The sequence below is a fragment of the Streptomyces sp. NPDC051684 genome (assembly GCF_044453445.1).
Classification (GTDB): Bacteria; Actinomycetota; Actinomycetes; order Streptomycetales; family Streptomycetaceae; genus Streptomyces.
Genome location: NZ_JBITCS010000016.1, coordinates 1 through 54,899, shown reverse-complemented (window position 1 = coordinate 54,899; position 54,899 = coordinate 1). Strand labels below are relative to the sequence as shown.

Sequence of the window (54,899 nt, the reverse complement as noted above, 5' to 3'; positions counted from 1 at the left end):
ACCACGGCCGCCGCGCCGTACGCAGCAGAGCGCCGAACGCGGCGGCGGCGCCCGCCTCGTGCTCCACGAGCCGCCCCAGGGCCGCGAGCCGCGCCGCGGACTCGTCGCCCAGCCACAGCGCCCCCAACTCACGTACGTCGACCGTGAGTTGCGGGGAGGCGGCGCCCGGCGAACACACCGCCCCGCCGGGCGCCGCCGTCAGCGTGAACCGGCCGCCCGCCAGCCCCGCCGGGTCCAGCACCTCGAACGCGAACTCCCCGCTCGTCTCGTACGAGCGCGCCTCCAGAGCCCGTACGACATCCAGGATCCGCACCCACAGGAAGTCGGCCTGCGTCACGATGCGGGCGGCGCGCGGGTCGGGCAGGAGGTGCGGGAGCAGGTCGTCGGGGGCACGAAGGCCGGACCGCACCGTGGTGATCCAGTCCACCGAGCAGACGTACGTCCACAGGGCGCGCTCGGCGGCCGGGGTGACGGCGATCAGCTGGCGCACCTGCGCCGTGTTCTGCGGCTGCTTGGCATCGCCCCAGCGGTCGTCCGCCTGGTACGCGACCAGGCCCTCCACCTCGCCGCGGGCATTGCGGTACACCGCGTGGAACGGCTCCGTCCAGGGGTCCTCCGGGGTCGGCCACAGGCCGGTGTTGTACTGCCACCACAGCTCGTCCCGCGACACCACGCCCGCGACGCGGGTACGCAGCCGCTCGTGCAGCTCCGGGCCGACCTTGCGGATCTCCTCCGGGTCGGCCAGGTCCACGCGGCCGCCGTCCGGGCCCGACCAGCGCGGGTCGAGGCCGGCCCGCGGTACGTCGACCTCCCATACGGCGCCGGTCGCCGCGGGGCCGAAGCCGAACCGGCCGTAGATCGGGTACTCCGCCGCGATCAGGGTCGCCGCGACGTCGCCGCGCTCCTTCGCCTCGGCGAGGTCGGCGGCCATCATGCGGCTGAGCAGCCCGCGGCGGCGGTGGGTGGGGCTGACGGTGACGTTGGTGACCGCGTCCGTGGGGACGGTGGCGCCGCCCGGGACGGTGAGCTCCTGTGCGAAGGAGCGGAATGTGGCGACCTGCCGGGGGCCGGGGGCTCCGGCGGGGGTGAAGGCGGCGCGGGTGCGGGTGAGGTCGAAGTGGGCGCGGCGTTTGGCGACCGTCTGCGGGGAGGCGGTCGGGGGGCGGAGGAAACCGGTGTTGAGGGCGCGGGACCAGTCGGGCAACTCGTCCTCGGTCACGGCCCGTACGTCTATCGCTTCGTGGTCGTCGGGGGTGGCGGCACGGCTACTCATGCGTCCACGCTATGCAGGCCGGGTGACCGTGTCGCCCCAATTCTTCCTACGCCGCGGGGCTCCGCCCCGGACCCCGCGCCTCCATCGCCGGCGAGGCTTGATGGGCTACAGCTCCCCCGCCCCCGACGGCCCCAGCAGGTCCGCCACCTGGGCCTCGCCCGCGCGGTAGCGGCGGGCGATTTCGGCGCTGCAGTCGTCCGCCGTGCCCTGGAGCTGGTGGCGGCGGCGCGAGACCTGCTGCTCGTAGCGGACCAGGCGGCCCATCGCCGTGTGGAGTTCGGCGTCCGTGCGGGCCGCCAGGTCGGAGAGTTCGACCTCGGCGAGCATCTCCTGGGCGAGGCGCCGGGACTCCTCGCTGTGCGGGGTGCCGAGCGTGACGTGCCGGGCGGAGGAGCGCTGCCGGGTCGGCTGGTCCCGCAGGATCTCCGAGAGCCGGTCCACGACCGGCCCCTCGGGGTCCTTCCGCCGGTCCAACTCGGCCCGCAGGATGTCGATCCGGCCCTGGAGCAGGCGTCGTACGTAGCTCAGGTCCGCCTCGTTCTGCTGTGAGTCGCGGCGCAGCGTGCGCAGCTCCGGCAGGCGCAGGACCGACAGATCCTGGGCGGGCACGGCCGGCAGCTCGGGGCTGTCGGTCCGCTGGGCCGGCGGGCGGGTCAGCGGGGCCATCCGTTCCCCGTGCGTCAGCGATACGGGCTGCCCGGGCAGCCCCGTACTCGTTGTGTGGCTCATGGCATGGGTATCCATGGTCTGCTTACCGTCCCCTCGACCGGACCGCGCCGCACGCCACCGACGCACCGCGTGTCAGCATGGTGCCACTCCCAGTGGCCGCTTCGGGCCCGAGTGCCCCAGATCCGCCCCGGATGGGGGGTTGGGGAGCATCCTCAAACCCCTTGTGGGGCAAGAAAATCCGCGCACGGCATGATGAACGTATGCGAGCAGTGGTGCAGAGGGTGGACGGCGCGAGCGTCGTCGTGGACGACGAGACGGTCGGCGAGATCAAGGGCGAGGGCCTGTGCGTCCTCGTCGGGGTCACGCACGAGGACACCGAGGAGAAGGCCGCCCAACTGGCCCGCAAGCTCTGGTCGGTGCGGATGCTGGCCGACGAGAAGTCGTGCAGCGACATCGACGCGCCGCTCCTCGTGATCAGCCAGTTCACCCTCTACGGGGACGCCCGCAAGGGCCGCCGCCCCACCTGGAACGCCGCCGCGCCGGGCCCCGTCGCCGAACCGCTGGTCGACGAGGTCGTGGCGCAGTTGCGGGCGCTGGGCGCGACCGTGGCGACGGGCCGGTTCGGGGCGAAGATGCGGGTGTCCCTGACGAACGACGGCCCGTTCACGGTGCTGCTGGAGATGTAGCCCCGCCCGTACGTACGGAGCGGCTACGGCTCGACGACGACTTCCTGCGCCGCCGCCGTGGCCTCCGCGAGGAGTTCCGCGTCGGCCGGCACGTTCCGCTTGATGACGGCGAGCGCGATCGGGCCGAGCTCGTGGTGGCGCACGGACGTCGTCACGAAGCCGATCTTCCGGCCCTCGGGCCCGTCGGCGGCGAGCCGTACCTCGGCGCCGTGCGGCGGCAGGTGCACCTCGCTGCCGTCCAGGTGCAGGAAGACGAGGCGCCGCGGCGGCTTGCCCAGGTTCTGCACGCGGGCGACGGTCTCCTGCCCCCGGTAGCAGCCCTTCTGCAGATGCACGGCGGTGCCGATCCAGCCCAGCTCGTGCGGGATGGTGCGGTGGTCCGTCTCGAAGCCGAAGCGCGGCCGGTGCTGCTCGACGCGCAGCGCCTCGTAGGCGAGCAGGCCGACCGCCGGACCGTGCGCCTCCACGTACGACTCCAGGTCGGCGCGCGGCAGGAACAGATCGCGGCCGTGCGGCGTCTCGCGGACGGCCACCCCGTCCGGCACCGGCGCGATCGAACCGGCCGGCAGATGCACGACGGCGAACTCGTCCGTCCGGTCGGCGGTCTCGACCCGGTAGAAGAACTTCATCGACTCCAGGTACGCGAGGAGGGCCTCCTGCGTGCCCGGCTCGACGTGCGCCCACGTCGTCGTGCCGTCGTCGACGAGGTACAGGGCGTGCTCGATGTGCCCGTTGGCGGAGAGGATCAGCGCCTCGGTGGCCCGGTCCGGCTCCAGCTGCTCCATGTGCTGGGTGAGCAGCAGGTGCAGCCAGCTCAGCCGGTCGGCACCGGTGACCGTGATCACGCCACGGTGCGAGAGGTCGACGACGCCCGTCCCGTCGGCGAGGGAGCGCTGCTCGCGGAACAGGTCGCCGTAGTGCGCGGCGACGCCTTCGTCCACGCCCTCGCCGGGGACCGCGCCGGGCAGGGTCAGCAGAGGGCTGTTCGTTGAATCTCGCTGCATGGTCACACACACTACGACGAGTGGGCGGACTCGCTTATTCCTGCGTTCGCCCCTTGTCTCCGGCGCAGTTCCCACAGCGTCCGAAGATCGCGAAGTGCTTGAGGTCGGTGTCGAAACCGAACTCCTCGCGCAGCTTGGCGGTGAACTCCGCCGCGACGTCCACATCCGCCTCGATCACGTTCGTACAGTCGCGGCACACCATGTGGATGTGATGGTGCCGGTCGGCGAGGTGGTACGTGGGCGCGCCGTGCCCGAGATGGGCGTGCGAGACGAGCCCGAGCTCCTCCAGGAGCTCAAGGGTCCGGTAGACGGTGGAAATGTTGACCCCCGACGCCGTCTTGCGCACTTCGCACAAGATGTCGTCGGGGGTCGCGTGCTCCAGGGTGTCGACAGCTTCCAGGACAAGCTGGCGCTGCGGCGTCAGCCGGTAGCCGCGCTGCCTCAGATCGCTCTTCCAGTCGGTGCTCACCACACCGACGAGTCTAGAACCACTTCGAGGAAGCGGTTCCGGCCTACTTGAAGAACGCGATGCCGTCGTCCGGCATGTCCGGCAGGTTGCGCGCCATGTCGGCGACCTCCTCCGGGGAGACGACCTTCTTGAGCTGGGCCGACATGTAGGGGCGCAGCGGGACCTCGGGGGTCTGCTTCTCGCCGACCCACATCAGGTCGCTCTTCACGTAGCCGTAGAGGCGCTTGCCGCCGCTGTACGGGCCGGAGGCCGCCGTGCGGGCCACCGCGTCCGTGGCGATGTCGATCTGCGGCTTCTGGTCGGCGAGCTCGCCGTACCAGACCTCGACGACACCGTCGTCGCGGACCATGACGACCTCGACCTTGCGGTCGTCGTCGATCCGCCAGAAGCCGGACTCCGATTCCAGGGGGCGGACCTTCTCGCCCTTCTCGTCGAGCACCCAGGTGTGCGACTGGTACTCGAGGAAGTCCCGGCCGTCGTGGGTGAAGGAGACCTCCTGGCCGAAGTTGCACTTCTCGGAGCCTGGGAAGTCGTGGACGCCCGCGCCCTCCCAGGTGCCCAGCAGAAAGGCAAGGGGGACGAGCTTGGGGTTCAGGTCGGACGGGATCTGGATCATGAGCGGTTCAGACGTCTCTCAGTGGGGGGTCAGCGCTGGCCCTGGTACAGCTTCTTCACGGTCAGACCCGCGAAGGCGACGACGCCGACGCAGACCAGGACGAGAAGGGTGGAGAAGAAGGCCTCAAGCACGGGATTGCTCCTCGGTGAGCGGAACGTATGCGGATAACAGAGCCGGACCCCACTGTAGTCGTCCGGGCACGGGCGCTCTCGGCGAGGTCGGTCACAGCGGGTGTCACCGTGGACGTCAAGGGCGGCGCTTCTTGCCGTCCAGTTCGTCCCACCACTCGTCGGACTTCGGATCGCCGGAGGGGTCGTCCCACCAGCGGTCGTCGGGCCCTCGCCGGTTGGCGACGATGGCGGCCACGGGCGGGATCACCATGGCGACGACGCACATGGCGACGGCGGCCGGCACGGACCAGAGCCGCACGACGCCCCAGGCCAGTACGAACAGGCCGATGCAGACGCCCATCATGGCGAAGTAGACGTGCTTTCGCCGCGCGTACATACCTTCAGCCTAAGCCCGCGGGGACGGCCCGTGCCCGGCCGCGCGCATGCCGAAGGACCGCACCCCCACCAGTGGCGTCCAACCCGGGCGGGATGCGGCCCTTCAGCCGTTGCGTACGACCGCTCAGACGGCGATCGCGACCTCGGCGAGCCCGCCGGTCTGGGCGACGACCGTACGGTCGGCCTGGCCGCCGGGGACCAGGGCGCGCAGCGTCCACGTGCCCTCGGCCGCGTAGAAGCGGAACTGGCCCGTGGCCGAGGTGGGGACCTCGGCGGTGAACTCGCCGGTCGAGTCCAGGAGCCGGACGTAGCCCGTCACCGGCTCGCCGTCGCGGGTCACCTGGCCCTGGATGGTGGTCTCACCGGGCTTGATCGTCGAGGCGTCGGGGCCGCCGGCCTTCGCTCCGCACATGTTGCTCTCCTAGGAAGTGAAAGGTCGCTGGGTTACTTGTTGGCGCCGAGCTCGATCGGCACGCCGACGAGGGAGCCGTACTCGGTCCACGAGCCGTCGTAGTTCTTGACGTTCTCCTGGCCGAGCAGCTCGTGCAGCACGAACCAGGTGAGCGCGGAGCGCTCACCGATGCGGCAGTAGGCGATGGAGTCCTTCGCCAGGTCGACCTGCTCGTCGGCGTAGAGCGCCTTGAGCTCGTCGTCCGACTTGAACGTGCCGTCGTCGTTGGCGTTCTTCGACCACGGGATGTTGCGCGCGGACGGGACGTGGCCCGGACGCTGCGACTGCTCCTGCGGGAGGTGGGCCGGGGCGAGCAGCTTGCCGGAGAACTCGTCGGGCGAGCGCACGTCGACGAGGTTCTGGTTGCCGATCGCGTTCACGACGTCGTCGCGGAAGGCGCGGATCGACGTGTCCTGCGGCTTGGCCTTGTACTGCGTGGCCGGGCGGTTCGGGACCTGCGCGCCGTCGACCAGGTCGCGGGAGTCGAGCTCCCACTTCTTGCGTCCGCCGTCGAGGAGCTTGACGTCCTGGTGGCCGTAGAGCTTGAAGTACCAGTACGCGTAGGAGGCGAACCAGTTGTTGTTGCCGCCGTAGAGGACGACGGTCGTGTCGTTGCCGATGCCCTTCTTCGACAGCAGCTCCTCGAAGCCGGCCTGGTCGATGAAGTCACGGCGGACCGGGTCCTGGAGGTCCTTGGTCCAGTCGATCCGGATCGCGTTCTTGATGTGGTTCTTGTCGTACGCGGACGTGTCCTCGTCGACCTCGACGATCGCCACGTTGTCGTTGTCGAGGTTGGCCTCGACCCAGTCGGCGTCTACCAGGACGTCGCTGCGGCTCATGCTGATTCCTCCGGGGCAGTTGCGGGGGTATGCGAAAGGGGTGTGCGTGGCTGCACGGGGACCCCGAGTCGTAGGCCTCAAGGGGTCCGGAGAAAGCGGGAGTTGATCCGTCCCGCTCAGACGGCGCGACAGAGCATGGCGGCGACGCGGCACAGGTCTACTGCCCGCCGCTTCGTGAGATCCGCCTGTCGCTTCATGCACCCGATCGTAAGGACGGACCGGCGGCCGTGTCACCGACGTGTCGGATCGTGAGACGAGATCGTCCGGAATGTGGGAACGATCGCGCCCCCGGGCGGCACCGGCCCGGCCGCCGCACCGCCGGGCGGCCCTCGGCATCTGCTCTGCGGACGCCGTCGTCTCGCAGTTCGGACCGGCGGTGTCACCGGCCCGTTCCGGACCTACCCGACGAGGTCGAGGTCCGAACCCTTCACCGTGATCTCGATGCCCTGATCGACGGCCTGCACCCGGTCGAGCTTGATGCCCGCCGGAAGGTCGTCGAGCGCCTGCTTGAAGTCGATGACGTCCCGGAGCGGGCCCTCAGCCGGGTTGAGCGCGCCGATGTCCGGGAGGCTGTCGGCGTGCGCGGAGACCTGGCCGCCGCTGACGTCGACGGTGCTGCGCACCGTGGGCCGCACCGTGCCGAGCGGGGTCTTGACCGCGACCGTGACCTTGACCTTGTGGTCGCCGCCGTACGCGAGCCCGTCGATCCACGCGGTGACGCCGGGGGCGACATGGGCCGGGCCCTCCTTCTTCACGGCCTTGAGGAGCTCGGCGTAGTCGATCCGGGCGGTGCCGGTGGCCGAGTCGGCGGTGGCGGAGCTGTAGCTGCTGTCGAACTTCACGCCGTGCATCTCGGCCTTGAGGTCGGCGATGCGGATGGCGGCGCCGTCGCTCTTGCCGCTCTTCGCCTCGAAGTCCTGGATGCCGAGCTCGACGTCGTCCAGGGTGCCGCCCGCGACCTGGGTCAGGAACGGGAAGCCGTTGATCGACACGTCGGGGGTCTGCCCGAGCCCCTCGCTCGTGCGGATCTTGTCGGCGGCCTTGCTCTCGGCGAAGTGGACCGCGACCCGGTCGGCGGCCACGAAGAGGCCACCGACCACGACAACAAATATGAGCAGTATTCGCAGTGCGCGCATGGCGGGGAGGGTACGCGAACGTCGGCAGATCCAGCCCCGCCAAGGGGCCTACCCGAGGGCGCGGCCCAGCAGCCACACCGCCGGAGCCGCCGCGGCCAGCGGAAGCGCCACGCCCGCCGTCATGTGCACGAACCGGGACGGGAAGTCGTACGACGCGACCCGGTGGCCGATGACGGCGCAGGCACCCGCACCGAGCCCGAGGAACGCACCGCCCGACCCCAGGTCGACGACCCCGCCGGCGGCGATCCCCGCACCGGTGGCCGCGAGCAGCGCCACGATCACGGACGCGACCGTCGGCAGCGGCAGCGCACGGGCCAGGACCGCGACCGCCACGGCCACCCCGCCGACCGTCACCGCGTCGGGCTCGGCCGCCAGGTGACCGGCCGCCACGATCGCGAGCGCCGCGGAGGCGACCGTCGCCATCAGGCCGTACATCCGCTCGTCCGGGTCCGCGTGCGAGCGCAGCTGGAGGACGAGGGTGAGCAGCACCCAGAGGCCGAGCGTGCCGAGGATCGCGGCGGGACCGTTGTCGCGGCCCGCCACGAGCAGCGCGATGTCCGCGACGACGCCGCCCATGAAGGCGAGCGCGATGCCCTGGCGGGCGGGCCACATCCCGTTGAGCCGGAACCAGCCGGCGGCCGTGACCGCTTGCAGCAGCACGAGCGGCACGAGCAGGGCGTACGAGCCGATGGCTGCGCCACCCGCGAGCAGCAGAGCAAGCACGGCGGTCAGCACGGCGGGCTGGAACCCCGGCTCGATGATCGGAGACCGCCGCTGGGAACGGGAGGGCATTTCCTGCCCCTGGGGCGCTTGAGCACGGGTGGGCACATCAAGCCCCGCAGTTGGACGAGAGCCAGCGGGGTCCGGGGCGGAGCCCCGAGAGGTCCACCCCTCCGACGCCGAGGGCACATCCTCGTACGACCACTGCTGCGGCGGCACCGGCGGAGCCGACTGCGCGTACGGGTCGTACTGCGCGTCGTGCTGATACGGGTACTGCTGGTTGTTGCTCATCGGGGTGTCATCCTCCTGCGAACGGCGGGAGCACCTCGACCGTGCCGCCCTCGGCAAGCCGTACCGTCTCATGACCGCGGGTCCCGACCGGATCCCCGTCGACCAGGAACGAGGAGCGCTGGAGCACCCGGACGAGATCGCCGGGGTGCCGCGTGCGCACCGCTTCCAGTGCCGCGGCCAGCGTCTCCGCCTCGTACGGCTCCTCCGCGACGCCGGCGGCAGCCTTGGCCGCGGCCCAGAAGCGGATCGTGCCCTGCGCCATTCCCGACTCCTCTCTCGGTCCCGCTGTGTGTGCGGCGTCCTATTGTGCGGCAACCGTCGCCGCGACCCACGCCCCGATCCGTTCGATCAGCTCGTCGCTCGCCGCGTGCTCGGCGTGGCCCATCCCCGGTTCGAGCCACAGCTCCGCGCCGCCGTCGGCCGCCGCCCCGAGCAGCATCCGGGGGTGGTCGACGGGAAAGTACGGGTCGCTGTCGCCGTGCACCACGAGCAGCGGGGTCGGCGCGAGCAGCGGGACCGACTCGACCGGGGAGAGCGGGACCGGGTCCCAGTCGTAGGGGTGGATCCGGGTGCGCAGCCCGAAGCGGCTGACGAGGCGCCCCGCGGGCCGGGTCACCGCCCAGTGCACCCGCCGCATCGGGGCCGTGCCGCGGTAGAACCAGCGGGCGGGAGCGCTCACCGCGACGACCGCGTCAACGCGCGCTTCCGTGCGCCCCCTGTGCAGCGCGGCCTGCCGCAGCACCACCGAGCCGCCCATGGAGAAGCCGACCGTCGCCACGCGCGCGTGGCCGAGCGAGCGCGCCCATTCGACCGCCGCCGCGAGATCGAGCACTTCCTTGTCGCCGACCGTGGACCGCCCGCCGGAGCGCCCGTGCCCGCGGAACGAGAACGTGACCACGGCCGCACGCTGGGCGAACACCGCCGCCGCGCGGCGCACGTGGGGCCGCTCCAGATCGCCGGTGAAGCCGTGCGCGAGAACGATCGCGGGGGTGTCGGGGCCGCCCGGACCGGGCTCGTACTCGGCCTCGATGGCGACTCCGTCGCGTGTCCGGAGCATCACGCGCCGTCTCCGTTCGGTGATCGGCCACACAGAAGATCCACGCTCGTCACCTGCCGGACCCCAACTCATGTGGGCTATTCTGCTGGGAAGAGGACTCGGGCAATGCAGCCCCCGGGTCCTTTTGTGCTTTCTGGGGCGTTGTATACGACGCGCTGGAAATAAGCACAGAACACCAGGTCGGGACCCCCGGGCGCGGGATCCCGGCCACGTACGAAGCAGTGCCGCAAACGTCCTCGCAGGGACCGAGGAGGAACCAGACGTTATGGGCGAGCGAACCGTGCACGAACGTATGACGACCCCCAGGGCAGGTGGGGACCGATGAGCTCTCTGCTGCTCCTCACCAATGCCCTCCAGCCGTCGACGGAGGTGCTTCCCGCTCTCGGCCTGCTCCTGCACAACGTGCGAGTGGCGCCCGCGGAGGGCCCCGCACTCGTCGACACCCCCGGCGCCGATGTCATCCTCATCGACGGCCGCCGCGACCTCCCGCAGGTCCGCAGCCTCTGTCAGCTGCTCCGCTCGACGGGGCCCGGCTGTCCGCTGGTGCTCGTCGTGACCGAGGGCGGCCTCGCCGCCGTCACCGCCGACTGGGGCATCGACGACGTACTCCTCGACACGGCGGGCCCCGCCGAGGTCGAGGCCCGGCTCCGGCTCGCCATGGGCCGGCAGCAGATCGTCACCGACGACTCCCCGATGGAGATCCGCAACGGCGATCTGTCGGTGGACGAGGCGACGTACAGCGCGAAGCTCAAGGGCCGGGTCCTCGACCTGACCTTCAAGGAGTTCGAGCTCCTGAAGTACCTGGCGCAGCACCCCGGCCGCGTGTTCACGCGCGCCCAGCTGCTCCAGGAGGTCTGGGGCTACGACTACTTCGGCGGCACCCGGACCGTGGACGTGCACGTACGGCGTCTGCGCGCCAAGCTCGGGCCCGAGCACGAGTCGCTGATCGGCACCGTGCGCAACGTGGGCTACCGCTTCGTCACCCCGGAGAAGCCGGAGAAGAAGGCGGAGAAGAACGCCGAGGCGCGGGCCGAGAAGCGGGCGGAGCAGGAGGCCGAGCAGCGGGCCGCGGCCGCGAACAAGGCGGATAACGCGGGAAACACGGACAAGCTCCCGTCCGCCGTGGACGGAGTGGGCCGCCCGGCCCCCGTACGCCGGTAGCGGTGCGGCTCACGCCCTGCCCAGAGGGTGGTCCATCCGCGTAGACTCCGCGCGTGGCCAAGGTGACTCGGGACGATGTGGCGCGACTGGCGGGTACTTCGACCGCGGTCGTGTCCTACGTGATCAACAACGGACCCCGGCCGGTCGCCCCGGCCACGCGCGAGCGGGTGCTCGCCGCGATCAAGGAGCTGGGGTACCGGCCCGACCGGGTCGCCCAGGCCATGGCCTCGCGGCGGACCGACCTCATAGGCATGATCGTGCCGGACGCGCGCCAGCCGTTCTTCGCGGAGATGACGCACGCCGTCGAACAGGCGGCGTCCGAGCGCGGGAAAATGGTCCTGGTCGGCAACTCGGACTACGTGCCGGACCGTGAGGTCCACTACGTCCGCGCCTTCCTCGGCATGCGGGTCTCCGGCCTGATCCTCGTCAGCCACGGTTTCAACGACCTCGCGGCGAACGAGATCGAGGCCTGGGACGCCCGCGTCGTCCTGCTGCACGAGCGGCCCGAGGCCATCGACGACGTCGCGGTCGTCACCGACGACGTCGGCGGCGCCCAGCTCGCCACCCGGCACCTCCTGGAGCACGGGCACGAGTACGTCGCCTGCCTCGGCGGCACCGCGGACACTCCGTCCGTCGGCGACCCGGTCTCCGACCACGTCGAGGGCTGGCGCCGCGCCATGAAGGAGGCGGGGCGGTCCATCGACGGCCGGCTCTTCGAGGCCCCGTACAACCGGTACGACGCCTACAAGGTGGCCCTCGGCCTGCTGGCCGGGCCCGACCGGCCGCCCGCGATCTTCTGCTCCACGGACGACCAGGGCATCGGTGTGCTGCGGGCCGCGCGCGAGCTGCGCATCGACGTGCCGGGCGAGCTGGCGGTGGCCGGGTTCGACGACGTGAAGGAGGCGGGGCTCACCGATCCGCCGCTGACCACGGTCGCCTCGGACCGTCCGGCGATGGCGCGGGCCGCCGTGGACCTCGTCCTCGACGACTCGCTGCGGGTGGCCGGTTCGCGGCGCGAGCGGCTGAAGCTGTTCCCCTCGCGGCTGGTGGTCCGGCAGTCCTGCGGCTGCGCGTAACCGCTCCGTCTTTACTTCGGGCAAACAGGGTTCTGCCGGGACTCTCAGGACAGCCTCAGCCTGCTCTCATGTACGCGCCACAAGCTGGTTGCCATGACCGAGACCTACCGCCGAAGCGGCGACGACTCCCAGCCCTATCCTCCGCAGCCCCCGTACCTGCCGGGCGTGGTGCTCTCCGGGACGACGCACGAGCAGACGCACGAACAGTCGCGGCCCGAACAGCCGCGGCCCGAGCAGCCGGGGGCCGAGCACCCGCAGCACGGCGGCCCGAGGAAGAAGCGGCTGCGTGGTCCGGCCGGGCTGATCACGGCGGTGGCGATCGCGGCGGCGGCCGTCGGCGGCGGCACCGCGTACGGCATCCAGGAGCTCACCGGCTCCTCCGCCACGGCCGCGTCCTCCACCAGCACCACGGTGGTGCCCACCAGCAAGAAGGGCACCGTGTCCGGGGTCGCGGAGGCGGTCAGCCCGTCGATAGTCGAGGTCAACGCGGAGCTCGGTTCCGGTTCCTCGACCGGCTCCGGCGTGATCATCACGAGTGACGGCGAGATCGTCACCAACAACCACGTCGTGTCCGGCGCCTCCTCCGTCAAGGTCTCGACGAGCGACGGCAAGACGTACACGGCGGACGTCGTCGGCACCGACGCGAAGAAGGACCTCGCGCTCATCAAGCTGAAGAACGCCTCCGGCCTCAAGGCCGCGACGCTCGGCGACTCCTCCGGGGTCAAGGTCGGCGACGACGTCGTCGCGATCGGCTCCCCCGAGGGCCTGACCGGCACCGTGACCAGCGGCATCGTCTCCGCGCTGCAACGCGACGTCACCGTCTCCACCGACGAGGGCCAGCAGCAACAGCAGGGCGGCGGCAGCGGCGAGTGGCCGTTCGAGTTCGGCGGCCAGGAGTTCAACGGGAACACCGGCTCGTCCAAGACGACGTACAAGGCGATCCAGACCGACGCGTCCCTCAACCCCGGCAACTCCGGCGGCGCCCTCATCGACATGAACGGCAACATCATCGGCATCAACTCGGCGATGTACTCGTCCGCCTCCGACTCGTCATCGGGCGGGTCCTCCAGCAACGGCAGCGTGGGCCTCGGCTTCGCGATCCCGATCAACACGGTGAAGTCCGACCTGGACACGCTGCGCGCGGGCGGCGCGGACAGCTGACTCGACGATGCCGCGCAGGCGCGGCACGCACACGCCGGGTGGGCGTGCAAGGCTGAGGGAGGCCGTCCACCCACCCGTACTCACAGACAGGAAACGCCGAGCATGAGCCCCGCCGAAGGCGAACCGCAGCGCATCCTCATCGTCGACGACGAGCCCGCGGTACTGGAGGCGCTCCAGCGTTCGCTCGCCTTCGAGGGCTACGCCACCGAGGTCGCGGTCGACGGTGCCGACGCCCTGGAGAAGGTCGCCGCGTACCGCCCCGACCTGGTCGTCCTCGACATCCAGATGCCCCGCATGGACGGCCTGACCGCGGCCCGCCGGATGCGCGCCACCGGCTCCACCACCCCGATCCTCATGCTCACGGCCCGCGACACCGTCGGCGACCGCGTCACCGGCCTCGACGCGGGCGCGGACGACTACCTGGTCAAGCCGTTCGAGCTCGACGAACTGTTCGCGCGGGTCCGAGCGCTGCTGCGCCGCAGCTCGTACGCGGCCGCCGGCGACGACGTCGACACCGACTCCGACGCCCTCTCCTTCGCCGACCTGCGCATGGACCTGACGACCCGCGAGGTCACCCGCGGCGGACGCGCGGTCGAGCTGACCCGCACCGAGTACACGCTCCTGGAGATGTTCCTCGCCCACCCGCGCCAGGTCCTCACCCGCGAGCAGATCCTCAAGGCGGTCTGGGGCTTCGACTTCGAGCCGTCGTCCAACTCCCTGGACGTCTACGTGATGTACCTGCGGCGCAAGACCGAGGCGGGCGGCGAGCCGCGCCTCGTGCACACCGTGCGGGGCGTGGGATACGTGCTGCGGTCCGGCGGGGCGGCGGAGTGAACAAGGCCACCCGGAGGGTGCGGTCGCTGCCGCTGAGGTCGCGGATCGCGTTGCTGGTGGCGGTGGCGGTGGCGGCCGCGGTTGCCGCGGTCGCGGTGACCTGCTGGTTCGTCACGGAGAAGCAGCTGTACGCGCAGCTGGACAACGATCTGGTGCAGCAGGCGCACTCCATCAAGCGCGAACAGATGGACTACGTCCTCGCCGGCTGCCAGTCCGGCAACTCCGCGGCACAGCACAACTTCCCGGGCCCGACGATCCAGATCATCCAGTCCGACGGCAGGGCCTGCACCTCGCAGGGCGACCCCCGGATCCCCGTTCAGCCCTCCGACCGGAGGGTCGCCGCGGGCCCCTCGGACAGTTCGGTGCACACCACGGACGACGTGAAGGGCCAGGCGATGCGGGTCCTCACCGTCCCGATCGTCCAGGACGACACCCGGCTCCCCGGCGTCGCCGCCTCCGTCGCCACGCCCCTCGACGAGATCACCAAACCGCTGACCACGCTCGCCTGGCTGCTCCTCCTCGTCGGTGGCGTCGGCGTGCTCGGCTCGACGGCCGCCGGTCTGTGGATCGCCCGCACCGGCCTGCGCCCCGTCGACCGGCTCACCGAGACCGTCGAACACGTGGCCAGAACCGAGGACCTCACGGTCCGCATCCCGGTCGAGGGCGACGACGAGATCGCACGCCTTTCGGAGTCCTTCAACTCGATGACCGCCTCCCTCGCCTCGTCCCGGGAGCTCCAGCAGCAGCTCATCGCCGACGCGGGCCATGAGCTGCGGACGCCGCTGACCTCGATGCGTACCAACATCGAACTGCTCACCCGGATCGAGGAGACCGGCCGCTCCATCCCCGCGGAGGACCGCAAGGCGCTGATGGCCTCGGTGAAGGCGCAGATGACGGAGCTGGCCGCGCTCATCGGCGACCTCCAGGAACTGTCGCGTACGGGACTGACCGGGGCGGAGGGACCGTTGAAGGTGGTCTCGCTGCACGACACCGTGCGCAGCGCCATCGAGCGCGCCCGGCTGCGCGGCCCCGAGCTGACCTTCGACTCCGAGCTGGCCCCCTGGTACGTGCGCGCCGAGCCCGCGGCCCTTGAGCGGGCGGTCGTGAACCTGCTGGACAACGCCGTGAAGTTCAGCCCGGAGAAGGGTCACGTGGAGGTCCGGCTGATGCGCGGCACGCTCACCGTCCGGGACCACGGGCCCGGCATCCCGGACGACGAACTCCCGTACGTCTTCGACCGGTTCTGGCGCTCGCCGACCGCACGCGCCCTGCCGGGTTCGGGGCTCGGCCTGTCGATCGTGGCGCGCACGGTCGAGGCCAGCGGAGGGCGGATCGCGCTCTCGGCGGCGGACGGCGGCGGCACCATCGCCACGCTGGTCCTGCCGGGCGCGCCGACGCCGCCGCCGGAGATCCCGTAACCGCGGTCAGCCCCCTACAGGGATCCCGTGACCGCGGTCAGCTCCCCACGGACAGCCCGCCGCCCGCCAGGTCGACGCGGATGCCCTCCTTCTCCACGGTCACGTCGCGCAGCCGCACATATCCCCGGTCGCCCGGCAGCTGCGGCAGCCGGAAGGCGAGGGAGAGGCGGTCGGCGAGTTCGGGGCGGGTGAGGCGGGTGAGGCCGTCGAGCAGCGCCGGGTCGAGGCCGATCCGCTTCAGGACCGCGGGATGCGCGAGGGCGATGTCGATCAGGTTCGTACTCATCAGCTGCTTCACGAAACGCGGCGATCCCGTGAGCTCGCGCAGCTTGGCGTCGCTGGTCAGCGCCCCTCGCACCACGCTGTCCGGCAGCCCGAGCCGCTGCACCACCGCCGGGACGGCAAGCAGCTGCCGCGCCTTGTCGACCTGCTGGGTGAGCCGGTCCACGGAGGCGCGCGTCAGGTGCAGGCCCTCGGAGGCGCGGGTGCCGGGCCGGTAGGTGGCGAGGTCGCCGATGCCGAGGCGCATGTTGTCGATGTCGGTGGAGATACCGGACGCGCCGAGCCGCTGGATGTCGGCGTCCGCCTGCACCTTCACCTCGTGCCCGGCGACGGGCAGGGTGCCGCGGGCGAGCACCTTGTTCTTGCCGTGCCCGGTGAACGTGACCTGGGAGGATCCCAGTTCGCGGTTGAGGTCGGCGAAGCTGACCAGTACCTGCCCGTTCATCGTGTCGGCGTAGGCGCCGCTGATGTCGGTGAGACCCGAGCCCTTGATGCGTACGTTGTGCGCGGTCGCGGAGACCTTGGCGAGGGTGACGCGGTCCGCGGCGACGTCGGGGACGGTCACCTTCAGCTCGTGGACGCGGCGGTCGGCGAGCTGGGTGAGGAACGGGAAGCCGCCGATCTCCACCTCGGGGGCCGCCGCCAGCTTCAGCTGCTTCTTGATCTGCTCGGCGGCCTTGTTCTCCGCGTAGAGCACCGCCCACCGGTCGGCGAGGGTCAGGAACGCGCAGAGGACGACGACCGCGACGACCGTCTTCATCAGGACGGACAGTCCGGCGAAGCGGCCACGGCGCCGGCGCCTGCTGCGGCGACCGTGGTCGGGCGGTTCCCACGAGTGGTCCTCATCGGCGCCGTAAGGCTCCCGGTAGGGAAACTCGGTCGGCGGGTCGTCGGCGAGGGTGGCCAACTCGTCGTACGGATTACGGTCGTTGGATATGCGGTGGGGGGTACGCATCGGCTGATTCCATCACAGACCCCCACCCTTTACACAAACATCCTTCACATACAGAGAGGTGACCTACGCTTCAACCGTAGGTCACCTCAACGTCAGCGGTGTTTCAGTTGTTTGTCGGCTGCATCACGGTGATCCGGTCCGCCTTCGGCGGCTCGATCGGGTCCGCCGCCGAGGAGTTGGCCGTCAGGTAGTCGTTGAGGGCCTTCAGGTCATCGCTTCCGACCAGCGGGTTCCTGCCCGCCCCGAGCGCCGCGAAGCCGTCGCCGCCGCCCGCGAGGAAGGAGTTCATCGCGACGCGGTAGGTGGCGGCCGGGTCGATGGCGGACCCGTTCAGCCTGATCGAGTCGGTGACGACACGGTCGGCGCCCGACCTGGTCATGTCGAGCGTGTACATGAGTCCGGCCGAGGGCTGAAGAATCTTCGGCGAAGCCGCGTTCGATCCGCTGACCTGCTGCTTCAGCGCGGTGACGAGTTGCTCGCCGGTCAGGTCGACCAGATTGACGGTGTTGCTGAACGGCTGCACGGCGAAGGCCTCCCCGTACGTCACCACGCCGTCACCCTCGCTCCCGCTCGCCTTGAACACCAGGTCGGAGCGGACGCCGCCCGGGTTCATCAGGGCCACGCTCGCCTTCGGGTCGAGCGACTTGGCGTGCGCGAGCTGCGCGTCCGCGATCAGGTCGCCGAGCGGCGACTCCGGCGAGGTGGCGCCCCGGCCCGGCAGATCGGCGGAGATGTACCCGACGGGCTGACTGGCGATCGGTGCGGCCAGCTTGTTCCACCGCCCGATCAACGCGGTCATGTCGGCGGCCTTCGGCTGCGTGCGCGTGACGACGTGATTCTTGGAGACGGGGTTCTTGGCGTTGGGCGACTTCACCGCCGTCCGCACGATGTCCTTGGTGGCGCGGTCGTACGTCAGCGTCGTGTCCGTGTAGAGCTTCCCGTACGAGGACGCGGACGTGACCATCCGCGGCTTGCCGGACGGGTCCGGGATCGTGCACGCGTACGCGTTGTGGGTGTGCCCGGTGACCAGGGCGTCGACCTTCGGCGTGATGCCCTTGGCGATGTCGACGATGGGGCCGGAGACGCCGCCGCCCGCGCTCGGCGAATCGCAGTCGTAGTTGTACGAGCCGGAGGCCGGGACGCCGCCCTCGTGGATCAGCGCGACGATCGACTTCACGCCCTGCTTGTCGAGGATCTTCGCGTACTTGTCGACGGTCTCGATCTCGTCGTGGAACTTCAGCCCCTTGACGCCCTCGGCGGACACGATGTCCGGGGTCCCTTCGAGGGTGACGCCGATGAAGCCGACCTTCACACCCTTGTGCTTCCACACCCAGTACGGGGCGAGGGCGGGCTTCCCGGTCTTCTCGTCGGTGACGTTCGCGGCGAGGTACGGGTAGTCGGCGCCTTCGAAGGTGCGGCCCTTCTCGTAACAGCCGTCCTCGGGGTGACAGCCGCCGTTCTGCAGCCGCGCCAACTCCCCTGCTCCCTCGTCGAATTCATGGTTGCCGACGGACGTCACGTCCAGGTCGAGCCCGTTCATCGCCTCGACGGTCGGCTCGTCGTGGAACAGCCCGGACAGCAGCGGGCTCGCGCCGATCAGGTCGCCCGCGGCGGCCGTGACGCTGTACGGGTGCCCCTTGCGGGCCGTGCGCAGGGAGCTCGCCAGGTACTCGACCCCGCCCGCGTCGATCTTCTTCGTGGTGCCGTCGGCCTGATTCTCGGTGACCTGCCCCGAGGACCCGGCCGGCGGCTCCAGGTTCCCGTGGAAGTCGTTGAAGGACAGCAGCTGCACATCCTGGTAGCGCCCGCCCCCGGCATCCTTCCGCGGCGCCGCCCCGGCGGGCAGCGCGGCCACCAGCGCTCCCGCGGTGACAAGCGTGGCAGCGGCGGCGAGCGCCCCCCGCAACCGACGCCGACGTCTCTCGGTCCGTACGTACATGTGGTCCCCCTCGGGGTGCGGTGCGACGACCGTTGATGTGGAGGCAGCCTAAGGTCAACGCGCGTAGCGCGACAGAGGGTTGGCGATTGAGGCGCGGGGTCCGGTCGGGCGGGCAAATCAAGCCCCGCCGGCGATTGAGGCGCCGGGTCCGGGGCAGAGCCCCGCGACGTCAACCCCGGCACCGCGCAACAGCCACCCGCCCCGGGCGGAGCCCAGCCGTACCCTCGTAGCCATGACCACGGAACGCGCCCTCCCGCAACGCCGCATCGACACCCTGACCACCCTCTCCGCCGAGCAGGCCACCACCGTGCTCGACCTGCTGGCGGAGGCCGCCCGCACCGACGGCCAGCAGGCCGTGTCCGAGCAGGGCCGCCTGCAACTGCGGGGAGGCGAGCGGGAGGGCGTCCGGCACCTGCTGCTCAGCATCGGCGACGAACTGGCCGGTTACGCGCAGCTGGAGGACACCGACCCCGTCGAGGCCCCGGCCGCCGAACTGGTCGTGCATCCCGCGCACCGCGGGCACGGGCACGGCCGGGCACTGGGCACCGCGCTGCTCGCCGCCTCCGGGAAGCGGCTGCGGGTGTGGGCGCACGGCGGGCACAGCGCGGCGCGGCATCTCGCGCAGGTGCTCGGCCTGACGCTGTTCCGTGAACTGCGCCAGATGCGGCGGCCGTTGGAGAACCTCGACCTCGCGGAGCCCGTGCTGCCGCAGGGCGTCCGGATCCGTACGTTCGTGCCCGGTCAGGACGACGCGGCGTGGCTCGCGGTGAACGCGGCGGCCTTCACCCACCACCCCGAACAGGGCTCCCTCACCCAGCGCGACCTGGACGACCGCAAGGCCGAGCCGTGGTTCGACCCGGCGGGCTTCTTCCTGGCCTTCCGGGGCGACGAACTGGTCGGCTTCCACTGGACGAAGGTGCACGCGCAGGAGCGGCTCGGCGAGGTGTACGTCGTCGGGGTGGCGCCGGCGGGACAGGGCGGCGGCCTCGGCAAGGCGCTGACGGCGACGGGCCTGCGCCACCTGGCGGCGGCCGGCCTGCCGACCGCGATGCTCTACGTCGACGCCGACAACAAGGCGGCGGTGAGCGTGTACGAGCGGCTGGGTTTCACTACGTACGAGACGGACCTGATGTACCGGACCGAGTCCTGACCTTCTCGGCTTAAATAGGCATCTGACCTGGGGTTTTACGATCCTGGGCGGACATGAGGGGGCGGCGCCGCTTGACGCCGCCCCCTCTCTTGCACCACCCTTTCACTACTTGATTAGTGAAAGGGGGTACGCCGTGGCACAAGGACCTGCACCGGAGCCGGTCATCGAGTTCCGCATCGACCGCCACACCGGCGTGGCCACCTACCTCCAGATCGTCCACCAGACCGAGCACGCGCTGCGGCTCGGACTTCTCGAGCCCGGGGACAAGCTGCCCACGGCGCGCGAGGTGGTCGAAGCGACGGCGATCAATCCGAACACCGTGCTGAAGGCATACCGCGAGCTGGAACGCTCCGGACTCGTCGAGGCCCGGCGCGGGCTCGGCACGTTCGTCCGCGCGACGCTCGGCTCCGGCACCGCCGACTCACCACTGCGGGCGGAGCTCGACGAGTGGACGGGCCGCGCGAAGGAGGCGGGCCTCGACCGCGAGGACGTAGAGGCCCTTTTCGGCAGCGCCCTGGAGGCGCATTTCGGCACCATGACCAAGGGGACTTCATGACCACGGCCATCGAGGCGAACGGCCTCGTCAAGCGCTACGGAAGGCGCGCTGCGGCGGCCCTGGACGACTGCTCGTTCCGACTGCCCGCAGGCCGGATCAGCGCGCTCGTCGGGCCCAACGGAGCGGGCAAGTCGACGCTCCTGACCATCGCGGCCGGCCTGTCGCGTCCCACCTCGGGAAGCATCTCCGTGCTCGGCGCCGCCCCCGGCGCACACCGCGCGAAGGTCTCCCACCTCGGCCAGAGCAAGCCCCTGTACCCCCAGCTGTCCGTCGCGGACACCCTCCGGGTCGGCGCCGCGCTCAACCCGGAGCGCTGGGACGCCGCGTACGCGTCGAAGATCGTCGAGCAGGGCGAGTTGGACCCGAAGGCGAAGATCCGCTCGCTCTCCGGCGGCCAGCGCACCCGCGTCGCGCTCGCCCTCGCCCTCGGCAAGCGCCCCGAGCTGATGCTGCTCGACGAGCCGATGGCCGACCTCGACCCGCTGGCGCGGCACGAGATGATGGGCACGCTGATGGCGGACGCGGCCGAGTACGGCACGACCGTCCTGATGTCCTCGCACATCGTGACCGAGCTGGCCGACGCCTGCGACCACCTGCTGCTGCTCGGCGGCGGCCGGATCCGGCTCGGCGGCGGCATCGACGACCTGATCGGCGCGCACAGCCTGGTCACGGGCCGCGGCGACCTCGCACCGCACACAGTGGTCGAGTCCCGCGCCTCCGGCCGCGGCGTCACCGCCCTGATCCGCAGGGACGGGCCGGTCGGCGAGGGCTGGCAGGTCCAGGAACCCTCCCTGGAGGAGCTGCTCCTCGCCCACCTCCGCTCCCCCGAGGCCCCGCCCCTGCTCACGCCCGGCACCACGGCGGCCCCGCGCCGTAAGGAGGTGACCGCATGAGCGCCCCGACCCTCGACAAGCCCTCCCCCGTGCGCCGCACGAAGGCGGGACCCGACGGCCTGGTGTGGACGGTCCTGCGACTGCACCGCGGCGCGATGTGGGTGTGGACCGGCTACGTGGCCGTCAGCCTCGGCCTGCTCCTGTGGCTGTGGGGCCCCGGCTCCTCGGACGCCCAGGCGGCCTTCGACAAGCTGGGCTACGGCGGGGCGCAGGACAACGCGTGGCAGGGGCTCAGCGCGTTCGTGCCGTTCGTCGGCGGCGCCTTCGACTCCCTCTTCTACAACCCGCTGACGCTGACCCGGATCGCCGCGTGCGCCATCGCCGTCTTCGCGGCGGGCCCGCTGATCGCCAGCGAACTGGAGCAGGGCACCGCCCAGTTGGCCTGGACCCAGTCCGTCACCCCCGTCCGCTGGCTGGCCGCGAAGGTGGCCGTGCCCGCGCTGCTCGTCACCGTCGGCACGACGCTCGTCGTGATCCTCTACCGCCTGGTGTGGGGCGGCCGGAACCATCTGCTGGTCGCCGGCATCGGACCGCGCGACTTCGACTTCTCGGTGGGTCCCGCGACGGTGGCGAACGCCCTGTTCGGCCTGGCCATCGGGGTACTGGCCGCACTGGTGCTGCGCCGCACGCTGCCTGCCGCCGCCCTCGCCGGGATCGTGACGTACCTGGTGGGCGCGTTCCGCGGCAACTCCTGGCCGTTCCAGGGCAGTTACCAGCAGCCGGAGATCCCCGTGCACAGCAAGGCGATCACGTCGACGGGGGCGGAGATCCGCGACCCCGGATGCATGACGCAGCAGTGCCTCGACAAGCACGACATCACCGGCTTCACCCGCCACTACCTCCCGTCCCCCGACTTCTGGCCGCGCCAGCTCGCCGAGACCGGCGTCCTGCTGGGGCTCACCGCGCTGGCCGTCGTCGCCGCGTTCCTCGTGCTGCGCCGGTTCCAGCCGGAGCCGCCGGTCGCCCCGCTCACGAAGGAGAACTCCGCATGAGCGCCGCCACCACGATCCCCCTGGGCCTGCCCCGGACGGTTCTGCGGCTGCACCGCGTCGCCGCCTGGCTGTGGATCGCCTTCGTCGCCGTGACGAGCGTGCTGCTGCTGTGGCTGTGGGGCCCCGGCACGGCCGGGCTCGACATCACGGGACACTGCGACGCGGCGGTGGCGAACGGCTGCACCGCGAAGGGCGCGACGGCGGACACGTACCACTACGTGCTCACCCTGGTCGACATGCTGATCTCGCTGGTCCCTGTGGCGGTCTCGGTGTTCGCCGGCGGCCTGCTCATCGGGCGCGAACTGGGCAGGGGCACGGCCGAGTTGGCGTGGACGCAGTCCGTGTCCCCGGCGCGCTGGCTCGCCATGAAGCTGGCCGTGCCCGCGGCCTTCCTGGTCCTCGGCACGACGCTCCTGGTCCTGCTTCGGCGGCTCGTCGCCTCGGCGGCCCCCGGGCTCACGGACAACCGCTGGCACTCCTTGACGGTGACCTTCGACGCGCTCGGCCCGACGGCCGTGGCCCTGCCGCTGCTCGGCCTGGCCATCGGCGCGGTGGTGGCGCTCCTGACGCGGCGGACGCTGCCGGCGGCGGCCTACTCCCTGATCGCCACGGGTGTGGTGACCAGCGTGATCGAGGCGGTCCGCGACCGGCTGTGGCCCACGGTCACGGTGACCGGGGACGTGCGCGAGGGCTACCCCTACTTCGCGGGGTCCTTGACCTCCGAGGGCGCGCTGACCGGCTCCGGGGCGCGGGTCTCGGACCCGATGTGCGTCGACGACCGGGCCTGCCTGACCTCGCACAACATCACGGGCTTCTACCGGGAGGGCCACCCGCCGTCCCACTTCTGGCCCCTCCAACTCATGGAAACCTGCCTGATCCTGGCCCTCACGGCCACGGCCACGGCCACGGCCTTCTATTTGCTGCGACGCAGGGCGAGGTAGGGGTTTCCGGCGGGGGCCCGGTGGCCCCGTGGGGGCCGGGCCCGGCGGGGCTGCTGCCGGGGCCCAGCGGGCGTCGGTCTGCTCCGGCCCCGCCCCGGTCCCGGTCACCGTCCCGGCTCGGCGCCGCCCGCCCTGGCTCCGGCGGCCCGCCCCGGCTCCGGTCACCTCCCACCGCCCGCCCCCTCCGGGGGCTCTGGCCGATACGCCCCGGGACCGGGCCTTGTGGCCTGCACCGTGGCTGCACCCGGGGCTACGCCCCAGGAAACCGGCCGCGTCTCCGCGACAGACCGGGGCCGTGCCTTCCCGCTGCCGCGCCCCGCACCGACGCACCGCGCCGCTGCGCCTCATCGCCGCTGCACCGCTGCACCGCTGCACCGCTGCACCGCCAGGGACAGCCTGGCGCCTTCCGGGAGCTGTGCCGGGCGGGGCGGCACGTCCACATGCCGGTGGGGAGGAGGTCGACCCGAATCAAGCCCGTCCGGCGTTTGAGGACGAGCCCCAAGGGCGAACGGGGGCGCAAGCCGCAAGGCTCAGCCGTCGTCCGGGCCGCAAAGGCCCGGTCCGAGGGTGACTGGAATCCGGGGTCTCCCGGGCTCAAGCACGATGGGGGCGGCGCCGCGCCCCGAGGGATCTGGGCACCACCCCGACACGGCCCAAAGCCCGGCCCCGGACACCCCAATCCCAGGCCCCGGTCGGGCCGACGCCCCCGGAGGGGGCGGGTGGGTGGGAGGTGACCGGGCGCCAGCCCGACCGACCCGCGTACCGACGACCGGGACCCCCACCCCGCCAAAGCCGCACCCCCGGCACCGCGCCACCCCGACCCCGGCCAAAGCCCCCGGCCCCCGCCCCAGGCCGACCGCGTCGACCCCGGACACCCGGTGAACCCCCGGCGGGCCGCGTGGCCATAGCCCGTACGTCATGTCTCCGTAACCGTCGATTCAGACGGACTTGCGACGCTCACGGAATGCAGCCCCCCGCCCCCGAACCCGCCGAGCCCGCCCGTCGCGGCAGCCTCACGCTCGCGCCCGCGCCCGCCGACGTCGTCGGCGCGCCCCGGACGGCGTCCACGCGGAAGAATGGGGCCATGAGTCAGCCGAACGCCGCACAGGACCAGACGACCGACACTGCTCCGGCCCCCTCGGCCACGCAGCCCCAGCCGTCCGTGGGCTCACTCGCCGCGCACCGGCCGCACCCCGTGGCCGGCGGCGATTACGACCGGACTGCCGCGAAGCTCGCCGGAATCGTCGCCGACATCGACGCGGATCCGGACGACTACGAGGAGGACTACGCGAACCAGGAGGGCGCGGAGCTCCCGCAGGGCCGCTTCCTGGACCGCGAGCGCAGCTGGCTCGCGTTCAACGAACGCGTCCTCGAACTCGCCGAGGACCCGAACACGCCCCTCCTCGAGCGCGCGAACTTCCTGGCGATCTTCGCCTCGAACCTGGACGAGTTCTTCATGGTCCGGGTGGCGGGCCTGAAGCGCCGTATCGCGACCGGCGTCGCCACCCGTTCGGCCTCCGGCCTCCAGCCCCGCGAAGTGCTCGAACTGATCTGGAACCGGTCCCGCGAGCTCATGGCCCGGCACGCCGCCTGCTACCAGGACGAGGTCGCCCCGGCCCTCGCCGACGAGGGCATCCACGTCGTGCGCTGGAACGAGCTCACGGACAAGGAGCAGGCCCGGCTCTACACGCTGTTCATGCAGCAGATCTTCCCGGTGCTCACCCCGCTGGCCGTCGACCCCGCGCACCCGTTCCCGTACATCTCGGGGCTGTCGCTGAACCTCGCGGTCGTCGTCTCGAACCCCGTCTCCGGCCACCGCCACTTCGCCCGGGTAAAGGTTCCGCCGCTGCTCTCCCGCTTCCTGGAGGCCTCGCCGCAGCGCTACGTCCCCATCGAGGACGTCATCGCCGCGCCCCGGCACCTGGGCGAGCTGTTCCCCGGCATGAAGGTCGAGGAGCACCACATGTTCCGGCTGACCCGGAACGAGGACCTGGAAGTGGAGGAGGACGACGCCGAGAACCTCCTCCAGGCCCTGGAGAAGGAGCTGATGCGGCGCCGCTTCGGCCCGCCGGTGCGCCTCGAGGTCGAGGAGACCATCGACTCGGACATACTCAGCCTCCTCGTGAAGGAGCTGAAGATCAGCGAGGCCGAGGTGTACCCGCTGCCGGGCCCCCTGGACCTCACCGGCCTCTTCTCCATCGCAGGCATCGACCGCCCCGAGCTGAAGTACCCCAAGTTCGTCGCCGGCACCCACCGCGACCTCGCCGAGGTGGAATCCGCCTCGGCCCCCGACGTCTTCGCCGCGCTGCGCAGCCACGACGTGCTGCTCCACCACCCGTACGACTCGTTCTCCACCTCCGTTCAGGCCTTCCTCGAACAGGCCGCCGCGGACCCGGACGTGCTCGCCATCAAGCAGACGCTCTACCGGACCTCGGGCGACTCGCCGATCGTGGACGCGCTGATAGAGGCCGCCGAGGCGGGCAAGCAGGTGCTGGTCCTGGTCGAGATCAAGGCCCGCTTCGACGAGCAGGCCAACATCAAGTGGGCCCGCAAGCTGGAGGAGTCCGGCTGCCATGTCGTCTACGGCCTCGTCGGCCTGAAAACGCACTGCAAGCTGTCGCTCGTCGTACGCCAGGAGGGCGACCAGCTCGTCAGGTACAGCCACGTCGGCACGGGCAACTACCACCCCAAGACCGCACGGCTGTATGAGGACCTGGGACTCCTTACGGCCAATCAGGAGGTCGGGGCCGACCTCTCCGACCTCTTCAACCGGCTGTCCGGCTACTCGCGGCGCGAGACCTACCGCCGCCTCCTCGTCGCCCCCAAGTCCCTTCGTACGGGCCTGATCACACGGATCGAGAAGGAGGTCCAGCACCACCGTGCGGGCCGCCCCGCGTACGTCCGCGTCAAGGTCAACTCGATGGTCGACGAGGCCGTCATCGACGCGCTCTACCGGGCCTCGCAGGCGGGCGTCCCGGTCGACATCTGGGTGCGCGGCATCTGCGCCGTGCGCCCCGGGGTCGCGGGCCTGTCCGAGAACATCCGCGTCAGGTCGGTGCTGGGCCGATTCCTCGAGCACTCCCGGGTGTTCGCCTTCGGCAACGCGGGCGAGCCCGAGGTCTGGATCGGCAGCGCCGACATGATGCACCGCAATCTCGACCGCCGCATCGAGGCGCTGGTCCGCGTGGAGGACCCGGCCCATCGCGCGGCGCTCAACCGACTGCTCGAAACGGGGATGTCCGACACCACTGCCTCCTGGCACCTGGGCCCGGACGGCAATTGGACCCGGCACGCGCAGGACGCGGACGGGCGGCCCCTGCGCAACGTACAGGAGATGCTCATAGACGCCCGGAGGCGCCGGCGTGGCACAGCGACACCTTGAGCCCAGCGAACCGCGGAACGGAACCGACGTCGATGTCCTGGGGTGCTATCTCCGCTCCCAGGCCACCGAGTTCCTGCGCTCGCTGCGGCAGCACCGTGAGAGCGGTGCGGCGGGCGACACGGCGGAGGCGGCGCGTGCGCTGCGGCGGGCCGCGCGTCGGATCAGCGGCACGTTGCACACCTTCCGGCCGCTGCTCGACTCGGAGTGGTCGGATGCGTTGCGGCCCGAACTGGCGTGGTTGTCGGGGACGTTGGCCCGCGAGCACGCGTACGCGTCCCGCCTGGACCGGTTGACCTCGGCCCTCCATGCCCTGTCGACGCCACCCGCTCCTACGCCACGGGGCTCCGCCCCGGACCCCGCTGCTCAATCGCCGCAGGGGCTCAATTTTGCCCACTCATCGCTGACACGGCGGCCCCCGGCGCCGCGCGCCGATACGTCGGCCCCCGCCCCGGCGCCGGAGCGGGAGACCCTCACCCTCGGCGCCGCCAAGGCATCCGCCCTGCTCGACCGCCAGCTCACCCTCGCCCGCACGCGGGCCCACAGCACCGCCCTCCAGGCCCTCGGCTCCGCCCGCTTCCACGCGGTCGCGGACAACGTCGCCGTGCTCGCCAGCGACGTCCCCCTGACCTCCGCCGACGCCGAGCTGGAGAAGCTCGCCGCGGAGGCCGGCTCCCGCCTCGCCGAGGCCGCCACCGCCCTCCACCACACCAGCCACCCCTACAACGCGGACGCCGACGCCTCCTGGCACCACGTACGCCTCCTGCTGCGCCTGCACCGCTACGCCCGCGAAGTGCTCCCGGGCGCCCCCATCGACGTACGACTCCTCGAAGCGGCCGACGCCCTGAACGCCCACAGGGACGCCGCCGAGGCGGCCGCCGCGGCGGCCCACGCGGCCCGCACCCCACGCATCGCGCCCACGACCGCGTACGCCCTCGGCGTTCTCCACGCCGATCAGCGTCACGAGGTCGCGGCCGCCAGGCTCGCGTTCGGACAGGCATGGCAACGACAGGCGGTGGGCACTCCATGACCGTGCACCAGGAAGAACCCGGAACGGTCCTCGCGGCAGGCTGCGTCCTGTGGCGCCGCCCGGAAACCCGCGCCATCGGCCAGGACGTGGAGATCTGCCTCGTCCACCGGCCCAAGTACGACGACTGGTCGCACCCGAAGGGCAAGCTCAAACGCGGCGAGGACGCCGCGGCCGGCGCCCTGCGCGAGGTACGCGAGGAAACCGGCCACGACTGCGCGCTCGGCGCCGAGCTCCCCACGGTCCGCTATCTCGCGAACGGCCGCCCCAAGCAGGTGAGTTACTGGGCGGCAGAGGCGACCTCCGGAACGTTCGACCCGAACCGCGAGGTCGACCGCATCGTCTGGCTCACACCCCCCGAGGCCCGCGCCCGCCTCACCCAGCCCAGGGACCGGGTCCTCGTCGACGCGCTGCTCGACGCCCTCCACACGACCTGACGATCACGTTCCGTAGCCGTACCGTGACCTAACCGCACCGCCTGCTTAGGTTCACCCGGCGTTCACTCTTGGCCATCGGCCGCTTCACCTGATCTGCCTAATTTCAGCCTTACGCGGTGAGCCCCGGGCCTCCGGGAACCAACCGCCGCTCGACTGGAAACCAACCGCAGATCGCACGCCGCCACAGAGAACAGAGAAGGCCGGCGGCTCCTGGAAGGAACATCCGAAGGTGAAGCTTCAGCGCAAGAACCGGCTCCGCGCCCTTTCCCTCGGCGCTCTCGCCGTCTCCGGCGCCCTGGCCCTCACGGCGTGCGGCTCCGACGACACCAGCGGCGGCTCCGGCGGCAACAGCGCCTCGGCCAAGGCGGGCAACATCAAGTGCGACGACGCCAAGGGCCAGCTCCTCGGCATCGGCTCGTCCGCCCAGGCCAACGCCATAGACGCCTGGCGCCAGGCCTACTCCCAGGCCTGCTCCGACGTGCAGCTCAACTACAAGCCCGACGGCTCCGGCGCCGGTGTGACCGCCTTCAACCAGGGTCAGGTCGCCTTCGCCGGTTCCGACTCGGCGCTCAAGCCCGAAGAGGTCGCCGCCTCGAAGAAGGTCTGCAAGGGCGGCCAGGGCATCGACCTGCCGATGGTCGGCGGCCCGATCGCCGTCGCGTTCAACGTCCAGGGCGTCGACAGCCTGACGCTTGACGCCAAGACGCTGGCCCAGATCTTCGACTCGAAGATCACCAAGTGGAACGACCCGGCGATCAAGAAGCTGAACCCGGACGCCAAGCTCCCGTCCACCAAGATCCAGGCGTTCCACCGCTCCGACGAGTCCGGCACCACGGACAACTTCACCAAGTACCTGAAGGCCGCCGCCCCGAGCGACTGGAAGTACGAGGGCGGCAAGGCCTGGCAGGCCAAGGGCGGCCAGTCCGCGCAGGGCTCCTCCGGCCTCGCCCAGCAGGTGAAGCAGACCGACGGCGCCATCACGTACGTCGAGCTCTCCTACGCCAAGGACGGCGTGAAGACCGTCGACATCGACACCGGTGCCGACCAGCCCGTCAAGGCCACAACGGAGAACGCCTCGAAGGCGATCGCCGACGCCAAGGTCGTGGGCACCGGCAAGGACCTCGCCCTGGACCTGAACTACGCGACCAAGGCCGACGGCGCCTACCCGATCACCCTGGTCACGTACGAGATCGTCTGCGACAAGGGCAACAAGGCGGAGACCCTGCCCGCCACCAAGTCCTTCCTGAACTACACCGCGTCCGAGGACGGCCAGGCGGCCCTCTCGGACCTGGGCTACGCCCCGATCCCCACCGAGATCAACAAGAAGGTCCGCGAGACCGTCGCGAGCATCAGCTGACCCAGCGTGCGGGCCGCTCCCACCGGAGCGGCCCGCACCGTCCGGTGCACCGCCGCCAGAAGTCCCGCACACCCGTTGAGCAGGACCGGGACTTCGCAGACCGGAGAACCCCATGGACATAACCACGCAATCACCGGCGCCCCCACCGGCGCCCGCCGATCGCCCCTCGCCCACCCAGCAGAAGCGCGCCGCCCGCGGCGCCACCCGCCCCGGAGACCGGGTCTTCCTCGGCCTCTCGCGCGGCTCGGGCATCCTGCTGCTGGTGATCATGGCCGCCATCGCGGTCTTCCTGACCTACCGCGCCTCGCTGGTCCTCTCGAAGAACGAGGGCAACTTCCTCACCACCTTCGAGTGGAACGCGACCGCGAGCCCGCCCGTCTTCGGCATCGCCGTCCTCGCCTTCGGCACGGTCGTCACCTCGATCATCGCCATGGTGATCGCCGTGCCCGTCGCCGTCGGCATCGCGCTCTTCCTGACGCACTACGCGCCGAAGAAGCTGAGCGGCATCATCGCCTACGTCATCGACCTGCTGGCGGCCGTGCCGTCCATCGTCTACGGCCTGTGGGGCGCGCTCTTCCTCGTGCCGCACATGACCGGCCTCTTCCACTGGCTCGACGACTACTTCGGCTGGACCGGCATCTTCGAGTACCAGGGCGGCGCCCCGCGCACCCTGCTCACCGTCGGCATCCTGCTGGCGATCATGATCCTGCCGATCATCACCAACGTCTCCCGCGAGGTCTTCCGGCAGGCGCCCCAGATGCACCAGGAGGCAGCCCTCGCGCTCGGCGCGACCCGCTGGGAGGTCATCCGGATGTCGGTGATCCCCTTCGGCCGCTCCGGTGTGATCTCCGCGTCGATGCTGGGACTCGGCCGCGCGCTCGGCGAGACCATGGCCGTCGCCACGGTCCTCTCCCCCGACTTCCTGATCCACACCAGCCTGCTCGACCCGGGCGGCGGCACCTTCGCGCAGAACATCGCCGCGAAGTTCTCCGAGGCCAACGACCAGGGCCGCGACGCCCTGATCGCCTCGGGCCTGGTCCTCTTCGTCATCACCCTGTTGGTCAACGGCGCGGCCCGCCTGATCATCGCCCGCCGCAAGGAGTACTCGGGGGCCAACGCATGAGCAACGCAACCGTTCCCGTCAACAAGCCGGACGCGCCGAAGCCGCCGAGCTCCCTGAGCGCCGCCCGCCTGCCCCGCTGGGCCCCCTGGGCGATCGCTATCGGCTCGATCGCCGCGGGCTGCGCCATCGGCCTCGGCGCCGGACTCGCCAGCCGCGTCCAGTGGGGGCTGCTCGCGGCCCTCCTGTTCGTCATCGTCTCGTACGGTCTCGCCGCCAAGGTCGAGGGCGGCCGGCAGGCCAAGGACCGCCTCGCGACCAGCGTCGTGTGGGTGGCCTTCATCCTCGCCGTGGTCCCCCTCGCCTCCCTCGTCTACGAGACGATCGCGCGCGGCATCAAGGTCCTCGACCCGTACTTCCTGAGCCACTCGATGGGCTTCATCACCGCGTACCAGCCGGGCGGCGGCATCTACCACGCCATCCTCGGCACTCTTGAACAGGTCGGCATCGCCACCGTGATCTCGGTGCCGATCGGCATCCTCACGGCGATCTACCTGGTCGAGTACGGCCGCGGGAAGCTAGCGAAGGCGGTCACGTTCTTCGTGGACGTCATGACCGGCATCCCGTCGATCGTCGCCGGTCTGTTCATCCTGTCCTTCTGGATCCTGATCCTCGGCTTCGGCTTCTCCGGCTTCGCCGGCTCGATGGCCCTGTCCATCCTGATGATCCCGGTCGTGGTCCGCTCCACCGAGGAAATGCTCAAGCTCGTCCCGAACGAGCTGCGCGAGGCCTCCCTCGCCCTCGGCATCCCGAAGTGGCGCACGATCCTCAAGGTCGTCCTGCCGACGTCGATCGGTGGCATCACGACCGGTGTGATGCTGGCCGTCGCCCGTATCGCCGGCGAGACGGCCCCGGTGCTGCTGCTGGTCTTCGGCAACCCGCTGATCAACGGCAACCCGTTCGAAGGCCCGCAGGCCTCGCTGCCGCTGTACATCTACCAGCAGTACGCGAGCAGCGGCGGCAGCCAGGCGGCGTACGACCGCGCCTGGGCCGCGGCCCTGGTGCTCATCGCCTTCATCATGATCCTCAACCTCGCGGCTCGCGGCGTAGCCCGCTGGAAGGCCCCGAAGGCCGGTCGCTGACGCGGCCACCCCAACTCAGCGACGTAATTCGGAAGCGAAGTAACTCTCATGGCCAAGCGAATCGACGTAAGCGGACTCACCGCCTACTACAGCGCCCACAAGGCGATCGAAGACATCTCGATGACCGTCGAGCCCCGTTCGGTGACGGCCTTCATCGGCCCGTCCGGCTGCGGCAAGTCGACGTTCCTGCGCACCCTCAACCGGATGCACGAGGTCACCCCCGGCGGCCGCGTCGAGGGCAAGGTGCTCCTGGACGACGAGGACCTGTACGGCTCCCACGTCGACCCGGTGGCCGTGCGCCGCACGGTCGGCATGGTGTTCCAGCGCCCCAACCCCTTCCCCACGATGTCGATCTTCGACAACGTGGCGGCGGGCCTGAAGCTCAACGGCAAGTACAAGAAGTCGGAGCTCTCGGACGTCGTCGAGAAGTCCCTGAAGGGCGCCAACCTCTGGAACGAGGCCAAGGACCGCCTGAACAAGCCCGGCTCGGGTCTGTCGGGCGGCCAGCAGCAGCGCCTGTGCATCGCCCGCGCCATCGCGGTCGAGCCGGACGTCCTCCTCATGGACGAGCCCTGCTCGGCGCTCGACCCGATCTCCACCCTCGCGATCGAGGACCTGATCGGGGAGCTGAAGGAGCGCTTCACGATCGTCATCGTGACGCACAACATGCAGCAGGCGGCCCGCGTCTCGGACCGCACCGCGTTCTTCAACCTCTCGGCGGTCGGCCAGCCCGGCAAGCTCGTCGAGATCGACGAGACGGAGCGGATCTTCTCCAACCCGTCCGTCCAGGCCACGGAGGACTACATCTCGGGCCGCTTCGGCTAGACCCGATTCCCCCGACACCCCGTGGTGCTGCATGGCGGTGCCACCACGGGGACAGGAAAAGGCCCGCCCCGAAAGGGGCGGGCCTTTTCACATTCAAGCCCCTGCGGCGATTGAGCAGCGGGGCCCGGGGCAGCGCCCCGCGACCGCAACCCCGGCGCGGGCCACCGCTTACCCGAACGCCAGCCAGACCACCCCGTACGCAGCGGCAGCGACAATCGCCGCGGCCGGCATCGTGATGAACCACCCCACGACGATGTTCTTGGCGACACCCCACCGAACCGCGTTGACCCGCTTCGTGGCACCCACACCCATGATCGCCGAGGTGATGACGTGCGTCGTGGAGATCGGCGCGTGGAACAGGAACGCGGAACCGAACATGATCGACGCCCCCGTGGTCTCAGCGGCGAACCCCTGCGGCGGATCCAGCTCGATGATCTTGCGCCCGAGCGTCCGCATGATGCGCCAGCCACCGGCGTACGTACCGGCCGACAGCATCACGGCACACACGATCTTGACCCAGACCGGAATCGGGTCCTCGAACGACTCGTGGCCGCCGATGACGAGCGCCATCACCACGATGCCCATGGTCTTCTGCGCGTCCTGCAGACCGTGCCCGAGCGCCATGCCGGCGGCGGAGACGGTCTGCGCGATACGGAAACCGCGCTTGGCCTTGTGCGGGTTGGACCGCCGGAACAGCCACATGATGAGGGTCATCACCAGGTAGCCGACGACGAGCCCGATCACGGGCGAGGTGAACATCGGGATGACGATCTTCTCCCACACCCCGGACCAGTAGACGGTGGTCCCGCCCGCGAGGGCGGCACCCACCATTCCACCGAACAGGGCGTGCGAGGAGGACGAGGGAAGCCCGAAGTACCAGGTGATGAGGTTCCAGACGATCGCGCCCGCGAGAGCGGCGAAGAGGATTCCCATCCCCTTGTCGCCCACCGGGGTCGCGATGATCCCCTCGCTCACCGTCTTGGCGACGCCGCTGCCGAGGAAGGCACCGGCGAGGTTCATCACCGCGGCCATGGCGAGCGCCGCGCGAGGCGTCAGCGCGCGCGTGGAGACGGAAGTGGCGATGGCGTTGGCGGAGTCGTGGAAACCGTTCGTATACGTGAATCCAAGCGCGACGCCGATCGTCACGATCAGGGAGAAGGTGTCCATGAGCCGGTCAGGACTCCTTCACGGCGATGGTCTCCACCGTGTTGGCCACGTGCTCGAAGGCGTCGGCCGCCTCTTCCAGCACATCGACGATCTGCTTCAGCTTCAGGACCTCCATGGCGTCGTACTTGCCATTGAAGAGCTGTGCGAGCAGCTTGCGGTGGATCTGGTCGGCCTGGTTCTCCAGGCGGTTGACCTCGATCCAGTACTCGGTGAGGTTGTCCATGGTGCGCAGGTTCGGCATGGCCTCGGCGGTGAGCTCGGCGGCTCGGCTGAGGACCTCGATCTGCTGCTCCACACCCTTGGGAAGCTCCTCGACCTGGTAAAGCACGACCAGGTCGACGGCCTCCTCCATGAAGTCCATGATGTCGTCGAGGGACGACGCGAGGTTGTAGATGTCCTCGCGGTCGAACGGCGTGATGAACGAGGAGTTGAGCTGGTGGAAGATCGCGTGGGTGGCGTCGTCACCGGCGTGTTCGGCTGCCCGCATCCGCTCCGCGATCTCGGCCCGGGCGGAGGAATCCGCCCCGAGCAGTTCCATCAGGAGCTTCGAGCCCGTGACGATGTTGTCCGCGGACGCGGCGAACATGTCGTAAAAGCTCGTCTCCCTGGGGGTCAGACGAAAGCGCACGTGGGGTCCTCGGGGTGCTTTGGATTCGGTCAGGCTGATGCTAGGCGCATCATCCGGCCACGGCTAACCGGCGTTCCACCAGTGTCGCCCATCGGGCACAGTGATCAGCACTGGGCCCGGTCGAGCCGGGACGAACCGGAACGACCCCAGGGAAATCCGGTACCATATACCCACAGGGGGTATAAGAAACCACGGGAGGACGGACGCGATGACGACTGACGCGACACAGACGGACACGCCTGCTGTGCCGGACAAGGCCGAGATCGTGACCGACCACGACCGCGGCATCCACGGGTACCACCACCAGAAGGAAGAGCACCTCAAGCGGCTGCGCCGGATCGAGGGCCAGATCCGCGGCCTGCAGCGGATGGTGGACGAGGACGTCTACTGCATCGACATACTCACGCAGGTGTCGGCCTCCACGAAGGGGTTGCAGTCCTTCGCTCTCCAGCTTCTGGAGGAGCACCTGCGGCACTGCGTCGCCGACGCCGCGCTCAAGGGCGGGGACGAGATCGACGAGAAGGTCGAAGAGGCCACCAAGGCGATCGCGCGCCTGCTGCGCACCTGAGACCCACGTCGTGCGAGGCGGGGGCCGACCGCCCGAGCGGCGCCCCCGCCTTCGTCATGCCGGTGACCGGTCGTGGTCCCGGTACCAGCAATCGCCGTCGGGTCCGCCGGGCACCGCCTCGGCGACCCGCAGCACCTCGTCGATCCGGTCCACGCTCAGCCGTCCCTCGGAGACGGCGGACGCCGCGATGATCAACTCACCGCACAGTTCGATCTCGGCGAGGGCGACGTGGTCCTGAACCGCCGTACCACCCACGGGAGCCACGTCCATCACCTCTTCCTGCCGCGTGACGTACAGCCGATGGCCGACTTCCTAGAGTAGGGACCGGCTCACGCCCCGCGCATGGCACGGAAGAACCATTTCCGGCCCCCGAGAGGCCTACGGACCGGGCGGCCGAACGGGCGGGGAGCGGGTGGCGGTACGGGCGGCAGGCCCTACGGCCCCGGCTCGGCGACCTTCCCCGCGAAGATGTCCTTCTTGGCCGGCAGCCGCACCTTCACCGGCTTCCCGAACTCCCGGTACAGGGTCGTCGACGTCACGGCCACGTCCTTGTCCGGCTGCCCGTTGGCGAAGCTGAACCGGTGCACGACCTTGCGGATCAGTCCCTCGTCGTCCACGTAGACGTCGAACGGCACCCGCCCCTTGCGGAACCCTTTCGCCGCCGCCGCGAGCGCCTTCTTCTGCGCCGCGGACGCGGCCTTCGCGGCGACGCGCAACTCCACGTCCCCCTTGTAGTGCCGGGTGCGCACGCCCGAGATCTCGGATTCGCCCCACTCCGTCACATTCCGTGCACCGCGCAGCAGTTCGGCCGCCGCGAGCGGATCGGTGGCGCCGCCCGTGATCAGGTTCCCGTCCGTCAACGCCGTGACGTCGACGCGGACCCACTTGTCGGCGGGGACGCCGGCGCCCCTGTTCTTCATGTAGAGGGCGCCGGGCGCGAGCAGTTCGGTGATCGGCCGGTGCTCCTCGTCCCCCGACGCGTCCTGCGGCAGCCGCACCCGCAGCTCGCCGAGGCCCTTGCGGTAGTCGTAGACGCCCTCGCCGTGGATGGTGACGCGGGTCCCGCCGCTGGCCATCTCCATCGACGTACGCGCCTGTGAACTGCCCTCGCGGACCAGCCGGTCGGCGGCCCCGCGCACCGTCTGCGTCGGGTCCGTGTTCCGCTCCCCGCCCGCGGCGCCACCACCGCACCCGCCGGCGCCCACGACCACCGACGCGACCGCGACGGCCGCCACCGCCGCCCGCGCGGAAACGGCCGCGCTCCCGTGCTGCACCACCATCCCTGGTCCGCCCCCAAGCCTCTCCGTGCGTGTGCGGCCCCTGTCGTCGGGGTTAACGACGAGTAGGGTCGACCGTCACGCGAACGGGGGGTTTACATGGAGTCGCTACCGTGGCCGCGTGGCACAACAGCAGCACGCGCATACGACCACCGTCGTGGAACAGGGACGTTTCTGTCTGGCCCGCTGCACCTGCGGCTGGCGCGGGCCGGCCAGGAGAGCACGGAGCAAGGCCCGTTCGGACGCGGACGACCATCTCGGCTCGGCGGGCCCGGCCGCCTGACGGAACCCACGGCTCCCGGATGACGTCTCGTATCCCGGGAAGCGAACAGGTGGCCGAAGGAGACGACCGCATGGAACGCCGCACGTTCATCACGGCATCGGCATCGGCCGCGGCAGTCATGGCGGGCGGCGCGCTGAGCGCCTGCTCCGGCTCCGGCGCCACGGGCGGGACCTCCACGTCCTCGTCCGCCGCCTCCTCCGCCCCCGTCCGCTCCACCAGCGCGAGCGCGTCCAGCACCGTGCGGGCCGCGGCGAACCTCGCCGGGCTCGCCAAGGACCTCGACGGCTCCCTCGTCCGCCCCGGCGCCTCCGCCTGGGCGGCGGCCCGCCAGCTCTACAACACCCGCTTCGACGCGCTGAAGCCGCGCGCCGTCGCGTACGTCGCGGGGCCCGACGACATCCGCACCACCCTCGCGTACGCCCGCGCGCACAAGGTCCCGCTCTCCATACGCAACGGCGGCCATTCCTACGGCGGTTGGTCCTCGGGCGACGGCCACCTGATACTCGACGTCTCCCGGATGAAGTCCGTTCGCGCGTCGTCCGGCGAGGCGGTCGTCGGCGCGGGAGCGAAGCTCATCGACGTCTACCGGTCGCTGGCCGCCAAGGGCGCGACGATACCGGCGGGCTCCTGCCCCACGGTCGGCGTCTCCGGCCTCACGCTCGGCGGCGGCCACGGCGTCGTCTCGCGGGCCTACGGCCTCACCTGCGACAGCCTGACGCAGGCCACGGTCATCACGGCCGACGGCAAGGAACTGACCGCGAACGCGACCTCCCACAAGGACCTCTTCTGGGCGCTGCGCGGCGCGGGCAACGGCCAGTTCGGCGTGGTGACGGAGCTCCGCTTCAAGACCCACCCCGCGCCGCAGGGCGTCTCCGCGTACATGAGCTGGCCCTGGTCGAAGGCGGCGACGGTGCTCAAGGCCTGGCAGAAGTGGGGCCCGGACCAGGCCGACGAGATCTGGTCCTCGCTGCACATCGCGGGCACGCGCGGCGGCAACCCGACGGTCTCGGTCGCGGCGTTCTCCCTCGGCACGTACGGCGAACTCCAGAACGCGGTCGACCGGCTCGCCGACGGCCCCGGCGGCCCGGGCCCGGCCACCTCGGTCTCCCTCAAGCGCCGCTCGTACGAGGAGTCGATGGAGGTGTACGCGGGCTGCTCCGCCCTCACGGAGGACGCCCAGTGCCACCTCCCCGGCGCGACGCCCGGCCGCGCCTCGGCGGGCGCGCTGCAACGCGAGACGTACGCGGCGGCCTCCGACTTCTTCGACCGGAACCTCTCGGACGCGGGCGCGCGCACGCTCCTGAAGCAGCTGGAGAACGTGACGTCGGGCGTCGGCTCCGTCGCGCTCACGGCGCTCGGCGGCGCCATCAACCGCGTGGACCCGACGGCGACGGCGTTCGTGCACCGCCGCGCGCGGATGCTCGCGCAGTACATCGTGTCGTGGCAGCCGAATACCTCCGGCGGCGCGGCGCGCGGTTGGCTGTCCTCGGCGCACGCGGCGATGCGACCGTATGCCTCCGGCGCGGCCTACCAGAACTACGCGGACCCGACCCTGAAGAACTGGAAGCGGGCGTACTACGGCGACGCGGCGTCCCGCCTCACCAAGCTGAAGCACACGTACGACCCGTCGGGCTTCTTCACCTTCCCGCAGTCCCTGTAGACGGACCTTCCCCCTACGCCACGGGGCTCCGCCCCGGACCCCGCTGCTCAATCTCCCCCAGCTACCGCTGGGAGGTGCCCCCTGCAGGGGCTTGAAAAGCAAGTCCCTGCGGCGGGTGGGCAGAATCAAGCCCCGCCGGCGATTGAGGCGCGGGGTCCGGGGCGGAGCCCCGTGAGCGGAGGACGGTCGGCCGCAACGGAACGCTAAGCCGCGAGATCCCGCTCCTCCGCCGGCTCGGGCGAGTCGCTGGACTCGGGGAACTCGACCGCGGACGCCACCGCGCCGGGCGCCCACACGAGCCGGGACACCCACCCGTTCGCCCGCCCGATGGCCCGCGTCAGCGGAGTCAGCAGCGCCGAGGCCAGCGGCGACAGCAGCAGCGCGACGGCCGTGCCGAGCGCGAACCCTCCGACCACGTCCGTCGGGTAGTGCACGCCCATGAAGACCCGGCAGAACCCTTCGAGCACGGCGAGCCCTATGGCGGCGAGCCCGAGCTTGCGGTGGGCGATGAAGAGCCCCGCCCCGATGGCCATCGCGAGCGTCGCGTGATCGCTGACGAACGAGAAGTCCGTCTTCCCCTTGACCAGGACCTCGAGCCCGTCGTGGTCCATGAAGGGCCGCGGCCGCTCGACGAAGGACCGGATCGGCACGTTCACGAGGACGGCGACCCCGGCGGCGAGCGGCGCCCACACCACGGCGGCCACGGCGGACGCCGCGTCGTCGAGCGACCCGCGCTTGCGCGCACCCCACCAGCACCACAGCACGACGAGCACGAGCGCGAGCAGGATCCCGTACTCCCCGACGAACTCCATGGTCCGGTCGAACCAGCGCGGAGCGTCGTCGGCCAGGCCGTTGATGTCGTAGAGCAGCGTGACGTCGGGGTTGGATCCGGATGTCGCGGGCGCTTCGAGTGCCACGAGTCCAGCCATAGTTCAGCGGCCCCTTCGTCTTCAGCCACCCCCGTGGTTGTTTTCGATTCAGGTAGAGGAACGCACGGTCCCACCCTCTACGTTCCGCAATCCACCGAACGATCACCCAGACGTTATCGAAGAGAGACACAAACCCGCAGCTCAGGGCCATGGGATAACAGAGAGTTCCAGCCAACCCGGCAATCCGGACGGCCGGACTCAGACCTCCGGCGATCCGCTCGGCAGCGCCTTCGCACCGTCCTCCGTGACCCGGGTCGCGCCGAAGTACTCGGCGGTGTCGATGGGGTCGAAGCGGATGACGGCACCGGTCCGCGGCGCGTCGATCATGTACCCGCCGCCCACGTAAAGGCCCACGTGGTGGATGGCCCGGCTGTTGCTGAGGTCCTTGGAGAAGAAGACGAGGTCCCCGGGAAGCAGCTCGTCCCGCTTCGGATGCGGCCCCGCGTTGTACTGGTCGTTGGCCACGCGCGGCAGCTCGATGCCGACCGTCTCGTACGCGGCCTTGGTCAGCCCCGAGCAATCAAATCGGCCATCTTGGTCCGCCGTGCCGTTCCCGCCCCACAGATAAGGGGTGCCGAGCTTCTTCTGCGCGAAGTAGATCGCGGCCGCCGCCTGCTGCGAGGGCTGCACGCGCCCGACGGGCTTCGCGAAGGACTTCTCGAGCGTCGTGATGACCTTCACGTAGTTCTGCGTCTCGCGGTACGGCGGGACGCCGCCGTACTTGATGACCGCGTAGGAACCCGCGTTGTAGGCGGCGAGCATGTTCTTCGTCTTGTCGCCCGGCGCGTCCTTCACGTACGAGGCGAGCTTGCAGTCGTACGAAGCGGCGGACGGGATCGCGTCGTTCGGGTCCCAGATGTCCTTGTCCCCGTCACCGTCCCCGTCCACGCCGTGCGCGGCCCAGGTCCCGCTGATGAACTGCGCGATGCCGTACGCCTTGGCCGGCGACGTCGCCTTCGGATTGAACCCGCTCTCCTGGTACAGCTGCGCCGCGAGGAGCGCCGGGTTGATGGCGGGGCACAGGTTCCCCCACTTCTGCACGAGTGGCTGGTACGCGGCGGGCACGGCCCCCTTCGCGAGCCCCACGGCCCCCTTGCCGACCCCGCTGCTCAGGCTCCCCGCCGCCATGTACGTCCCGAAGACGAGCAGCGCCACGAACCCCGTCCCCCCGGCGACCGCAGAGCCCGCGAGCATCCACGCCTTACGCACCGTCAACCGCCCTTCGCCACGGGGGAGTCCGGGCACGACCCACGGCCGGACACACGAGCGTTCAGTTTACGGGCGGGCGGGCCACCCCGTCGGCGACTGCGCCGAACTATCCACGACCAGCCTTCATTGCCCGGCGTGACCAGGCATGATACACAGAGTAACCGTACGTTCCTTCGCATCCGGAACCGTCCCTCCGGGGCGGTCCCTCAGGCATGGGACCGTAGGAACATCGGCCAAGGAATGGCGCCAAGTGTGCAGGCATCGGGGCCGATCTGAGCAAGAATGGGTCTGACCTCTGCGCTGCGGCAGAGGCGACAGAACTACCCACATGGGGCGGTGAGTTACACATGCTGCTGGCAGCCGAAAAGGGCGATATCTCCACCATCATCGGCGGGATCGCCCCGGACTGGGGCCCGTTCGGGAGCCTGGGCAACGAGGCACGCGTGATGATCGAGGTCGTGATGGCGGTCGCCATCCTGCTGTGCCTCGGCATCGCGATCTGGGGCGCCGCCAAGCAACGGATCGGGGCGACGGCCCTGCGCGACACCTTCAGCGCCGAACAAGGCAAGGGCCTCATCATCGCGGGTCTGACCGGGGTGTTCATCATCGGCTCACTAGGCACGCTGTTCACCATCGTGTACGGCATGGCCGTCTAGCTCCCCGCTGAGGTTGCGTCTCCCTGATGTCGAGTCACCACACCGCGCCCGCGCGGAAACCAGCACGGCTACCGTCGTATGCGGTGGTTCGGCGAAAGGTTGAGGGGGCGTGCGCGCGATGAGTCCTGAGGGTCCACAGGACGACGAGCTCTACGGGGGTTCCGGCCAGACCCGGACGCGGCTCCCGGAGGGTTCCGGCGCCCGCAGACCAGGGCGTTCGCCGTCCCGCTCCCTGGTGACCGTGGTCGGCGTGGTGGTGCTGCTGATCGCGGCGATCGCGTTCGCGAATCGCGGCGGGGACGGTTCCTCCGGCGGGTCCGGGTCCGATTCCGCCGGCACGAAGCCTGCGGCGGCCCCCACGGCTCCCTCCGGGACGAAACCGGTGTCCTCCGGCTTCGGCCACGATGAACAGGGGGCGCAGTCGGCTGCCGCGAACTATGCGGTGCGGCTGGTCTCGGCCGACATCCTGAGGCCGGACGAGCGCCCGGGCATCGTCAAGCGGCTCTTCGTCGCCGACAAGGTCAGCGCTCTCGAGACCCGGTTCGACCAGGCGTACTCGAAGGACTTCCTGGACAAGGTCGGCCTCGACGAGAACGGCGACGCCCCGCGTGGCCAGACATACGTGTCGCGCACCGTCCCGGTGGGCACCAAGACGTCCGGATACTCCGACAGCACGGTGACCGCCGAGGTCTGGTGCACCGGCGCCTTCGGCATGGCCGGAGAGGCCTCCACGAACCCGGTGACCAACGACTGGTTCACCATGACCCTCAAGCTGCGCTGGGTCGACGGCGACTGGAAGGTCGACTCCTTCTCCCAGAAGGACGGCCCGTCGCCGGTCAACGGCGACAACAAGGTCTCCACGGCCGACGAGATCGCCAAGGCCGTCAAGGAGTTCGGAGGCTTCACCTATGCCCGGTAGCCGCCTCGCCCTCAAGCTCACCGGCACCGTTGTCGCCGTACAGTCCGCGGTCGTACTGCTGTCGGCCCGAGCTGTGGCCGAGCCCAAGGACAACTGCAACCTCATCGTGGGGCCCGCCAAGCGGTACTGCGAGCGTGACGGCAAAAGCGCCACCGGAGGAAACACTGGCGGAGACGGGGGTGACGTCTCCAATCCGCTCGACCCCCTGTCCAGCCTCGCCAAGGGCTGCGCAGAGGCCGCCTCCTGGACCGTCGACCAGCTCAGCAACGCCGTGCAGAAGACGGCCAACGTCGACTTCACCAACGAAAAGTTTCTGCAGCAGTACGCCGTGGTGTTCGCCGCCTCGACGATCCTCACGCTCGTGCTGTGGCTGCTCGCCGTCGCCAAGCGCGCCGTCCGCGGCGTACCGCTGATGACGGCGATCACGGAGGCCGTCGGATTCCTCTGGCTCACCGTGCTCGCGTCCGCGTTCACCCCGCTGATCCTCTACACGGTGGTGTCGGCCGCCGACGGGGTCAGCGATGTGCTGGCCAAGGCGACGGGCAATCAGACGGACGCGTTCTTCGGGACGTTCTCCGAGGCCCTGAAGAAGGGCGACGGCATCGGCGGCGGACCGATCATGCTGATCGTCGTCTCGCTCGTGTCGATCGTCGCCGCGGGCGTGCTCTACCTGGAGCTGTATCTGCGCGCGGTCCTGCTCTACGTGGGCGCGCTGCTCGGCGTCGTCGTCTACGCGGGGCTCGTCGACAAGAACCTGTGGGGCCACGTCCGCCGCTGGGTCGGCGTCATGATCGCCGTGATCCTCGTGAAGCCGGTCATCGTGATCGTCCTCGGCCTCGCGGGTGCGCTGTCGACCGGTGGCAAGGGCCCCGACTCGCTCGCCGCGGTCGTCTCCGGCCTCGCCATCGTGCTGCTCGCCATCTTCGCGAGCGGCATGATCTACCGCTTCGTGCCCGGCTTCGGCGACGAGATGGCCAACGTACGGAAGAACCGGCTCATGCAGGGCGCCGAGGGCAAGGCGGCCGCCGTCATGTCCTCGCCCGCCGCGCTCGTCTCGCAGGGCATCAAGACCCACAGCAGCCGTCAGGACGGCGGAGGTTCGGGCGGTGGCGGAGCCTCCCAGGCCCGTCCCGCCAACCCCGCGTCCGGCGGTGTGGCCGCGCACAGTTCGCGCCCGGCCGCGTCAGGGGGAGGCGGCGGAACTGTCCCCTCCGCCGCACCCCCGCCCCGTACGAGCCCGTCGAAGACCCCGCACGCGAGCAACGACCGCGGGAGCAAGAGCGGTAACACCGGCAAGAACGGCAACTGGCAAGGAGGTGCAGGGCGTTGACGACCCAGTCCCACGTGTCCCCTCCGGTCACGCCCCGCCGTACATATCTGATCGGTCGCGCCCGGCCGAACGCGATCGTCGGCAAGAACCGTGAGTCCGGCGAGATCGCGATGATCGTCGTGGGCGCTTTCCTCGGCATGATGTGCGGACTGCTCGTCCCCGTGCTGTCGCTGCGCATCGTGCTGCTCACCGGCTTCCCGATGCTGGCGCTGGCCGGGGTCTACGTCCCGTACAAGGGCCGCACCTTCTACAAGTGGTTCGAGATCAACCGCAGTTACAAGCGCTCCCTCAAGCGCGGCACCGCCTACCGTTCCTCCACCATGGAGGCCGGCACCCGGCTCGACGGGCGCGAGGTCGAGATCGGCCCGCCGCCCGGCATCGGCCGGCTCACGTGGCTGGCCGCGCCGTTCGGGCCCGACGAGATCGCGGTGCTGCTGCACGCGGACCGCCGCACCGTCACCGCCGCCATCGAGATCGAGGGCCCCGGCGTGGGTCTGCGCGACTCGGAGGACCAGGAGGCGCTGGTCGACCGGTTCGGCACGCTGCTCAAGCACGTGGCCAACGGCGACGGGTTCGTGACCCGGCTCCAGATGCTGGCCCGCACCCTGCCCGCCGACCCGGACGCGCACGCCAAGGACGTCGCCGTGCGCGGCGACGACCGCTCGCTCGGCTGGCTGCAGAAGTCGTACGACCAGCTCCAGTCGATGGTCTCGACGAGCAGCGAGCAGCACCGCGCGTACCTCGTGGCCTGCATGCACTACACGCGCGACCTGGCCGCCGAGGCCAACGCGATGGCCCGCGCCACCCGCCCCAAGGGCGGCAAGAAGGTCGACAGGGACGCCGGGCTCGCCGTCGTCATGGCGCGCGAACTGACCGACATCTGCTCGCGGTTGCAGGAGGCCGACATCCGGGTGCGGCAGCCGCTCGGGCAGGGCCGGCTCGCGTCGCTCATCCACTCCATGTACGACCCGGACCACCCCATCGACCACATCCAGGCGATGTCGAAGCGCAATGCCTGGCCGGCCGAGCTCGACGCCATGGAGCCGACGTTCCTCCAGGCCAAGACGCGCGAGTCGGCGACGCGCGCGCCCTGGTGCCACGCCACGGCGTGGGTGAAGGAGTGGCCGATGACGCCGGTGGGCGTGAACTTCCTGGCCCCGCTCCTGGTCCACACCCCGGACGTCATCCGGACCGTCGCCGTGACGATGGACCTGGAGCCGACCGAGATCGCCATCGAGCGGATGCTGACGGAGAAGACCAACGACGAGGCGGAGGCGTCCCGCGCCGCCAAGATGAACCGGACGGTCGACCCCCGCGACATCGCCGCCCACGGCCGCCTCGACCAGCGCGGCGAGGACCTGGCGAGCGGCGCGGCCGGCGTCAACCTCGTCGGCTACATCACGGTCTCCTCCCGCAACCCGGACTCGCTGGCCCGCGACAAGCGCACCATCCGCGCCTCGGCGGGCAAGTCGTACCTGAAGCTGGAGTGGTGCGACCGCGAGCACCACCGGGCGTTCGTGAACACCCTGCCGTTCGCCACCGGCATCCGCCGATGACCCCGATGGTCGCCACGAGCCCGATGCCCCCTACGCCCCCGTCGATCCCGATGTTCCTGATGTCCGCCGACACGGCCGGAAGGTAGGCGCTGCACTATGCGGGATCCGCTGACCGCTCTCACCGATGCCTTCACCGCGTTCCTGTTCGGGAAGGTGGAGACGACCCGGCTTCCGGTGCGTACGTCGACGGGGCAGGCGCAGGCCGTCTATCTGCCGACGGCCGCGCCCGGCCTCGGCGACTCCGGCGTGATCATCGGGCGTGAGGTGTACTCCGGCAAGGGCTACATCTACGACCCTTTCCAGCTCTACGGCCAGCAGCTCCCGGCTCCCCACTGGCTGGTGCTCGGCGAGTCCGGCAACGGCAAGTCGGCCCTGGAGAAGACGTACGTACTGCGGCAGTTGCGGTTCAAGGACCGCCAGGTCGTGGTCCTCGACGCGCAGGGCGAGGACGGCGTCGGCGAGTGGAATCTCATCGCCGAGGAGCTGGGCATAACTCCCATCCGGCTCGACCCGACGGCCGCCCTGGACATGGGGATCCGGCTCAACCCGCTCGACCCGGCGATCACTACGACGGGGCAGCTGGCGCTGCTGCGCACGATCATCGAGGTCGCGCTCGGCCACGGCCTCGACGAGCGCTCGGGCTTCGCGCTGAAGGTCGCGCACGCGTACGTGAACGAGACGATCGTCGAGCGCCAGCCGGTCCTGACCGACATCGTCGAGCAACTGCGCCACCCGGAACCGGAGTCGGCGGAGGCCATGAACGTGGCCCTGGAGGACGTCCGGGCCTGGGGCCTCGACGTGGCGCTCGTCATCGACCGGCTCGTCGACGGCGACCTGCGCGGCATGTTCGACGGCCCGACGACGGTCGGCATCGACCTCGACGCCCCGCTGATCGTCTTCGACCTCTCGCACATCGACCGCAACTCGATCGCGATGCCGATCCTGATGGCGATCGTCGGCGTGTGGCTGGAGCACACCTGGATCCGACCCGACCGGAAGAAGCGCATCTTCCTGGTCGAGGAGGCCTGGCACATCATCAACAGCCCCTTCGTCGCCCAGCTCTTCCAGCGCCTGCTGAAGTTCGGCCGGCGCCTCGGCCTGTCCTTCGTGGCGGTGGTCCACCACCTGTCCGACGTGGTCGACGGCGCGGCAGCCAAGGAAGCGGCGGCGATCCTGAAGATGGCCTCCACGAGGACGATCTACGCACAGAAGGCGGACGAGGCGAGAGCCACGGGCCGGGTGCTCGGGCTGCCCCGGTGGGCGGTCGAGATCATCCCGACGCTCTCCCCCGGCATCGCCGTCTGGGACGTCAACGGCAACGTACAGGTGGTCAAACACCTGGTCACCGAGACCGAACGGCCACTGGTGTTCACCGACCGCGCCATGACGGAGGCGTCCGCCGAGCCGCTCATGGACGACGCGCTGCACGCGGCCGAGCTGGAGGCCGAGGAGCGGGCGGCCGCGTTCGTGGAGCAGCGCCTGGGCGGCTCCGAGTCCACGGTGGCGTGAGAGCGGGGGCATGACAGGGATGCGGGACGAGCGGGGGCGCCGGGTGGAGCGCGACTACCGGGAGGGGCGCGGCCGGGGCGGTGTGCCCGACGGGCTGCTGGTCGGGATCCTGGCGTTTCTGCTGGGCATGACGATCCTGGTGTGGACGGCGACGGGCCTCGCGGGCCTCTTCGCGAAGGGCGCGTGGCCGACGGGCGTGACGTTCGGCCACACGCCGCTGGCCCTGCGCTCGCTGATCACCCGCCCGCACGACATCCCCGGTGCCTGGCCGAGCACCCCAGCCGCCGAACTCTCCGGCTACGGCCTCGTCTGGGGCCTGGTCATCGGCCAGCTGATGGTCCTGGTGGTCCTTACGGTGTTCGTCGCGGGAACGTTTGCCCGGTGGCGTGCGGTCCGTAAGCAGCGGAAGCCGAAGCCCACGCCTCGGGGCTCTGCCCCGGACCCCGCGCCTCAATCGCCGGCGGGGCTTGATTTTGCCCACCCGCCGCAGGGGCTTGCTTTTCAAGCCCCTGCGGCGATTGAGCAGCGGGGTCCGGGGCAGAGCCCCGAGGCCGTAACGCCGGTACCCGCAACGGAACCGGTACCCGCAACCCCACCCGTTCCCGCGCAACGCGGCCCCGTTCATCTCGGCCCCCCGGGCGCCCGCCACCCCGTCGCCATAGAGGCGATCCAGGACGCCGAGGGCCCCGTCCTCGTGATCACGTCGTCCGCCGACGTCTGGTCGGAGACCAAGGACGCCCGCGCCAAACTCGGCCCCGTCCTCCTCTACGACCCCACCCACCGCTGCGACACCCCGGCCCGTATGCACTGGAACCCGGCCGCCGGCTGCACCGACAAGGACACCGCGGCCCAGCGCGCCACGGCCCTGCTCGCCCCGATAAGGCCCACCGCGAAGCTGGACTCGGCCCTCGCCGAGACCGCCGACACCCTGCTGCGCAGCTACCTGCACGCCGCGGCCGTCGACGGCAAACCGTTCCGCCACGTCCACCGCTGGGCCCAGGGCACCCAGGTCCAGGACGCCGTACGCATCCTCCGTACGAACCCGAAGGCGGCCGCGGGCACCGCGGGCGAACTCGAGGCGGCCCTCACCTCGCACCCCGAACGCCGCGACATGGCACAGGAGTTGACCGCCCGCGCACTGTCCTCCCTGTTCTCGGTGCACATCCGTGAGGCCTGCACACCCAACCGAACCGATGCGCTCACCCTGGATTCCTTCGTGAACGAAGGGGGCACGCTTTATGTGGTCGGTGAACCCATCGAGGACCCGAAGGGGCAGCCCGGTGCGATGCCGCTGCTCACGGCCCTCGCCTCGAGCGTGGTCGAGCACGGCCGCCGCGTGGCCGCACGGTCACCTGCCGGCCGGCTCGACCCACCAATGACGTTCGTCCTCGACGACGTCGCGGCGGTGGCTCCGCTTCCCCAGCTGCCGGAGCTGCTGTCCACCGGAGCGGACCGGGGTCTGGTCACCCTGGCCCTGCTCCGGTCCAGGGAACAGGGCCGCACCCGCTGGCCGGACGCGGAACTCCCGCTGTCCTAGGGCTTGTCTAGCGGACCCCGTACAGCTTCAGGAACACCGCGAGCCCGCTGCGCACCCGGGCGTCGACCTCGTCGGCGGACATCGGCACCACCCCGAAGAACGTGTCCACCGTGACGGCCCCGGGGATCAGCAGCATGAAGTGGCGCCCGGCCTCCACGGAGTTGGCCTCGTCGATCGCCAGCAGGCCCTCCTCGCCGAGGCGCTGGAGCGCCGCGCGCACCGCGCCCTGCGTCGCCCGCGGCCCGATCCGCTGCCACTCCTCGATGACGTCCGCGGGCAGGTGCGAGCCCTCCGTGATGATGTGCCGGACGAGCAGCATGTGCGGCTCGTGGTCGCCGCGCCGCCCCATCCACTCCCGGGCGAACGCGAGCAGGTCCCGCTCCACGTCCGTCACCTTGGCCAAATGGCGCTCGACCAGCGTGACATGAGCGGCCGTCACATTGGCGGCACTGTCGAGCAGAACCTCACGGAAGAGGTTCTCCTTGCCCCCGAAGTGGTTGTAGAGCGTGCGCGTGGAGACCCCCGCCTCCGCGGCGATCTCGTCGATGCCCGCACGCGCGTACCCCTCCCGCCCGAAGACCGTCCGCGCACCGCGCAGCAGCGCCTGCCGTTTCTCGACCGTGCCCTTGCGTTCCCGTTGCTGCACCATGCCCGCACTCCTCCGCTCACGTTCAGCCTAGGCACAGAGACCTAGGTACAACGACGGTTGCACTTATTACAACCACGGTTGTACTTTACCGGCATGGCAACCGAACCCCAGGCTTCGGCGGCCCGCGAAGTCGGCGGCAGCCGCTCCACGTTCACCCTCCTCGTCGTCCTCCTCGGCATGCTCACGCTGCCGATGGCCATGTCCGGCACCACGGTCGCCCTGCCGCGCATCGGCACCGACCTCGGCGCCACGGGCGCCGCGCTCCAGTGGGTGGTCGTCGGCTACTTCCTCGCCGCGTCCTCGTTCATGCTGGTCGCGGGCTCGCTCGGCGATCTCTACGGACGCCGCCGGATCCTCACGGCGGGCGCCGCGCTCTACACGGCGGGCACCCTCGCCTCGGCCCTCGCCCAGAACATCCTGCTGCTCGACGCGGCCCGCATCCTGTCCGGGATCGGGGCCGCGGGCGTGATGGCCAGCGGCGGCTCGCTGCTCGCCGCGACCTTCACGGGCCCCGCCCGCACCCGCGTCTTCGCCTCCCTCGGCACCACGGCGGGCCTCGGCCTCGCCTTCGGCCCGACGTTCTCCGGCTGGCTCGTGGACGCGGTCGGCTGGCGCGCCACCTTCCTGTCGTACGTCGCCGTGGGCGCCGTCATCGTCGTCGGCACCCGCCTGATGCCGGAGTCCCGGGCGGACACGAGTCCGCGCGTCGACAAGGCGGGCGCGGCCTCCTTCATCGCCGGCCTCGCCCTGGCCCTCTACGCGATCACGCAGGGCTCCAAGTCGGGCTGGACCGCGTTGCCCACCCTGGCCCCGGCCACCCTGTCCCTCGCCCTCCTGATCACCTTCGTACGCGTCGAACGCCGCCTCGTCCGCACCGGCGCAGGCCGCCCGATCCTCGACCTGCGCCTCGCCCGCAACCCGGCGTTCCTCGGCTGGGCGGTCGGCTCCTTCGGGCTCGGCGCGGGCACCACCGGCGTCCTCGTCTTCCTGCCGACCTACCTCCAGGGCGCGAACGGCACGACGGCCCGCACGGCCGGCCTCACGCTCCTGCTGATGACGGTGCCCGTCCTGGCCCTGCCCCCGCTCGGCGCCCGCCTCGTCAACCGGGGCGTGCGGGCCCACCATCTCCTGGTGCTGTCCCTGCTCCTGCTGGCGGCGGGCAACGCATGGCTGACGACGCTCCACCCGGGGATCGGCGTCCTGGAACTCGCGGGGCCGCTGCTCACCATCGGCGCGGGCCAGGGCCTCTCCATCGGCATCATCGACGCCCAGGCCATGTCGATGGTCGCCCCGTCCGAGGTCGGCATGGCCTCCGGCTTCCTCAACACGGTCCGCGGCGGCACGGGCGCCATCATGCTCACGATCTTCGGCGCGGTACTCCTCGCGGCCCTCGAACCCCGCCTGGACTCGCGGGAGTTGGCGGCCTCCGTCACGTCGGGCGCAGGCGGCCACGCTCCGGAATTCACGGAGGCGTGGCAAGTGACGCTGTGGTCGATAACGGCCTTGATGACGGCACTAGCCGCACTGTCCTACCGGCTGCTTACTGCTGTGGGCAGGCGTTCCGCACGGCGAATGGGGTCTCCCCTGCTCGAGCGAAGCCGAGAGCTTGGGGAAGGGTGGGCACAGCCCCCGTCGCAGCGCAACAAGACAACCACGCACACCACGACGACCCGATAACCACGGAGGACCGAACCATGACCACGACCACAACCACGCCCACCCGCCCCCTCCACGTGGGCGTCATCGTCGGGTCGACCCGCACCGGCCGCCTCGCCCCCACGGTGAGCACCTGGTTCACGACCCAGGCCGAACGCCACACCCCCGAAACCCACTACGACGTCATCGACCTGACCGACCTGGACCTCCCGGCGACCCACCCCGGCTGGGGCCACACCCCCACCCCCGCCCAGGCCGAACTCGCCGCCCGCGTGGACGCCGCCGACGCCTACGTGGTGATCACCCCCGAGTACAACCACAGCTTCCCGGCCCACCTGAAGCACTTCATCGACCAGCACCGCGACGAGTGGAAGGCCAAGCCCGTCGGCTTCGTCTCGTACGGCGGCGTGGGCGGCGGCCTGCGCGCCGTCGAACAACTCCGCCTGGTCTTCGCCGAACTGCACTGCGCGACCATCCGCGACGGCGTCAGCTTCCACCTGGCCCACGACGGCCTCTTCGCCGAGGAAGGGCCGGCCCACGACGAGCAGGGCGCGGCCGGCGCCGCCAAGGTCATGCTCGACCAGCTGACCTGGTGGGCCCGCGCCCTGCGCACGGCCAGGGCCGAACACCCCTACGGCTGAAGCGCTTTGAGCTCCATCTCGCGATCCGCCTTGGAGGGGTCGCCCGGATTCGGGACGGCCCCTCCCGTGTGGACGAAGCCGAACTTCCGGTAGAACGCCTCGGCCCGCCGGTTGTCCTCATGGACGTACAAGCGCACCCGCATCACGCCCTCAAGACCGAAGGCCCACTCCACGGCGGCGGAGAACAGGGCTCCCGCCAGTCCGCTGCCCCGCGCCTCGGGCCGTACGAAGACCGCGACGAGCTGGGCCTGCCGCCGCTCGACGGGCCGCCCGAAGAAGTCCAGGGAGCCCGCCTCCTCCACGAGCACCACCACGCTGCCGCCCCAGCGCCCGCCCTCGCCGGCCTCCGCCACGAACTGCAGGACCGTCGTCCCGTTCGCGGCACGCTCGGCCCGCCCCCGCCAGAACTCCTCCGGCTGCGCCACCGCGTCCTCGTACGACTCCAGAAACGCGAGCGGCGCCGCCGGATCCCGCAGCGCGGCCAGCCGCAGCTCCCGCGCCGCGCGCCACTCGTCGGCTCGCACGGGTCTGATCACGTAGTCCATGCGCCGCACCCTAAGGGCCCGTAGTACCCCGGTACTACGGCATTTCCGCAGCTCAATGCCCCGGTCCGATGCCCGCGGGGCCCCGCCCACGGCACCGTACTCACATGACGATCCGATCCCACGGCCTCACCAAACGCTACGGCGACAAGACCGTCGTCGAGGACCTCACCTTCACGGTCGAGCCCGGCACGGTCACCGGCTTCCTCGGCCCCAACGGCGCGGGCAAGTCCACGACCATGCGCATGCTGCTCGGCCTGGACACCCCGACCGCGGGCCGCGCCACCATCGGCGGCCGCGCCTACGCCACCCACCCGGCCCCGCTCACCGAGGTCGGCGCGCTCCTGGAGGCCAAGGCCGTCCACCCCGGCCGCACCGCCTTCCACCACCTCACGGCGCTCGCCCTCACGCACGGCATCCCGCGCTCCCGCGTCGAGCACGTGCTCGACCTCGCAGGCCTCACCGAGGTGGCCCACAAGCGGGTCAAGGGCTTCTCCCTCGGCATGGGCCAGCGCCTCGGCATCGCGGCGGCGCTCCTCGGCGACCCGGCCACGATCATCCTCGACGAGCCGGTCAACGGCCTCGACCCCGAGGGTGTCCTGTGGATCCGCACCCTCCTCAAGTCCCTTGCCCAGCAGGGCCGTACGGTCCTGGTCTCCTCCCACCTCATGTCCGAGATGGCGCTGACGGCCGAGCACCTGGTCGTGATCGGCCGCGGCCGCCTCCTCGCCGACACGACGGTCACCGATCTCGTACGCGAATCAGGAGCGGCCTACGTGAAGGTGGTGACGCCCGAGGCACCCCGCCTGCGCGCCCTGCTGTCCCGCGCGGACGTCACCGCCGAGGCCCCCGACACCCTCCACGTGCGCGGCCTCGAAGCCCCCGACATCGGCCGTATTGCCGCGACCCACGCACTCCCCCTCTTCGAACTCACCCCGCAGACGGCCTCGTTGGAGCAGGCCTTCATGGATCTCACCCACGACGCGGTCGAATACCAGGCCACGACACCCGTAGGAGCGGCAGCATGACGACCCCATCCACCTGTGCGGTGACGACCCCCCGGATCCTGCACGCCGAGTGGCACAAGCTCCGTACCCTGCGCTCCACTTGGTGGACCCTGGGGCTCTCCGTCGTCCTCGTCGTCTCCGTCGGCCTGATGATGGGTTCGACGTACGACGGCGACGACGCGAACATCGACACGGTCGTCTTCACGCTCTTCGGCAGCCAGGTGTCCCAGATCTGCGTCGCCGTCCTCGGCATCCTGGTCACGGCGAGCGAGTACTCGACGGGACTGGTCCGCGCCACGATGGCGGCGGTCCCGCGCCGCCTGCCGGTCCTGTGGGCCAAGGCCGGCGTCTTCACGGCCCTCGCCTTCACGGTCACCTTCGCCACGAACCTCGTCACGTTCCTGCTCGCCCAGATCTGGCTCTCCGACAGCGACAAGGCCCTGTCCCTCACGGACTCCGGCGTCCTCGGCGCGCTGGCGGGCAACGCCGCGGGCATCACGCTGCTCAGCCTCATCGCCCTCGGCCTCGGCGCGCTGTGCCGCTCCGTGCCGGCCGCGATCGGCGCGTTCGTCGGCGCCGTCATGATCCTGCCCGAGGTGCTCCAGATGATCAGCAACGACGCCGTGCAGAGCGCCGTGAAGTTCTTCCCGTCCAAGTCGGCGGAGTCCCTCGGCTCGATCATCCCGGTGGCCGACCACAACTCCCCCGGCACCGGGCTGCTCTCCCTTCTGGTGTGGGCCGTCGTCGTCCTCACCGCGGCCGGGCTGCTTCTCAAGCGACGCGACGTATGACCAGGATGGCCACGTGACGCCGCCACAGCCCCGTACGAGCCAGTTCCTGCACCGCACCACCCAGCGGGTGCGCGCCTACGACGGGCGCCACCCGCTGGTCTGGGACGTCCTGGTGACTGCGGTCTTCGTGACGGCCGCCCTCACCGACGGCGCGGGCGGCTGGCGCACCACCGCCGCAGACCCCCGGGTCGCGGAGTGGCTGGTGCTGCTGATGAGCCTGGGCCTGTCCGTTCCGCTGCTGTGGCGCCGCCGCCACCCGCTCCCGGCACTGGCCGTGATGGTGGCCACGGCACTGGTCAGCAACTGGACGGGGGCCTGGCTGCAGATCGCCTTCGCCCAGTTCGTCGTCGTCTTCAACATCGCGCTCCGCCGGTCCCTGCGGACACTCGCCGGTGCGGCGGCCCTGACCGTACTGCCCATGCTGGTGAGCCTCGTCCGCTTCGAGCACGGCAGTTGGGACCAGCTGATCGTGCCGCAACTGTGGTCCCTCGCCCTCGTCGGCCTCGCGGGCCTCGCCGTCCGCTCCCGCCAGGACTACACCCGGGCCCTCGTCGACCGGGCCCGCCAACTCGAAGTCGAGAGCGACCAGCAGGCCCGCCTCGCGGCCGCCGCCGAACGAGCCCGCATCGCCCGCGAGATGCACGACATCATCGGCCACAACCTCTCCGTCATCACCGGCCTCGCCGACGGCGGCTCGTACGCTGCGGCCCGCAACCCGGAACGCGCGGGTCAGGCCCTCACCGCCATCGCCACCACCAGCCGCCAGGCCCTCACGGAACTGCGCCGACTCCTGGACGTCCTGGGCGAAGACCCCGCCTCTCCCTCGGCGCCCTCGGCGGAACTGGCCCCGGCCCCCGCACTCGACGACCTCGACTCCCTCATCGACGGCGTACGTTCGGCAGGGCTCCCGGTCCTCAGGAAGACCGAGGGCGAACCGGCACCGCTGCCCGCGGGCCTGGAACTCACGGTGTACCGCGTCGTCCAGGAGGCCCTCACCAACACCCTGAAGCACGGCGGCCCTTCCGCCACTTCCGAGCTGCTCGTCTCCTACGCGGACGACGCGGTGACGGTGACCGTCACGGACACCGGACGCGGGGCCGTAGCCGCCGAGCACGCCGTCGAACACGCAGCTGCTCGCGGCACCGGTCGCGGCCTCGCGGGCATGCGCGAGCGAACGGCCCTCTACCAGGGCACACTTGAGACCGGCCCACGACCGGCCGGCGGCTGGCGGGTGCGCCTCCGCATCCCGATCCCGGAAGGGCCCACTCCGTGACGACCGTGCTCATCGTCGACGACCAGCCCATGCAGCGCTTCGGCTTCCGCATGCTCCTGGAGAGCCAGGACGACCTACGGGTCGCGGGCGAGGCCGGCACGGGCACGGAGGCGGTCCGCCTCGCGGCCGAACTCGCCCCCGACGTCGTCCTGATGGACATCCGTATGCCCGGCATGGACGGCATCGAGGCCACGCGCCGCATCATCGCGGAGAGGGCGGAGGCTGCGGAGGACTGCCCGCGCATCCTCATCCTCACGACGTTCGACATGGACGAGTACGCGTACGCGGGTCTGCGCGCGGGCGCCTCCGGCTTCCTCATCAAGGACGCGCTCCCGGAGGAACTCCTCGCGGGCATCCGTGCGGTGGCGGCCGGCGACGCGATCGTCGCCCCGAGCCTCACCCGCCGCCTCCTCGACGCGTACGTCCAGCATCTCCCGACGGCCGCTGGGCCCGCCCCGGCCCCCGATCCACGCATCGCCTCCCTGACCGACCGCGAACGCGAGATCCTCACGGTCATCGCCCAGGGCTGGAGCAACGCCGAGGTCGCCGAGCGCCTGCACCTCGCCGAGTCGACGGTGAAGACCCATGTCTCCCGCATCCTCGCGAAAACGGGAGCGCGGGACAGGGTGCAGGCGGTGATCGTGGCATACGACGCCAAACTTGTTGAACCCGCATAACGCAGAAAAGCCCCGTGCCAATGGCACGGGGCTTTCCTTTAAAATTAGTTCGGCGGCGTCCTACTCTCCCACAGGGTCCCCCCTGCAGTACCATCGGCGCTGTGAGGCTTAGCTTCCGGGTTCGGAATGTAAC

The 54,899-nt window shown here is 70.7% G+C and carries 56 protein-coding genes and 1 rRNA gene (1 of these 57 running past the window's edge); 33 read left to right on the top strand and 24 right to left on the bottom strand.

Translation table 11 applies throughout. The features are described from left to right. Together ACIA8D_RS20385 and ACIA8D_RS20380 are read right to left on the bottom strand one after the other, a co-directional pair. Window positions 1-1,273: the 5' portion of a GNAT family N-acetyltransferase gene (locus ACIA8D_RS20385; RefSeq protein ID WP_399234027.1), read on the bottom strand. 17 nt of this gene lie to the left of the window's left edge; the window shows 1,273 of its 1,290 coding nt (coding positions 1-1,273); the start codon lies at window positions 1,271-1,273; its stop codon lies off the left edge, out of view. A 105-nt stretch (window positions 1,274-1,378) separates the two neighbouring features. Then, window positions 1,379-2,002, bottom strand: coding sequence for an ABC transporter substrate-binding protein (locus ACIA8D_RS20380; protein WP_399234025.1), 624 nt, complete (start codon window positions 2,000-2,002; stop codon window positions 1,379-1,381). Window positions 2,003-2,202: 200 nt separating this feature from the next. Between ACIA8D_RS20380 and dtd the strand changes: the two genes are divergently transcribed. Then, the gene (dtd, locus tag ACIA8D_RS20375; protein ID WP_399234023.1) at window positions 2,203-2,628 is read left to right on the top strand and encodes a D-aminoacyl-tRNA deacylase; all 426 of its coding nucleotides are present in this window, start codon (window positions 2,203-2,205) and stop codon (window positions 2,626-2,628) included. A 23-nt stretch (window positions 2,629-2,651) separates the two neighbouring features. On the opposite strand, the gene ACIA8D_RS20370 is transcribed toward dtd, so the two are convergent. The 11 genes from ACIA8D_RS20370 to ACIA8D_RS20320 all read right to left on the bottom strand — a co-directional run bounded on the left by ACIA8D_RS20370 (window position 2,652) and on the right by ACIA8D_RS20320 (window position 9,789). Next, window positions 2,652-3,632 carry a YgfZ/GcvT domain-containing protein gene (locus ACIA8D_RS20370; protein ID WP_399234021.1) on the bottom strand — a complete coding sequence of 327 codons (981 nt, stop codon included), beginning with the start codon at window positions 3,630-3,632 and terminating at the stop codon, window positions 2,652-2,654. 34 nt (window positions 3,633-3,666) lie between these two features. Continuing rightward, window positions 3,667-4,104: a Fur family transcriptional regulator gene (locus ACIA8D_RS20365; protein WP_399234020.1), complete on the bottom strand. Its 438-nt coding sequence runs from the start codon at window positions 4,102-4,104 to the stop codon at window positions 3,667-3,669. A 40-nt stretch (window positions 4,105-4,144) separates the two neighbouring features. Then, a complete protein-coding gene (locus ACIA8D_RS20360) occupies window positions 4,145-4,717 on the bottom strand; it encodes an FABP family protein (RefSeq protein WP_385766296.1) in 573 nt (190 codons plus the stop codon). A gap of 246 nt (window positions 4,718-4,963) precedes the next feature. Continuing rightward, window positions 4,964-5,224 (bottom strand): DUF3099 domain-containing protein, encoded by a 261-nt coding sequence (locus ACIA8D_RS20355; RefSeq protein ID WP_399234018.1) that lies wholly within the window; start codon window positions 5,222-5,224, stop codon window positions 4,964-4,966. A 123-nt stretch (window positions 5,225-5,347) separates the two neighbouring features. Then, complete coding sequence (locus tag ACIA8D_RS20350) at window positions 5,348-5,635, bottom strand: DUF1416 domain-containing protein (protein ID WP_306321487.1); 288 nt, start codon at window positions 5,633-5,635, stop codon at window positions 5,348-5,350. Window positions 5,636-5,667: 32 nt separating this feature from the next. Continuing rightward, window positions 5,668-6,513: a sulfurtransferase gene (locus ACIA8D_RS20345; protein ID WP_399234015.1), complete on the bottom strand. Its 846-nt coding sequence runs from the start codon at window positions 6,511-6,513 to the stop codon at window positions 5,668-5,670. A 116-nt stretch (window positions 6,514-6,629) separates the two neighbouring features. Then, window positions 6,630-6,710 carry a putative leader peptide gene (locus ACIA8D_RS20340; RefSeq protein ID WP_350962106.1) on the bottom strand — a complete coding sequence of 27 codons (81 nt, stop codon included), beginning with the start codon at window positions 6,708-6,710 and terminating at the stop codon, window positions 6,630-6,632. Between the two features lie 201 nt (window positions 6,711-6,911). Continuing rightward, window positions 6,912-7,649 carry a DUF2993 domain-containing protein gene (locus tag ACIA8D_RS20335; protein WP_399234013.1) on the bottom strand — a complete coding sequence of 246 codons (738 nt, stop codon included), beginning with the start codon at window positions 7,647-7,649 and terminating at the stop codon, window positions 6,912-6,914. A gap of 48 nt (window positions 7,650-7,697) precedes the next feature. Next, window positions 7,698-8,732 carry a hypothetical protein gene (locus ACIA8D_RS20330; protein WP_399234011.1) on the bottom strand — a complete coding sequence of 345 codons (1,035 nt, stop codon included), beginning with the start codon at window positions 8,730-8,732 and terminating at the stop codon, window positions 7,698-7,700. Next, a complete protein-coding gene (locus ACIA8D_RS20325; RefSeq protein WP_399234010.1) occupies window positions 8,668-8,922 on the bottom strand; it encodes a MoaD/ThiS family protein in 255 nt (84 codons plus the stop codon). Before ACIA8D_RS20325 ends, ACIA8D_RS20330 begins: the two co-directional genes overlap by 65 nt. A 39-nt stretch (window positions 8,923-8,961) precedes the next feature. Then, a complete protein-coding gene (locus ACIA8D_RS20320; protein ID WP_399234008.1) occupies window positions 8,962-9,789 on the bottom strand; it encodes an alpha/beta hydrolase in 828 nt (275 codons plus the stop codon). 249 nt (window positions 9,790-10,038) lie between these two features. Here ACIA8D_RS20320 and ACIA8D_RS20315 point away from each other — a divergent pair, with 249 nt between their 5' ends. The 5 genes from ACIA8D_RS20315 (at window position 10,039) to ACIA8D_RS20295 (ending at window position 15,367) form a co-directional block, all read left to right on the top strand. Next, complete coding sequence (locus tag ACIA8D_RS20315) at window positions 10,039-10,878, top strand: response regulator transcription factor (RefSeq protein WP_399234006.1); 840 nt, start codon at window positions 10,039-10,041, stop codon at window positions 10,876-10,878. Window positions 10,879-10,931: 53 nt separating this feature from the next. Then, window positions 10,932-11,954: a LacI family DNA-binding transcriptional regulator gene (locus ACIA8D_RS20310; protein ID WP_399234004.1), complete on the top strand. Its 1,023-nt coding sequence runs from the start codon at window positions 10,932-10,934 to the stop codon at window positions 11,952-11,954. A gap of 93 nt (window positions 11,955-12,047) precedes the next feature. Then, window positions 12,048-13,115: a S1C family serine protease gene (locus ACIA8D_RS20305; RefSeq protein WP_399234003.1), complete on the top strand. Its 1,068-nt coding sequence runs from the start codon at window positions 12,048-12,050 to the stop codon at window positions 13,113-13,115. A gap of 102 nt (window positions 13,116-13,217) precedes the next feature. Beyond that, window positions 13,218-13,949, top strand: coding sequence for a response regulator transcription factor (locus ACIA8D_RS20300; protein ID WP_399234002.1), 732 nt, complete (start codon window positions 13,218-13,220; stop codon window positions 13,947-13,949). Beyond that, complete coding sequence (locus ACIA8D_RS20295; protein ID WP_399234000.1) at window positions 13,946-15,367, top strand: ATP-binding protein; 1,422 nt, start codon at window positions 13,946-13,948, stop codon at window positions 15,365-15,367. Before ACIA8D_RS20300 ends, ACIA8D_RS20295 begins: the two co-directional genes overlap by 4 nt. A 37-nt stretch (window positions 15,368-15,404) precedes the next feature. Here the strand turns inward: ACIA8D_RS20295 and ACIA8D_RS20290 are convergent, their stop codons facing one another. Further along, the gene (locus tag ACIA8D_RS20290; protein ID WP_399233998.1) at window positions 15,405-16,604 is read right to left on the bottom strand and encodes a DUF2993 domain-containing protein; all 1,200 of its coding nucleotides are present in this window, start codon (window positions 16,602-16,604) and stop codon (window positions 15,405-15,407) included. Window positions 16,605-16,707: 103 nt separating this feature from the next. Beyond that, window positions 16,708-18,543 carry a bifunctional metallophosphatase/5'-nucleotidase gene (locus tag ACIA8D_RS20285; protein ID WP_399233996.1) on the bottom strand — a complete coding sequence of 612 codons (1,836 nt, stop codon included), beginning with the start codon at window positions 18,541-18,543 and terminating at the stop codon, window positions 16,708-16,710. 232 nt (window positions 18,544-18,775) lie between these two features. On the opposite strand from ACIA8D_RS20285, the gene mshD reads away from it, so the two are divergent. The 12 genes from mshD to pstB all read left to right on the top strand — a co-directional run bounded on the left by mshD (window position 18,776) and on the right by pstB (window position 32,302). After that, window positions 18,776-19,693, top strand: coding sequence for a mycothiol synthase (gene mshD, locus ACIA8D_RS20280; RefSeq protein ID WP_399233995.1), 918 nt, complete (start codon window positions 18,776-18,778; stop codon window positions 19,691-19,693). Between the two features lie 133 nt (window positions 19,694-19,826). Beyond that, window positions 19,827-20,249 carry a GntR family transcriptional regulator gene (locus ACIA8D_RS20275; protein ID WP_399233994.1) on the top strand — a complete coding sequence of 141 codons (423 nt, stop codon included), beginning with the start codon at window positions 19,827-19,829 and terminating at the stop codon, window positions 20,247-20,249. Further along, window positions 20,246-21,142, top strand: a complete 897-nt coding sequence (locus ACIA8D_RS20270) for an ABC transporter ATP-binding protein (RefSeq protein WP_399233992.1) — start codon at window positions 20,246-20,248, stop codon at window positions 21,140-21,142. Before ACIA8D_RS20275 ends, ACIA8D_RS20270 begins: the two co-directional genes overlap by 4 nt. Beyond that, window positions 21,139-22,134: a hypothetical protein gene (locus tag ACIA8D_RS20265; RefSeq protein ID WP_399233990.1), complete on the top strand. Its 996-nt coding sequence runs from the start codon at window positions 21,139-21,141 to the stop codon at window positions 22,132-22,134. The genes ACIA8D_RS20270 and ACIA8D_RS20265 overlap by 4 nt, the downstream gene beginning before the upstream one ends. Next, window positions 22,131-23,075 (top strand): hypothetical protein, encoded by a 945-nt coding sequence (locus tag ACIA8D_RS20260; RefSeq protein ID WP_399233988.1) that lies wholly within the window; start codon window positions 22,131-22,133, stop codon window positions 23,073-23,075. The genes ACIA8D_RS20265 and ACIA8D_RS20260 overlap by 4 nt, the downstream gene beginning before the upstream one ends. A 964-nt stretch (window positions 23,076-24,039) precedes the next feature. Further along, entirely contained in the window at window positions 24,040-26,457 is a 2,418-nt protein-coding gene (locus ACIA8D_RS20255) for an RNA degradosome polyphosphate kinase (protein WP_399233986.1), read from the top strand. Further along, a complete protein-coding gene (locus tag ACIA8D_RS20250) occupies window positions 26,438-27,484 on the top strand; it encodes a CHAD domain-containing protein (protein ID WP_399233984.1) in 1,047 nt (348 codons plus the stop codon). Before ACIA8D_RS20255 ends, ACIA8D_RS20250 begins: the two co-directional genes overlap by 20 nt. Further along, window positions 27,481-27,918: an NUDIX hydrolase gene (locus ACIA8D_RS20245; RefSeq protein ID WP_399233982.1), complete on the top strand. Its 438-nt coding sequence runs from the start codon at window positions 27,481-27,483 to the stop codon at window positions 27,916-27,918. The genes ACIA8D_RS20250 and ACIA8D_RS20245 overlap by 4 nt, the downstream gene beginning before the upstream one ends. Window positions 27,919-28,147: 229 nt before the next feature. Continuing rightward, window positions 28,148-29,275, top strand: coding sequence for a phosphate ABC transporter substrate-binding protein PstS (pstS, locus tag ACIA8D_RS20240; protein WP_399233980.1), 1,128 nt, complete (start codon window positions 28,148-28,150; stop codon window positions 29,273-29,275). Window positions 29,276-29,387: 112 nt separating this feature from the next. Continuing rightward, a complete protein-coding gene (gene pstC, locus ACIA8D_RS20235) occupies window positions 29,388-30,398 on the top strand; it encodes a phosphate ABC transporter permease subunit PstC (RefSeq protein ID WP_399233978.1) in 1,011 nt (336 codons plus the stop codon). Further along, window positions 30,395-31,477: a phosphate ABC transporter permease PstA gene (gene pstA / locus ACIA8D_RS20230; RefSeq protein WP_399233976.1), complete on the top strand. Its 1,083-nt coding sequence runs from the start codon at window positions 30,395-30,397 to the stop codon at window positions 31,475-31,477. The genes pstC and pstA overlap by 4 nt, the downstream gene beginning before the upstream one ends. A 48-nt stretch (window positions 31,478-31,525) precedes the next feature. Beyond that, complete coding sequence (gene pstB / locus ACIA8D_RS20225; protein WP_399233974.1) at window positions 31,526-32,302, top strand: phosphate ABC transporter ATP-binding protein PstB; 777 nt, start codon at window positions 31,526-31,528, stop codon at window positions 32,300-32,302. A gap of 168 nt (window positions 32,303-32,470) precedes the next feature. Here pstB and ACIA8D_RS20220 read toward each other — a convergent pair whose 3' ends face one another. Then, window positions 32,471-33,469, bottom strand: coding sequence for an anion permease (locus tag ACIA8D_RS20220; protein WP_399233972.1), 999 nt, complete (start codon window positions 33,467-33,469; stop codon window positions 32,471-32,473). Window positions 33,470-33,476: 7 nt separating this feature from the next. Then, the gene (locus ACIA8D_RS20215; protein ID WP_266712456.1) at window positions 33,477-34,097 is read right to left on the bottom strand and encodes a DUF47 domain-containing protein; all 621 of its coding nucleotides are present in this window, start codon (window positions 34,095-34,097) and stop codon (window positions 33,477-33,479) included. A gap of 208 nt (window positions 34,098-34,305) precedes the next feature. Between ACIA8D_RS20215 and ACIA8D_RS20210 the strand changes: the two genes are divergently transcribed. Continuing rightward, the gene (locus tag ACIA8D_RS20210; protein WP_399233970.1) at window positions 34,306-34,665 is read left to right on the top strand and encodes a metal-sensitive transcriptional regulator; all 360 of its coding nucleotides are present in this window, start codon (window positions 34,306-34,308) and stop codon (window positions 34,663-34,665) included. A 54-nt stretch (window positions 34,666-34,719) separates the two neighbouring features. On the opposite strand, the gene ACIA8D_RS20205 is transcribed toward ACIA8D_RS20210, so the two are convergent. Next, window positions 34,720-34,935: a hypothetical protein gene (locus ACIA8D_RS20205; RefSeq protein ID WP_399233968.1), complete on the bottom strand. Its 216-nt coding sequence runs from the start codon at window positions 34,933-34,935 to the stop codon at window positions 34,720-34,722. Window positions 34,936-35,099: 164 nt separating this feature from the next. Next, entirely contained in the window at window positions 35,100-35,945 is an 846-nt protein-coding gene (locus tag ACIA8D_RS20200; RefSeq protein ID WP_399233966.1) for a hypothetical protein, read from the bottom strand. A 118-nt stretch (window positions 35,946-36,063) separates the two neighbouring features. Here ACIA8D_RS20200 and ACIA8D_RS20195 point away from each other — a divergent pair, with 118 nt between their 5' ends. Both ACIA8D_RS20195 and ACIA8D_RS20190 read left to right on the top strand, forming a co-directional pair. Continuing rightward, window positions 36,064-36,225, top strand: coding sequence for a hypothetical protein (locus tag ACIA8D_RS20195; protein WP_399233964.1), 162 nt, complete (start codon window positions 36,064-36,066; stop codon window positions 36,223-36,225). Between the two features lie 70 nt (window positions 36,226-36,295). Next, window positions 36,296-37,885 carry an FAD-binding oxidoreductase gene (locus ACIA8D_RS20190; RefSeq protein WP_399233963.1) on the top strand — a complete coding sequence of 530 codons (1,590 nt, stop codon included), beginning with the start codon at window positions 36,296-36,298 and terminating at the stop codon, window positions 37,883-37,885. 203 nt (window positions 37,886-38,088) lie between these two features. Here ACIA8D_RS20190 and ACIA8D_RS20185 read toward each other — a convergent pair whose 3' ends face one another. Both ACIA8D_RS20185 and ACIA8D_RS20180 read right to left on the bottom strand, forming a co-directional pair. Then, on the bottom strand, window positions 38,089-38,814 hold the full coding sequence (locus ACIA8D_RS20185) for a phosphatase PAP2 family protein (RefSeq protein ID WP_399233961.1): 726 nt from the start codon (window positions 38,812-38,814) through the stop codon (window positions 38,089-38,091). A gap of 198 nt (window positions 38,815-39,012) precedes the next feature. Then, window positions 39,013-40,029 carry an NlpC/P60 family protein gene (locus tag ACIA8D_RS20180; protein ID WP_399233959.1) on the bottom strand — a complete coding sequence of 339 codons (1,017 nt, stop codon included), beginning with the start codon at window positions 40,027-40,029 and terminating at the stop codon, window positions 39,013-39,015. A 341-nt stretch (window positions 40,030-40,370) separates the two neighbouring features. Between ACIA8D_RS20180 and ACIA8D_RS20175 the strand changes: the two genes are divergently transcribed. From ACIA8D_RS20175 to ACIA8D_RS20150, 6 genes are all read left to right on the top strand, one after another. Continuing rightward, window positions 40,371-40,679, top strand: a complete 309-nt coding sequence (locus ACIA8D_RS20175) for a hypothetical protein (protein WP_327662290.1) — start codon at window positions 40,371-40,373, stop codon at window positions 40,677-40,679. 118 nt (window positions 40,680-40,797) lie between these two features. Then, entirely contained in the window at window positions 40,798-41,598 is an 801-nt protein-coding gene (locus ACIA8D_RS20170; protein ID WP_399233957.1) for a hypothetical protein, read from the top strand. After that, entirely contained in the window at window positions 41,588-42,928 is a 1,341-nt protein-coding gene (locus ACIA8D_RS20165) for a hypothetical protein (RefSeq protein ID WP_399233955.1), read from the top strand. The genes ACIA8D_RS20170 and ACIA8D_RS20165 overlap by 11 nt, the downstream gene beginning before the upstream one ends. Further along, a complete protein-coding gene (locus ACIA8D_RS20160; protein WP_399233953.1) occupies window positions 42,925-44,484 on the top strand; it encodes an SCO6880 family protein in 1,560 nt (519 codons plus the stop codon). Before ACIA8D_RS20165 ends, ACIA8D_RS20160 begins: the two co-directional genes overlap by 4 nt. Before the next feature lie 96 nt (window positions 44,485-44,580). Beyond that, window positions 44,581-45,993, top strand: a complete 1,413-nt coding sequence (locus ACIA8D_RS20155) for an ATP-binding protein (RefSeq protein WP_399233951.1) — start codon at window positions 44,581-44,583, stop codon at window positions 45,991-45,993. A 19-nt stretch (window positions 45,994-46,012) separates the two neighbouring features. Continuing rightward, the gene (locus ACIA8D_RS20150; protein WP_399234243.1) at window positions 46,013-47,530 is read left to right on the top strand and encodes a TraM recognition domain-containing protein; all 1,518 of its coding nucleotides are present in this window, start codon (window positions 46,013-46,015) and stop codon (window positions 47,528-47,530) included. Window positions 47,531-47,537: 7 nt separating this feature from the next. Here the strand turns inward: ACIA8D_RS20150 and ACIA8D_RS20145 are convergent, their stop codons facing one another. After that, the gene (locus ACIA8D_RS20145) at window positions 47,538-48,179 is read right to left on the bottom strand and encodes a TetR/AcrR family transcriptional regulator (protein ID WP_399233948.1); all 642 of its coding nucleotides are present in this window, start codon (window positions 48,177-48,179) and stop codon (window positions 47,538-47,540) included. 93 nt (window positions 48,180-48,272) lie between these two features. Here ACIA8D_RS20145 and ACIA8D_RS20140 point away from each other — a divergent pair, with 93 nt between their 5' ends. Together ACIA8D_RS20140 and ACIA8D_RS20135 are read left to right on the top strand one after the other, a co-directional pair. Beyond that, entirely contained in the window at window positions 48,273-49,856 is a 1,584-nt protein-coding gene (locus tag ACIA8D_RS20140; protein ID WP_399233945.1) for an MFS transporter, read from the top strand. Window positions 49,857-49,873: 17 nt separating this feature from the next. Then, the gene (locus ACIA8D_RS20135) at window positions 49,874-50,476 is read left to right on the top strand and encodes an NADPH-dependent FMN reductase (protein ID WP_399233943.1); all 603 of its coding nucleotides are present in this window, start codon (window positions 49,874-49,876) and stop codon (window positions 50,474-50,476) included. Here ACIA8D_RS20135 and ACIA8D_RS20130 read toward each other — a convergent pair. Beyond that, window positions 50,467-51,021, bottom strand: coding sequence for a GNAT family N-acetyltransferase (locus tag ACIA8D_RS20130; protein WP_399233942.1), 555 nt, complete (start codon window positions 51,019-51,021; stop codon window positions 50,467-50,469). The genes ACIA8D_RS20135 and ACIA8D_RS20130 overlap by 10 nt on opposite strands. A gap of 104 nt (window positions 51,022-51,125) precedes the next feature. On the opposite strand from ACIA8D_RS20130, the gene ACIA8D_RS20125 reads away from it, so the two are divergent. Genes ACIA8D_RS20125 through ACIA8D_RS20110 form a run of 4 tightly spaced genes read left to right on the top strand, consistent with a single transcriptional unit; the run spans window position 51,126 to window position 54,766 of the window. Beyond that, window positions 51,126-52,046: an ABC transporter ATP-binding protein gene (locus tag ACIA8D_RS20125; protein ID WP_399233940.1), complete on the top strand. Its 921-nt coding sequence runs from the start codon at window positions 51,126-51,128 to the stop codon at window positions 52,044-52,046. Then, on the top strand, window positions 52,043-52,816 hold the full coding sequence (locus ACIA8D_RS20120; protein WP_399233939.1) for an ABC transporter permease: 774 nt from the start codon (window positions 52,043-52,045) through the stop codon (window positions 52,814-52,816). The genes ACIA8D_RS20125 and ACIA8D_RS20120 overlap by 4 nt, the downstream gene beginning before the upstream one ends. A gap of 13 nt (window positions 52,817-52,829) precedes the next feature. Beyond that, window positions 52,830-54,089, top strand: coding sequence for a sensor histidine kinase (locus ACIA8D_RS20115; RefSeq protein WP_399233937.1), 1,260 nt, complete (start codon window positions 52,830-52,832; stop codon window positions 54,087-54,089). Further along, window positions 54,086-54,766, top strand: coding sequence for a response regulator (locus tag ACIA8D_RS20110; protein WP_399233935.1), 681 nt, complete (start codon window positions 54,086-54,088; stop codon window positions 54,764-54,766). The genes ACIA8D_RS20115 and ACIA8D_RS20110 overlap by 4 nt, the downstream gene beginning before the upstream one ends. Window positions 54,767-54,813: 47 nt before the next feature. Here ACIA8D_RS20110 and rrf read toward each other — a convergent pair. Next, a 5S ribosomal RNA gene (rrf, locus tag ACIA8D_RS20105) occupies window positions 54,814-54,899 on the bottom strand; the annotation flags it as partial.

Coding starts and splice junctions, on each gene's coding strand:
- ACIA8D_RS20380 (WP_399234025.1), bottom strand. CDS start 2,002: ATGAGCCACACAACGAGTACGGGGCTGCCCGGGCAGCCCGTATCGCTG.
- dtd (WP_399234023.1), top strand. CDS start 2,203: ATGCGAGCAGTGGTGCAGAGGGTGGACGGCGCGAGCGTCGTCGTGGAC.
- ACIA8D_RS20370 (WP_399234021.1), bottom strand. CDS start 3,632: ATGCAGCGAGATTCAACGAACAGCCCTCTGCTGACCCTGCCCGGCGCG.
- ACIA8D_RS20360 (WP_385766296.1), bottom strand. CDS start 4,717: ATGATCCAGATCCCGTCCGACCTGAACCCCAAGCTCGTCCCCCTTGCC.
- ACIA8D_RS20355 (WP_399234018.1), bottom strand. CDS start 5,224: ATGTACGCGCGGCGAAAGCACGTCTACTTCGCCATGATGGGCGTCTGC.
- ACIA8D_RS20350 (WP_306321487.1), bottom strand. CDS start 5,635: ATGTGCGGAGCGAAGGCCGGCGGCCCCGACGCCTCGACGATCAAGCCC.
- ACIA8D_RS20345 (WP_399234015.1), bottom strand. CDS start 6,513: ATGAGCCGCAGCGACGTCCTGGTAGACGCCGACTGGGTCGAGGCCAAC.
- ACIA8D_RS20340 (WP_350962106.1), bottom strand. CDS start 6,710: ATGAAGCGACAGGCGGATCTCACGAAGCGGCGGGCAGTAGACCTGTGC.
- ACIA8D_RS20335 (WP_399234013.1), bottom strand. CDS start 7,649: ATGCGCGCACTGCGAATACTGCTCATATTTGTTGTCGTGGTCGGTGGC.
- ACIA8D_RS20330 (WP_399234011.1), bottom strand. CDS start 8,732: ATGAGACGGTACGGCTTGCCGAGGGCGGCACGGTCGAGGTGCTCCCGC.
- ACIA8D_RS20325 (WP_399234010.1), bottom strand. CDS start 8,922: ATGGCGCAGGGCACGATCCGCTTCTGGGCCGCGGCCAAGGCTGCCGCC.
- ACIA8D_RS20320 (WP_399234008.1), bottom strand. CDS start 9,789: ATGAGTTGGGGTCCGGCAGGTGACGAGCGTGGATCTTCTGTGTGGCCG.
- ACIA8D_RS20315 (WP_399234006.1), top strand. CDS start 10,039: ATGAGCTCTCTGCTGCTCCTCACCAATGCCCTCCAGCCGTCGACGGAG.
- ACIA8D_RS20305 (WP_399234003.1), top strand. CDS start 12,048: ATGACCGAGACCTACCGCCGAAGCGGCGACGACTCCCAGCCCTATCCT.
- ACIA8D_RS20300 (WP_399234002.1), top strand. CDS start 13,218: ATGAGCCCCGCCGAAGGCGAACCGCAGCGCATCCTCATCGTCGACGAC.
- ACIA8D_RS20290 (WP_399233998.1), bottom strand. CDS start 16,604: ATGCGTACCCCCCACCGCATATCCAACGACCGTAATCCGTACGACGAG.
- ACIA8D_RS20285 (WP_399233996.1), bottom strand. CDS start 18,543: ATGTACGTACGGACCGAGAGACGTCGGCGTCGGTTGCGGGGGGCGCTC.
- mshD (WP_399233995.1), top strand. CDS start 18,776: ATGACCACGGAACGCGCCCTCCCGCAACGCCGCATCGACACCCTGACC.
- ACIA8D_RS20270 (WP_399233992.1), top strand. CDS start 20,246: ATGACCACGGCCATCGAGGCGAACGGCCTCGTCAAGCGCTACGGAAGG.
- ACIA8D_RS20265 (WP_399233990.1), top strand. CDS start 21,139: ATGAGCGCCCCGACCCTCGACAAGCCCTCCCCCGTGCGCCGCACGAAG.
- ACIA8D_RS20260 (WP_399233988.1), top strand. CDS start 22,131: ATGAGCGCCGCCACCACGATCCCCCTGGGCCTGCCCCGGACGGTTCTG.
- ACIA8D_RS20255 (WP_399233986.1), top strand. CDS start 24,040: ATGCAGCCCCCCGCCCCCGAACCCGCCGAGCCCGCCCGTCGCGGCAGC.
- ACIA8D_RS20245 (WP_399233982.1), top strand. CDS start 27,481: ATGACCGTGCACCAGGAAGAACCCGGAACGGTCCTCGCGGCAGGCTGC.
- pstC (WP_399233978.1), top strand. CDS start 29,388: ATGGACATAACCACGCAATCACCGGCGCCCCCACCGGCGCCCGCCGAT.
- pstA (WP_399233976.1), top strand. CDS start 30,395: ATGAGCAACGCAACCGTTCCCGTCAACAAGCCGGACGCGCCGAAGCCG.
- pstB (WP_399233974.1), top strand. CDS start 31,526: ATGGCCAAGCGAATCGACGTAAGCGGACTCACCGCCTACTACAGCGCC.
- ACIA8D_RS20220 (WP_399233972.1), bottom strand. CDS start 33,469: ATGGACACCTTCTCCCTGATCGTGACGATCGGCGTCGCGCTTGGATTC.
- ACIA8D_RS20210 (WP_399233970.1), top strand. CDS start 34,306: ATGACGACTGACGCGACACAGACGGACACGCCTGCTGTGCCGGACAAG.
- ACIA8D_RS20205 (WP_399233968.1), bottom strand. CDS start 34,935: ATGGACGTGGCTCCCGTGGGTGGTACGGCGGTTCAGGACCACGTCGCC.
- ACIA8D_RS20200 (WP_399233966.1), bottom strand. CDS start 35,945: ATGGTGGTGCAGCACGGGAGCGCGGCCGTTTCCGCGCGGGCGGCGGTG.
- ACIA8D_RS20190 (WP_399233963.1), top strand. CDS start 36,296: ATGGAACGCCGCACGTTCATCACGGCATCGGCATCGGCCGCGGCAGTC.
- ACIA8D_RS20185 (WP_399233961.1), bottom strand. CDS start 38,814: ATGGCTGGACTCGTGGCACTCGAAGCGCCCGCGACATCCGGATCCAAC.
- ACIA8D_RS20175 (WP_327662290.1), top strand. CDS start 40,371: ATGCTGCTGGCAGCCGAAAAGGGCGATATCTCCACCATCATCGGCGGG.
- ACIA8D_RS20170 (WP_399233957.1), top strand. CDS start 40,798: ATGAGTCCTGAGGGTCCACAGGACGACGAGCTCTACGGGGGTTCCGGC.
- ACIA8D_RS20165 (WP_399233955.1), top strand. CDS start 41,588: ATGCCCGGTAGCCGCCTCGCCCTCAAGCTCACCGGCACCGTTGTCGCC.
- ACIA8D_RS20155 (WP_399233951.1), top strand. CDS start 44,581: ATGCGGGATCCGCTGACCGCTCTCACCGATGCCTTCACCGCGTTCCTG.
- ACIA8D_RS20150 (WP_399234243.1), top strand. CDS start 46,013: ATGCGGGACGAGCGGGGGCGCCGGGTGGAGCGCGACTACCGGGAGGGG.
- ACIA8D_RS20145 (WP_399233948.1), bottom strand. CDS start 48,179: ATGGTGCAGCAACGGGAACGCAAGGGCACGGTCGAGAAACGGCAGGCG.
- ACIA8D_RS20140 (WP_399233945.1), top strand. CDS start 48,273: ATGGCAACCGAACCCCAGGCTTCGGCGGCCCGCGAAGTCGGCGGCAGC.
- ACIA8D_RS20135 (WP_399233943.1), top strand. CDS start 49,874: ATGACCACGACCACAACCACGCCCACCCGCCCCCTCCACGTGGGCGTC.
- ACIA8D_RS20130 (WP_399233942.1), bottom strand. CDS start 51,021: ATGGACTACGTGATCAGACCCGTGCGAGCCGACGAGTGGCGCGCGGCG.
- ACIA8D_RS20125 (WP_399233940.1), top strand. CDS start 51,126: ATGACGATCCGATCCCACGGCCTCACCAAACGCTACGGCGACAAGACC.
- ACIA8D_RS20120 (WP_399233939.1), top strand. CDS start 52,043: ATGACGACCCCATCCACCTGTGCGGTGACGACCCCCCGGATCCTGCAC.